At 59.4% G+C, this 57,671-nt stretch carries 48 protein-coding genes (2 of these 48 only partly in view); 23 read left to right on the top strand and 25 right to left on the bottom strand.

The window, feature by feature from the left end:
• A protein-coding gene (locus K1567_RS03030) for an acyl-CoA dehydrogenase family protein (protein ID WP_034138076.1) crosses the window boundary here: on the top strand, positions 1-399 show its final stretch. 753 nt of this gene lie to the left of the window's left edge; only the last 399 of its 1,152 coding nucleotides appear in the window; its start codon lies off the left edge, out of view; it ends in the stop codon at positions 397-399.
• A gap of 103 nt (positions 400-502) precedes the next feature.
• Here K1567_RS03030 and K1567_RS03025 read toward each other — a convergent pair whose 3' ends face one another.
• Genes K1567_RS03025 through K1567_RS03005 form a run of 5 tightly spaced genes read right to left on the bottom strand, consistent with a single transcriptional unit; the run spans position 503 to position 6,063 of the window.
• Positions 503-1,276, bottom strand: a complete 774-nt coding sequence (locus K1567_RS03025) for an enoyl-CoA hydratase (protein ID WP_034097928.1) — start codon at positions 1,274-1,276, stop codon at positions 503-505.
• An 11-nt stretch (positions 1,277-1,287) separates the two neighbouring features.
• Positions 1,288-2,415, bottom strand: a complete 1,128-nt coding sequence (locus tag K1567_RS03020) for an acyl-CoA dehydrogenase (protein ID WP_034097930.1) — start codon at positions 2,413-2,415, stop codon at positions 1,288-1,290.
• 12 nt (positions 2,416-2,427) lie between these two features.
• The gene (locus K1567_RS03015) at positions 2,428-3,612 is read right to left on the bottom strand and encodes an acetyl-CoA C-acyltransferase (protein ID WP_034113744.1); all 1,185 of its coding nucleotides are present in this window, start codon (positions 3,610-3,612) and stop codon (positions 2,428-2,430) included.
• A gap of 12 nt (positions 3,613-3,624) precedes the next feature.
• Complete coding sequence (locus K1567_RS03010; protein WP_034097934.1) at positions 3,625-4,392, bottom strand: SDR family NAD(P)-dependent oxidoreductase; 768 nt, start codon at positions 4,390-4,392, stop codon at positions 3,625-3,627.
• A gap of 21 nt (positions 4,393-4,413) precedes the next feature.
• Positions 4,414-6,063: an AMP-binding protein gene (locus K1567_RS03005; protein ID WP_169867793.1), complete on the bottom strand. Its 1,650-nt coding sequence runs from the start codon at positions 6,061-6,063 to the stop codon at positions 4,414-4,416.
• Positions 6,064-6,301: 238 nt separating this feature from the next.
• On the opposite strand from K1567_RS03005, the gene K1567_RS03000 reads away from it, so the two are divergent.
• The 5 genes from K1567_RS03000 (at position 6,302) to K1567_RS02980 (ending at position 15,603) form a co-directional block, all read left to right on the top strand.
• Entirely contained in the window at positions 6,302-7,195 is an 894-nt protein-coding gene (locus K1567_RS03000) for a bestrophin family protein (protein ID WP_034097939.1), read from the top strand.
• A gap of 76 nt (positions 7,196-7,271) precedes the next feature.
• Entirely contained in the window at positions 7,272-8,330 is a 1,059-nt protein-coding gene (locus K1567_RS02995; RefSeq protein WP_169867792.1) for a tetratricopeptide repeat protein, read from the top strand.
• 143 nt (positions 8,331-8,473) lie between these two features.
• Positions 8,474-9,976 carry an ATPase domain-containing protein gene (locus tag K1567_RS02990; protein ID WP_220698116.1) on the top strand — a complete coding sequence of 501 codons (1,503 nt, stop codon included), beginning with the start codon at positions 8,474-8,476 and terminating at the stop codon, positions 9,974-9,976.
• Positions 9,973-11,652 carry a response regulator gene (locus K1567_RS02985; protein ID WP_103387622.1) on the top strand — a complete coding sequence of 560 codons (1,680 nt, stop codon included), beginning with the start codon at positions 9,973-9,975 and terminating at the stop codon, positions 11,650-11,652. The genes K1567_RS02990 and K1567_RS02985 overlap by 4 nt, the downstream gene beginning before the upstream one ends.
• Positions 11,653-11,805: 153 nt before the next feature.
• Positions 11,806-15,603 (top strand): hypothetical protein, encoded by a 3,798-nt coding sequence (locus K1567_RS02980; RefSeq protein WP_220698115.1) that lies wholly within the window; start codon positions 11,806-11,808, stop codon positions 15,601-15,603.
• 58 nt (positions 15,604-15,661) lie between these two features.
• Here K1567_RS02980 and K1567_RS02975 read toward each other — a convergent pair whose 3' ends face one another.
• From K1567_RS02975 to K1567_RS02955, 5 genes are all read right to left on the bottom strand, one after another.
• Positions 15,662-16,039 carry a response regulator gene (locus K1567_RS02975; RefSeq protein WP_034097949.1) on the bottom strand — a complete coding sequence of 126 codons (378 nt, stop codon included), beginning with the start codon at positions 16,037-16,039 and terminating at the stop codon, positions 15,662-15,664.
• A gap of 79 nt (positions 16,040-16,118) precedes the next feature.
• Positions 16,119-17,312 carry a hybrid sensor histidine kinase/response regulator gene (locus tag K1567_RS02970; RefSeq protein ID WP_034113754.1) on the bottom strand — a complete coding sequence of 398 codons (1,194 nt, stop codon included), beginning with the start codon at positions 17,310-17,312 and terminating at the stop codon, positions 16,119-16,121.
• Entirely contained in the window at positions 17,306-17,905 is a 600-nt protein-coding gene (locus K1567_RS02965) for a chemotaxis protein CheB (RefSeq protein ID WP_034113756.1), read from the bottom strand. The genes K1567_RS02970 and K1567_RS02965 overlap by 7 nt, the downstream gene beginning before the upstream one ends.
• Positions 17,902-18,732 (bottom strand): protein-glutamate O-methyltransferase CheR, encoded by an 831-nt coding sequence (locus K1567_RS02960; protein WP_371263992.1) that lies wholly within the window; start codon positions 18,730-18,732, stop codon positions 17,902-17,904. Before K1567_RS02960 ends, K1567_RS02965 begins: the two co-directional genes overlap by 4 nt.
• Entirely contained in the window at positions 18,733-22,230 is a 3,498-nt protein-coding gene (locus tag K1567_RS02955) for a response regulator (RefSeq protein ID WP_034113758.1), read from the bottom strand.
• 282 nt (positions 22,231-22,512) lie between these two features.
• Here K1567_RS02955 and K1567_RS02950 point away from each other — a divergent pair, with 282 nt between their 5' ends.
• The 5 genes from K1567_RS02950 (at position 22,513) to K1567_RS02930 (ending at position 31,052) form a co-directional block, all read left to right on the top strand.
• Positions 22,513-26,115, top strand: coding sequence for a hypothetical protein (locus K1567_RS02950; RefSeq protein WP_220698114.1), 3,603 nt, complete (start codon positions 22,513-22,515; stop codon positions 26,113-26,115).
• Positions 26,116-26,314: 199 nt separating this feature from the next.
• Positions 26,315-26,674: a response regulator gene (locus tag K1567_RS02945; protein WP_034097955.1), complete on the top strand. Its 360-nt coding sequence runs from the start codon at positions 26,315-26,317 to the stop codon at positions 26,672-26,674.
• Between the two features lie 251 nt (positions 26,675-26,925).
• On the top strand, positions 26,926-28,326 hold the full coding sequence (locus tag K1567_RS02940) for a DUF1254 domain-containing protein (RefSeq protein ID WP_220698113.1): 1,401 nt from the start codon (positions 26,926-26,928) through the stop codon (positions 28,324-28,326).
• Between the two features lie 144 nt (positions 28,327-28,470).
• Positions 28,471-30,039: a J domain-containing protein gene (locus K1567_RS02935; RefSeq protein ID WP_047882181.1), complete on the top strand. Its 1,569-nt coding sequence runs from the start codon at positions 28,471-28,473 to the stop codon at positions 30,037-30,039.
• Positions 30,039-31,052, top strand: coding sequence for a DUF3829 domain-containing protein (locus K1567_RS02930; RefSeq protein WP_034097961.1), 1,014 nt, complete (start codon positions 30,039-30,041; stop codon positions 31,050-31,052). The genes K1567_RS02935 and K1567_RS02930 overlap by 1 nt, the downstream gene beginning before the upstream one ends.
• Here the strand turns inward: K1567_RS02930 and K1567_RS02925 are convergent.
• Positions 31,049-31,720 carry a DUF3313 domain-containing protein gene (locus K1567_RS02925; RefSeq protein WP_034097963.1) on the bottom strand — a complete coding sequence of 224 codons (672 nt, stop codon included), beginning with the start codon at positions 31,718-31,720 and terminating at the stop codon, positions 31,049-31,051. The genes K1567_RS02930 and K1567_RS02925 overlap by 4 nt on opposite strands.
• 190 nt (positions 31,721-31,910) lie before the next feature.
• Here K1567_RS02925 and K1567_RS02920 point away from each other — a divergent pair, with 190 nt between their 5' ends.
• Complete coding sequence (locus K1567_RS02920; RefSeq protein WP_034097964.1) at positions 31,911-32,603, top strand: aspartate/glutamate racemase family protein; 693 nt, start codon at positions 31,911-31,913, stop codon at positions 32,601-32,603.
• Here the strand turns inward: K1567_RS02920 and K1567_RS02915 are convergent.
• The 6 genes from K1567_RS02915 to K1567_RS02890 all read right to left on the bottom strand — a co-directional run bounded on the left by K1567_RS02915 (position 32,600) and on the right by K1567_RS02890 (position 38,744).
• Positions 32,600-33,112 carry a GNAT family N-acetyltransferase gene (locus K1567_RS02915; protein ID WP_034097965.1) on the bottom strand — a complete coding sequence of 171 codons (513 nt, stop codon included), beginning with the start codon at positions 33,110-33,112 and terminating at the stop codon, positions 32,600-32,602. The genes K1567_RS02920 and K1567_RS02915 overlap by 4 nt on opposite strands.
• Before the next feature lie 60 nt (positions 33,113-33,172).
• Entirely contained in the window at positions 33,173-34,240 is a 1,068-nt protein-coding gene (locus K1567_RS02910; protein ID WP_220698112.1) for a DUF1176 domain-containing protein, read from the bottom strand.
• A gap of 64 nt (positions 34,241-34,304) precedes the next feature.
• Entirely contained in the window at positions 34,305-35,024 is a 720-nt protein-coding gene (locus tag K1567_RS02905) for a hypothetical protein (protein ID WP_220698111.1), read from the bottom strand.
• On the bottom strand, positions 35,021-36,304 hold the full coding sequence (locus K1567_RS02900) for an AAA family ATPase (RefSeq protein WP_220698110.1): 1,284 nt from the start codon (positions 36,302-36,304) through the stop codon (positions 35,021-35,023). Before K1567_RS02900 ends, K1567_RS02905 begins: the two co-directional genes overlap by 4 nt.
• Before the next feature lie 99 nt (positions 36,305-36,403).
• Positions 36,404-37,546, bottom strand: a complete 1,143-nt coding sequence (locus K1567_RS02895; RefSeq protein WP_220698109.1) for a glycerate kinase — start codon at positions 37,544-37,546, stop codon at positions 36,404-36,406.
• Between the two features lie 91 nt (positions 37,547-37,637).
• A complete protein-coding gene (locus K1567_RS02890; protein WP_034097970.1) occupies positions 37,638-38,744 on the bottom strand; it encodes a sugar diacid recognition domain-containing protein in 1,107 nt (368 codons plus the stop codon).
• Positions 38,745-38,904: 160 nt separating this feature from the next.
• Here K1567_RS02890 and K1567_RS02885 point away from each other — a divergent pair, with 160 nt between their 5' ends.
• Both K1567_RS02885 and K1567_RS02880 read left to right on the top strand, forming a co-directional pair.
• The gene (locus tag K1567_RS02885; protein WP_220698108.1) at positions 38,905-40,215 is read left to right on the top strand and encodes an MFS transporter; all 1,311 of its coding nucleotides are present in this window, start codon (positions 38,905-38,907) and stop codon (positions 40,213-40,215) included.
• Positions 40,216-40,368: 153 nt separating this feature from the next.
• Positions 40,369-41,217 carry a hypothetical protein gene (locus tag K1567_RS02880; protein ID WP_034097974.1) on the top strand — a complete coding sequence of 283 codons (849 nt, stop codon included), beginning with the start codon at positions 40,369-40,371 and terminating at the stop codon, positions 41,215-41,217.
• A 52-nt stretch (positions 41,218-41,269) separates the two neighbouring features.
• Here the strand turns inward: K1567_RS02880 and K1567_RS02875 are convergent, their stop codons facing one another.
• Positions 41,270-42,187, bottom strand: a complete 918-nt coding sequence (locus K1567_RS02875; protein WP_220698107.1) for a LysR family transcriptional regulator — start codon at positions 42,185-42,187, stop codon at positions 41,270-41,272.
• Between the two features lie 100 nt (positions 42,188-42,287).
• On the opposite strand from K1567_RS02875, the gene K1567_RS02870 reads away from it, so the two are divergent.
• The 3 genes from K1567_RS02870 (at position 42,288) to rarD (ending at position 45,106) form a co-directional block, all read left to right on the top strand.
• Positions 42,288-42,992 (top strand): SDR family oxidoreductase, encoded by a 705-nt coding sequence (locus K1567_RS02870; protein WP_047882176.1) that lies wholly within the window; start codon positions 42,288-42,290, stop codon positions 42,990-42,992.
• 101 nt (positions 42,993-43,093) lie between these two features.
• The gene (locus K1567_RS02865) at positions 43,094-44,101 is read left to right on the top strand and encodes an aldo/keto reductase (RefSeq protein ID WP_034113774.1); all 1,008 of its coding nucleotides are present in this window, start codon (positions 43,094-43,096) and stop codon (positions 44,099-44,101) included.
• Between the two features lie 123 nt (positions 44,102-44,224).
• The gene (rarD, locus tag K1567_RS02860) at positions 44,225-45,106 is read left to right on the top strand and encodes an EamA family transporter RarD (protein WP_220698106.1); all 882 of its coding nucleotides are present in this window, start codon (positions 44,225-44,227) and stop codon (positions 45,104-45,106) included.
• A gap of 63 nt (positions 45,107-45,169) precedes the next feature.
• On the opposite strand, the gene hppD is transcribed toward rarD, so the two are convergent.
• On the bottom strand, positions 45,170-46,246 hold the full coding sequence (gene hppD / locus K1567_RS02855) for a 4-hydroxyphenylpyruvate dioxygenase (RefSeq protein ID WP_034097982.1): 1,077 nt from the start codon (positions 46,244-46,246) through the stop codon (positions 45,170-45,172).
• Between the two features lie 448 nt (positions 46,247-46,694).
• On the opposite strand from hppD, the gene K1567_RS02850 reads away from it, so the two are divergent.
• Together K1567_RS02850 and K1567_RS02845 are read left to right on the top strand one after the other, a co-directional pair.
• The gene (locus K1567_RS02850) at positions 46,695-48,251 is read left to right on the top strand and encodes an EAL domain-containing protein (protein WP_220698105.1); all 1,557 of its coding nucleotides are present in this window, start codon (positions 46,695-46,697) and stop codon (positions 48,249-48,251) included.
• Positions 48,252-48,441: 190 nt separating this feature from the next.
• A complete protein-coding gene (locus K1567_RS02845; protein WP_034097985.1) occupies positions 48,442-48,804 on the top strand; it encodes a histone-like nucleoid-structuring protein, MvaT/MvaU family in 363 nt (120 codons plus the stop codon).
• A gap of 111 nt (positions 48,805-48,915) precedes the next feature.
• Here the strand turns inward: K1567_RS02845 and K1567_RS02840 are convergent, their stop codons facing one another.
• A complete protein-coding gene (locus tag K1567_RS02840; RefSeq protein ID WP_040268397.1) occupies positions 48,916-49,452 on the bottom strand; it encodes a DUF4946 domain-containing protein in 537 nt (178 codons plus the stop codon).
• A gap of 195 nt (positions 49,453-49,647) precedes the next feature.
• Between K1567_RS02840 and gloA the strand changes: the two genes are divergently transcribed.
• On the top strand, positions 49,648-50,169 hold the full coding sequence (gene gloA / locus K1567_RS02835; protein WP_047882175.1) for a lactoylglutathione lyase: 522 nt from the start codon (positions 49,648-49,650) through the stop codon (positions 50,167-50,169).
• Positions 50,170-50,222: 53 nt separating this feature from the next.
• Here the strand turns inward: gloA and ahpF are convergent, their stop codons facing one another.
• From ahpF to K1567_RS02820, 3 genes are all read right to left on the bottom strand, one after another.
• Positions 50,223-51,788: an alkyl hydroperoxide reductase subunit F gene (ahpF, locus tag K1567_RS02830; protein WP_220698104.1), complete on the bottom strand. Its 1,566-nt coding sequence runs from the start codon at positions 51,786-51,788 to the stop codon at positions 50,223-50,225.
• A 132-nt stretch (positions 51,789-51,920) separates the two neighbouring features.
• Positions 51,921-52,484, bottom strand: a complete 564-nt coding sequence (gene ahpC, locus K1567_RS02825; RefSeq protein WP_003191303.1) for an alkyl hydroperoxide reductase subunit C — start codon at positions 52,482-52,484, stop codon at positions 51,921-51,923.
• 133 nt (positions 52,485-52,617) lie between these two features.
• Complete coding sequence (locus K1567_RS02820) at positions 52,618-53,550, bottom strand: site-specific integrase (protein ID WP_220698103.1); 933 nt, start codon at positions 53,548-53,550, stop codon at positions 52,618-52,620.
• Between the two features lie 170 nt (positions 53,551-53,720).
• Between K1567_RS02820 and K1567_RS02815 the strand changes: the two genes are divergently transcribed.
• Positions 53,721-54,728, top strand: a complete 1,008-nt coding sequence (locus K1567_RS02815) for a DNA-binding protein (RefSeq protein WP_040268400.1) — start codon at positions 53,721-53,723, stop codon at positions 54,726-54,728.
• On the opposite strand, the gene gorA is transcribed toward K1567_RS02815, so the two are convergent.
• Together gorA and galU are read right to left on the bottom strand one after the other, a co-directional pair.
• Positions 54,729-56,087, bottom strand: a complete 1,359-nt coding sequence (gene gorA / locus K1567_RS02810; protein ID WP_220698102.1) for a glutathione-disulfide reductase — start codon at positions 56,085-56,087, stop codon at positions 54,729-54,731.
• A 105-nt stretch (positions 56,088-56,192) separates the two neighbouring features.
• Positions 56,193-57,032, bottom strand: a complete 840-nt coding sequence (galU, locus tag K1567_RS02805; protein ID WP_003173830.1) for a UTP--glucose-1-phosphate uridylyltransferase GalU — start codon at positions 57,030-57,032, stop codon at positions 56,193-56,195.
• Between the two features lie 308 nt (positions 57,033-57,340).
• Between galU and K1567_RS02800 the strand changes: the two genes are divergently transcribed.
• Together K1567_RS02800 and K1567_RS02795 are read left to right on the top strand one after the other, a co-directional pair.
• Positions 57,341-57,526, top strand: a complete 186-nt coding sequence (locus K1567_RS02800; protein WP_016969599.1) for a hypothetical protein — start codon at positions 57,341-57,343, stop codon at positions 57,524-57,526.
• 143 nt (positions 57,527-57,669) lie between these two features.
• Positions 57,670-57,671 carry a 2-nt sliver of a hypothetical protein gene (locus K1567_RS02795; RefSeq protein ID WP_034098001.1) on the top strand. 280 nt of this gene lie beyond the right edge of the window, so only 2 of the gene's 282 nt are visible here; its start codon straddles the right edge of the window (only 2 of its three bases are visible, at positions 57,670-57,671); the stop codon falls past the right edge of the window.

Here is a 57,671-nt window from a genome sequence, read left to right as displayed (position 1 = left end):
CTGGGCATCGCCCGCGCAGCGTTCGAAGCGGCACTGACTTACGCCCGCGACCGCGTGCAATTCGACAAGGCAATCATCGAGCACCAAAGCGTGGCCAATCTGCTGGCGGACATGCAGACCCGTCTCAATGCCGCGCGTTTGTTGATCCTGCACGCTGCGCGCCTGCGTAGCGCCGGCAAGCCCTGCCTGTCGGAAGCGTCCCAGGCCAAGCTGTTCGCCTCGGAAATGGCCGAAAAGGTCTGTTCCCAGGCCATGCAGATTCATGGCGGGTACGGTTACCTGGAGGATTACCCGGTGGAGCGCTACTACCGGGATGCGCGAATCACGCAGATTTATGAAGGGACCAGTGAAATTCAACGGATGGTCATCGCCCGCGAACTGAAAAACTACCCGCTCTAAATGCCGTATGTGGGAGGGGGCTTGCCCCCGATCACAGTGTCTCAGCCTCAGTAACTGCTGACTGATCCACCGCTATCGGGGGCAAGAGCCTCCTCCCACATGTTTATTGGTCCTTGAATTCCGGCGCGCGTTTGGCCACGAATGCTGCCATGCCTTCCTTCTGATCCTGGGTCGCAAAAGCCGCGTGGAATACCCGACGCTCAAAGCGCACGCCCTCGGACAGGCTGACTTCGAATGCACGGTTCACGCTTTCCTTGACCATCATGCTGATGGGCACCGATTTGCCGGCAATCAGTGTGGCGACCTTCAAGGCCTCATCCAGCAGTTCATCGGCCGGCACGATACGGGCAACGATGCCGCAGCGCTCGGCTTCCACCGCGTCGATAAAGCGCCCGGTCAAGCACATTTCCATGGCCTTGGCCTTACCCACCGCGCGGGTCAGGCGCTGAGTGCCGCCCATGCCGGGCAGTACGCCCAGGTTGATTTCCGGCTGACCGAACTTGGCTCCGTCACCGGCCAGGATAAAGTCGCACATCAGCGCCAGCTCGCAACCGCCACCCAGGGCGAAGCCGTTAACGGCGGCAATGATCGGCTTGCGCCGGTTGGCCACACGGTCGCTGTCGCTGAATAGGTCGTCCATATAGATCTGCGGGTAGGTCAGCTCGGCCATTTCCTTGATATCGGCGCCGGCGGCGAAGGCTTTTTTCGAACCGGTCAGCACGATGCAGCCGATTTCCGGGTTAGCTTCCAGGCCATCCAGGGCCTGATTCAACTCGCTTACCAATTGTGCGTTCAGCGCGTTCAGCGCCTGGGGACGGTTCAAGGTGATCAGGCCGACTCGGCCCTGAACCTCAAGCAAAATAGTCTCGTAACTCATGTATCGGCTCCTTAGAGATTGCGTGAGATGACCATGCGTTGAATATCGCTGGTGCCTTCGTAGATCTGGCAAACCCGCACATCGCGGTAGATGCGCTCCAGGGGAAAGTCGTTCAGGTAACCGTAACCGCCGAGGGTTTGCAAGGCGGCCGAGCAGACTTTTTCGGCCATTTCCGAGGCAAACAATTTCGCCATCGAGGCTTCGACCAGCGCCGGCTTGCCGCTGTCCCGCAGCGCGGCGGCGTAATGCACCATCTGCCGCGCGACGGCGATCTGGGTGGCCATGTCCGCCAGGCGAAACGCCACGGCCTGGTGCTCGATCAGCGCTTTGCCGAAGCTTTGGCGTTCGCGGGCATAGTCGCGGGCGGCTTCGAACGCGGCGCGGGCCATGCCGACCGATTGCGCGGCGATACCCACGCGGCCGCCCTCAAGGTTGGCCAGGGCGATCTTGTAGCCTTCGCCCTCCTCCCCCAGCCGGTTGGCCAGCGGCACCTTCACGTCTTCGAACAGGATCTGGCAGGTGTCGGAGGCATGCTGGCCGAGCTTATCCTCGACCCGCGCCACGCTGTAACCCGGGGAGTCCGTCGGCACGATAAACGCGCTGATGCCACGCTTGCCTGCGGCGGGGTCGGTGACCGCAAACACAATCACCACCCCGGCGTTCTGCCCGGAGGTGATGAACTGTTTGCAGCCGTTGAGCACGTAATGATCGCCCTCCAGCCGCGCGCGGGTTTTCAGGCTGCTGGCATCCGAGCCGGCCTGGGGCTCGGTCAAGGCGAACGCGCCAAGCATGGCGCCGCTGGCCAGGGGCGTGAGGAATTGAGCCTTTTGCTGATCATTGCCGAACTTGAGGATCGGCACGCAGCCCACGGAGTTGTGCACGCTCATGATGGTGGAACAGGCGCCGTCGCCGGCGGCGATTTCCTCCAGGGCCATGGCGTAGGCCAGGTAACCGGTGTCGCAACCGCCCCACTGTTCCGGCACCAACATGCCGAAAAAGCCCAGTTCGGCCATCTCGCCGATGGCTTCTTTGGGAAAGCGGTGCTCGCGGTCCCACTCGGCGGCGAAGGGTTTGAGGCGTTCCTGGGCAAATTGCCGGGCCGCGTCGCTGATTTGCAGCTGTTCTTCATTGGGCAGCATGGGGAGCAGTCCTTAATACAGGCATTCGACGGCCATGGCCGTGGCTTCGCCACCGCCGATACAGATAGCGGCCACGCCGCGTTTGAGGCCTTTGTGGCGCAGGGCCGCGAGCAGCGTTACCAGGATGCGCGCGCCGGACGCGCCGATGGGGTGGCCCAGGGCACAGGCACCGCCATGTACGTTGACCTTGGCATGTGGGATCTGCAGCTTGCTCATGGTGACCAGGGTCACCACGGCAAAGGCTTCGTTGATCTCGAACAGATCGACCTCGTCCAGATTCCAGCCGGTCTTGCTCATCAGCTTGCGAATCGCCCCCACTGGCGCTACCGGGAACAGCCCAGGCTCGTCGGCAAAGGCTGCATGCCCGTGGATCACTGCCAACGGCTTGAGGCCACGCTTGAGGGCTTCGGACTCGCGCATCAGCAGCAATGCCGCCGCGCCGTCAGAGATGGAGCTGGAGTTGGCCGCCGTCACCGTGCCGCCTTCGCGGAACGCCGGTTTCAACTGAGCGATCTTGTCCAGTTTGGCCTTGGGCGGTTGCTCGTCATGCAGGATGGTTTTCTGCTCCTTACCCACGGTGACCTGCAACGGCACGATTTCCGCGGCGAAGTGCCCGTGGCTGATGGCCTCCTGAGCACGCGTCAGGGAGGCGATAGCGAACGCGTCCTGGGCTTCGCGGGTAAAACCGTTATGCAGGGCGCACTCTTCGGCAAAGGTGCCCATCAGGCGGCCCTTGTCGTAGGCATCTTCCAGACCGTCGAGGAACATATGGTCGAGCACACGCCCATGGCCCATGCGGTAACCGCTACGGGCGCGGTCCAACAGGTACGGCGCGTTGGACATGCTTTCCATGCCGCCGGCAATCGCCACGTCGACGCTGCCAGCCACCAGCGCGTCATGGGCCTGGATGGTGGCTTGCATGCCCGAGCCGCACATCTTGTTGAGGGTGGTGCAGCGGGTGCCTTTGTCCAGCCCGGCACCCAGCGCCGCCTGGCGAGCCGGGGCCTGGCCGAGACCGGCGGGCAGCACGCAGCCGAACATCACTTCATCCACCGCATCGGCGGCGATGCCGGCGCGTTCGACCACGGCGCGAATCGCCGCAGCCCCCAGCTGGGGCGCAGTCAGGCCCTTAAGATCGCCCTGGAATCCGCCCATGGGTGTACGTGCAGCGCTGACAATCACAATCGGATCGTTCATCGGTGGTCCTCCTTACTTGGCCGCCATGCGCAAGGCGCCGTCGAGACGGATCACCTCGCCGTTGAGCATGCTGTTTTCAATAATGTGTCGTACCAGCGCGGCGTATTCGGCGGGTTTGCCCAGACGCGGCGGAAATGGCACGCCGGCGGCCAGGGACTCGCGCACCTCGGGGGTCATGCCCGCCATCATGGGGGTTTCGAAGATGCCGGGAGCGATGGTCATCACGCGGATGCCGAACCGCGCCAGTTCACGGGCGGCAGGCAGTGTGAGGCTGGCAATCGCGCCCTTGGACGCGGCGTACGCGGCCTGGCCGATCTGCCCGTCGAACGCGGCCACTGAAGCCGTGTTGATGATCACGCCGCGCTCGCCCTCGGCGTTGGCCTCGGTTTCGGCGATGGCCGCCGCCGCCAAACGCAACAGGTTGAAGCTGCCGATCAGATTGACGTTGATGACCTGGGCAAAACTGGCCAGGCCATGGGGGCCGTTCTTGCCGAGGATCTTCTCGCCACGCACCACACCGGCGCAGTTGACCAACCCGTGCAGCCCGCCAAATGCCGCGACAGTGGCCTGTACCGCCGCTTCGGCCGCCGCCTCCTGGCTGATATCGGCCACGGCACTGCGGGCGTTGTCGCCCAGTTGCTGGGCTTTGGCCGCCACAGCGTCGGCGTTCAAATCCACCAGCATCACTTTGGCACCGGCGGCGACCAACATCTCAGCGGTGGCCGCACCGAGGCCAGAAGCACCGCCGCTGACCAGGAATACCTTGTTTTCAATCTGCATCATTGTGTCCTTAGAAAGGGATCAAGCCACCGCTGCTTGAGCTTTGGCGATTTCCTGATTACGCAAGATAAAACGCTGCAACTTGCCGCTTGGAGTCTTGGGCAAGTCGCTGACAAATTCGATTTCCCGAGGGTAGGCATGGGCCGCCAGACGCTGACGCACATGCAGGCGCAGTTCTTCGGCCAGTTCGGGCGTGGCGCGGTATTGCTCGTTAATCACCACAAACGCCTTGACCAGCTCGGTGCGCTCCGGGTCAGGCTTGCCGACCACCGCCGCTTCGATCACCGCAGGATGTTCGACCAGGGCGCTTTCCACGTCGAAGGGGCCTACGCGGTAGCCGGAAGTGGTGATCACATCGTCACTGCGCCCGACAAAACTGATGCTGCCGTCCGGGTTCAATTCCACGGTGTCGCCGCTAAGGTAGTACTTGCCGACGAAAGCCTTGGTTTTCACCCCTTCATAGCCGGCAAACCAGCACATCGGCGACTGCTCGCGGTCGATGGCCAGGATGCCGGGCTGGCCGGCGGGCAATTCCTGGTAGGCCTCATCCAACACCACGATGCGGTGCCCCGGCGAAGCGAAGCCGGCCGCGCCGACATGCACCGGATGGTCCAGGCCATGGTGATTGCACAGCACCATGCCCAATTCGGTCTGGCCGTAATGGTCGTGAATGGTCACCCCCAGGTTGTCGGCGAACCAGCGGATCACTTCGGGGTTCAGCGGCTCGCCGGCGCTGCTGACAATACGCAATTTGCCCTTGATCGACTGGGCGAACTGACTGCCGCCGGCAATCAGCAAACGATAAGCGGTGGGTGAACCGGTCAGGTTGGTGATCCCGTACTTGTTGATCACCCGGCAGGTACTCTCCAGGGTGAATGGGCCATCGTAGAAGGTAATCGGGTGGCCCATGGACAGCGGCCCGGTGACGCCGAAATAGATGCCATAGGCCCAGCCCGGGTCAGCGACGTTCCAGAACGCGTCTTCGGGGCGCAGGTCCACGGCGTCTCGGGTGTAGCTCTGGAACGCAACGATAGCCTTGAGCGGCACCGACAGCGCTTTGGAGGGGCCGGTGGTGCCCGAGGTGAACATCAGCAGGAACGGTTCCTCGCCGTCCAGCAGCACCGGTTCGCACAGGTTGGAATGCTTGGGCATTTCGGCCCAGAAACTGAAGTCGCCGCGCACGATGCCTTCGCCCTTGGGGCCGGCGACCGTCACGACAGTGGGGCAATCCTGCACCTCGACAAGCTTGGGCCGATTCACGGCGTCGGTGACCACCAGCGCCGCGCCGGAGCTGTTCAAGCGGTGTTCGATGGCTTTAGGCCCGAACGCCGTGAACAACGGTTGATACACCGCACCGATGCGCCAGGTGGCCAGTACCACCACCAGCAATTCCGCCGTGCGCGGCAGCAGGCCGGCGACTTTGTCGCCACGCCCCACGCCCTGGGCCAGCAGGAAATTGGCGAAGCGGGCCGCCTGGTCCTGCAACTCGGTAAAGGTCACGGTGGCGCTGCGCCCGTCCTTGCCTTCCCAGAACAGCGCAATGCGCCCCGGCAGCGCATAGCGGTCGCAACATTCAACGCAGGCATTGAGGCCCAGCAAGCTGCCGGCCAGGGTGGCGTCGACGGTGTGTTGGTAATCGAATTCGGTAGTGGCGGCCAAGTAATCGCGCATCGCTTCAAATCCTTGCGTATTGTTATTTTCAGGACGTTTTTCAGGACAAGAACCTGCGAAATAGTCGCTCCAGAGCGTTGCGGCAGCAATGGTCAAAGCCTTCAACTTGGCTGACTGGTTTGGCCAAGCCTTTATTGATCATAGACCCCGCCGATCATCCGGTTGGCCCTGGCGATTGGACGCCGCGCCCGGCAGCTTCTAACCTGATGGCCTGCGCCACCGAAGAAGTTCCCGCCTGATGATCGTGCGTCCCAAGCCCAACCTGCTGGGCATCCTGTTTTCCCTCAAAGGCTCGATTGCCAAGCGCATTGCCTTGCGCAGCCTGCTGGTGACGCTGCTGGCGTCGGTGATCGTATTGGTGGAAACGCTGCACCCGGCGTACTTCTCCAAGGTCAACGCCACGCCCTTCACCTTGCTTGGGCTGTCGTTGTCGATCTTTATGAGCTTTCGCAACAACGCCTGCTATGACCGCTGGTGGGAAGGCCGCAAGCAATTGGGGCAAATGATCATTGAGGTGCGCTCGCTGATCCGACAGACCCAGGCGCTGACCGATACGTCCGAGCGCGCAAGCCTGTTGCGCGCCGTTTGTGGCTTCTCTCACGGCTTGATCGCGCGTCTGCGCCATGAAGACGAAGCCCTTGCCATCCAGCCTTGGGCGAAAGTGCAGGCCGACCATCCGAACCTGCCCGATCAGGTCCTGCAGCAATTGGGCGCGCGCTTCAGCGAGCTGGCCGGACAAGGTGCAATCAGCGAATGGCGCTACACCCAATGGGAAACACGCCTGGTCAGCCTGAGCCAGGTACAGGCCGCGTGCGAACGTATCAAGCACACCCCACTGCCCTTCCCTTACACCTTGCTGCTGCACCGCACCATCTACCTGTTCTGCATCCTGCTGCCGTTCGCCATGGCCGAACCCTTGGGCTGGCTGACCCCGGTGTTCACTGCCATCGTCAGCTACACCTTCTTCGGCCTTGATGAGATTGGCGACGACCTGGAAGACCCCTTCGGCTTCGACGAAAACGACCTGCCCTGCAACGCCATCCTGCGCACCCTGGAGCGTGAGGTCCTGGCCGCTCTGGGGGCAACGCAACTGCCGCCGGCGTTGGAGCCGGTGGAGTACGTGCTCACCTGATGCGGGTTTGACACCTGCCGTGGTCTGGTCGAAGCTTGCGCCTCTCAACGAACTGCTGACGCTTTCGGACACCTGCATGCCAAAGTCACGCCGCTACGCCCTCGTGGGCCTGTGCGCCCTGTTGTTTATCGTACTCATCACTTGGTATTTCACTCGCAGCACGCCGGTGGCGGTGCCGCCCGCGATTGCCCATGGTTACTCCAAAGCATTGAAGCAGGCGCACAATGGCGAACCGGGCGCGGCGCGCGTGCTGTATCAGCAATTGGCGCGGCCGGACCTGTCGCCCGAACGCCGCGCCGCCCTGCACGCGGAATTACCTAACTACCCCAGCCCTCAAGCCTTGAAGCTGGCGGATAAAGACTTGGCCGCCCCGTCGACACTGGTGCGCGAGGCGGCGATCCGCAGCATCGTCGGCCTGGTGCCTACCGGCCAGCGCACGCTGTTGCTCGGCCCGGTCCTCGACGACCCAGAGCAACCCGTGCGTTTTGCCGCGGCCAATGCCCTGCTGGGCTTGTCGCCAGATACCCTGGGCCTGTACTTCGGCCCGTTGCAACAGGTGCTGGACGAGTACGTCAAACACCTCAAGTCCCAGCCCGAAACTGCCGAAGGCTGGATTCAACTGGCACGCTTGTACATTCACAGTGCGCTGCTGCCCGAGGCTAAGAATGCGCTGGAACAGGCCACTCGCCTGCAACCGGACAACTTGCCGGCGGTGGTCGCGCAAATCGAGCTGTTGGATAAACAAGGCAAAACCGACGAGTCGCGGCAACTGCTGGCCCGGCAATTGGCGGCGCATCCCGAATCGGCTTACCTGCAACATGCTCTGGGCTTGTGGCTGCTGCACCACGGTGAGCGGACCTACGCGCTGCTCGGTCTTTCCAAAGCGGTAGAGTTGGAGCCGGACAATCAGGATTACCGCTACGACCTGGCCACCACCCTGCACGCCCAACAGGAACTCGAAGCCGCCCAACGTCAGCTGGAAGAAATCGTCCAGCGCCACCCGGCCAACCGCAAGGCGCGGGTGCTGTTGATCAACTACTGGAAAGAAAGCGGCCAATTGCAGAATGTGCAGGTGCTGCTCGCCCAGCTCGAACAACAGAACCCCGACGATCCCGCGCTGCAACAAGGGCTGTAGGCGTCTACAACAAATTGGAAAAAAGCGACGCCGCGCACAAACCCGGCTAAAACGTTGAACCCCCGCAATAGCCAACGGTCAAGTGCATATGGCGCGCCCGAACGGGCGTGCACCTCTCCTCGCTTGTGACCTGAGGGCACTTCTTGTCTACATCTAAAGCGCTGTTAACCGAAAAAGCGGCCACTGGCATCGAAGGTCTTGATGACATTCTTTCCGGTGGTTTGTCCCGCAGCCATTTGTTCCTGCTCGAAGGTGAGCCGGGGACCGGCAAAACTACCGTAGCCCTGCATTTCCTGCAGGCCGGCGCGAAAAACGGTGAAACATCGTTGTACATCACCCTGTCCGAAACCGAGCGCGAACTGCGCCAGGGTGCCAAGTCCCATGGCTGGGACCTGGATGACAATATCAACATCTTCGAACTGACCCCGCCCGAAAGCCTGCTGAACGCTGAACACCAGCAGAGCCTGCTGTATTCCTCCGACCTGGAACTGGGCGAAGCCACCCGGCAGATTTTCGAAGTGGTCGAGCGCGTGAAGCCGACCCGTGTGGTGGTCGACAGCCTGTCCGAGATTCGTCTGCTCGCGCAAAGCTCGTTGCGCTATCGCCGACAGATCCTCGCCATCAAGCATTACTTCGTGCGCTACGACGCCACCGTTTTGCTGCTGGACGACCTGACCACCGAATCCCTCGACAAAACCGTGCACAGCGTGGCCCATGGCGTTATTCGTCTGGAAGAACTGACGCCCAACTACGGCGCTGAACGCCGACGCGTTCGGGTGGTGAAGTACCGTGGGCAGAAATACCGCGGCGGCTTCCACGATTTCACCATCATGGGTGACGGCATCCATGTGTTCCCGCGCCTGGTGGCGGCCGAGCATCGTGGCGGCTACATCCGCCAGACCCTGAGCAGCGGCATTCGCGAACTGGATGCGCTGATGGGCGGCGGCGTAGAGACCGGCTCCAGCAGCCTGATCCTCGGCCCGGCCGGTACCGGTAAGTCGCTGATCTCGATGATCTTCGCCGCCGCCGCCGTGGCCCGTGGGGAAAAAGCCGCGCTGTTCATTTTCGATGAAGAACTGGGCCTGCTGTTCGAACGTATGAAAAACATGGGCATCGACCTCGCCGCCCTGCAAGCCACCGGCAACCTGCTGATCGAGCAGGTAGACGCCGCGGAACTGTCCCCCGGCGAGTTCTCCCACCGTGTGCGCCGCTGCGTGGACGAACGCGGGATCAAAACAGTGGTGATCGACAGCATTAACGGCTATCAGGCCGCCATGCCAGAAGAGAACGCGCTGATCCTGCATATGCACGAGCTGCTGCTGTACCTCAACCGCCGTGGTGCGGCGACCTTCATGACGGTGGCCCAGCACGGCCTCGTGGGTGACATGCAGGCGCCGGTGGACATCACTTACCTGGCCGACACTGTGATTCTGCTGCGTTATTTCGAAGCGCTGGGCAAGGTCCGTCGCGCCATCTCCATTATCAAGAAGCGCACAGGCACCCATGAATCGACGATTCGCGAATACCGCATCAGCAACCAGGGCATGACCGTGGGCCAACCACTGGATAATTTCCAAGGCGTGCTGCGCGGCATCCCCACCTACATGGGCGCCGGATCGCCGTTATTGAAGGAAGAGGGAGAGTGACAGACCTGTCTCCCGTCTCCGAGCGTGCCATTGTGCTGGCGCCCATGGGCCGCGACGGCACCTTGGCGCTGATGATGCTCAATGAGGCCGGCTACAGCGGCGTCATTGCCAGCAACCTCAAGGCCCTGTGCGAAGCCCTGGAACAGGGCGCGGGTCTGTTGATCATCGCTGCTGAGGCCTTGCGCGGCATCGACCTGGAGCCGTTACTGGAGCATCTGCACCAGCAGCCCGCCTGGTCGGACCTGCCCATCGTGCTGCTGACCCACCACGGCGGCGGCGAGCAGAACGGCTCATCCCACCTCAGCGGCTTGTTGGGCAACGTGACCTTCCTTGAGCGACCGTTTCACCCGGTGACTTTGATCAGCCTGGTCAGCGCCGCCCTTCGCGGGCGTCGCCGCCAATATGAAGCGCGGGACCGCTTGATCGACCTCGGCGAAAGCGAGCTGCGCTTGCAACGCACCCTGGAGACCCTTGAACAACAGGTCGAAGAGCGTACCGCTCAACTGCGCAACAACGAAGAAGCGCTGCGCCAATCCCAGAAAATGGAAGCGGTCGGTCAATTGACCGGCGGCATCGCCCATGACTTCAACAACATGCTCACCGGCATCATCGGTAGCCTGGAGCTGCTGCGAAGGCGTGTGGCCCGTGGCAAGCTGGACGATCTGGACAGCCTGATCGACCTGGGCGTCACCTCCGCCAACCGCGCCGCCGGCCTCACCCACCGGTTACTGGCGTTTTCTCGCCGCCAGTCCCTCGACTCCAAACCGGTGCAAATCAACCAGTTGGTCACGTCCATGGGTGAGCTGCTGCAACGCAGCATCAATGAAAGCATCGGTCTGGACATGCGTCTGAGCGAGCAATTGTGGACCGCGGAGGCCGACCCCAATCAGTTGGAAAGCGCCCTGCTCAACCTGGTGATCAATGCACGGGATGCCATGCCCAACGGTGGCAGGCTTATCGTGGAAACCACCAACCGCCATCTCGACAGCGTGTTCACTGCCGCTTATGGCTCCCTCACACCGGGCGACTACGTAGAGTTGAGTGTCAGCGACACCGGTTGCGGCATTCCCGAAAGCGTTATGGGGCGCGTGTTCGACCCGTTTTTCACCACCAAGCCGATTGGCCAGGGCACAGGGCTCGGTCTGTCGATGATCTACGGCTTTGCCCGTCAGTCCCGTGGCCATGTGATCATCCATAGCGAAGTCGGCAAAGGCACCACAGTCAGCCTGTTCCTGCCACGTTTTGTCGGCGAAGTGATCGCCCAGCAAACGCTGAATCCTACCCTGCTGCCCTACGCCACTGACGGCGAAACCGTGCTGATCGTCGAGGACGATGCGGCGGTGCGCTTGCTAGTCAGCGCAGTGCTCAAGGAGCTGGGCTACGCGTACGTCGAGGCCAGCGACGGCCACACCGCCGTGCCGATTATCCAATCCGATCAGCGTATCGACCTACTGATCAGCGATGTCGGGCTGCCAGGCATGAACGGTCGCCAATTGGCGGAAATCGGCAGGCAGCTCAGGCCGGACCTCAAAGTGCTGTTCATCACCGGTTATGCCGAGCATGCCGCAGTGCGCGGCGGGTTCCTGGATCCGGGGATGCAGTTGATCACCAAGCCGTTCACCTTCGATTTGTTGACGGCAAAAGTGCGGGAAATGATTTGCGCCCCCTCAGACTGAAGGTATCAACGCTCTGGTAAGGCTGGGAAAAACCCAGTCACTATTGTTTCGGCAGAAAGTAGGATCGCTTAGCGCCTTGCGGGTACGAAGAGGTACATGGGGGGAGGTAATCCCTTCCCCTGTAGCCCCTGAAATTACTTGAAGAGCCGTGCGATGATTGATAATTCCACACCGTTTAACCTTTCACTCCCTCTCGTTTCTCCCCTCGTCACGCCAACGTCACCTGCGGCACCTAGTCCCCTTATTCGAAATGAGCGCACGGGCACCGAAGCAACGCCTCAGGATGATGGAAACAGTGTGCTGGCTTTGCTGTTTGCCAAAGCATTAAAAGCGGGGGCGACGGACGACGGCTTTCCCGAGAATATCGATAACATTCCGAAAACATCGACCTTCGGCCAGTGGTGGACCGTTTTGCACAATGCGTTGAAGAGTCCGCCGTTTCTCAAGTGGGCCCTGGAAAAAGGCATTGACCTGTCAAAGCCTATGGAAATCTCCCCTGCCCGTGACTCGATCTCTTTTACAGTCAACGGGAAGATGCAAAAGTTCTCGGGCCCCGATCAGGGGCATAGCTGGGCAGAAGTCACGGGGCCGATCATGCGAGCCGCAGAGGTGCTTAGCCCTGAACGAAAGCCATTGAACCTGGAATCTGCACACAACAGCACATCGGCGCCCTTTGAAGTGGTTGCACACTTTCACAACGAGCTTCATAGCACGCGGTCAATGGAGTCAATCAACACGCGCGCCGCCGAACTTGAACAGAGTAAAACCTTGCGCTGGATCCCTGGCAAAGACTCCAACGATTTGGCATCTGAAAGCTATTCGACACGACTGCAGAACGAAGCAACCAAGCTGGGCGATGCTCAAAACAAGTATCTACTGGCGCGCGAACTTCTGCCCATTATTTTGAAAAATGACGAAAACAGTGAAACCTATAAAGATTTGATGTACCGCACGAAGCTGTCGATTTATGAACGAAGAAGATTGACACCAGAAGCGGCCAAAGCTCAATTGCAGCAAAACATCCTAAATGCCCTGAAAAACACCACGATCAGCGTGAACCCTGACTCTGCATACGCCAAGTCAATGCCGGGCAACTCGGGAACTACCGTATCGTTGGAAAAGTTCATCACTGATAACGGTTGGACGATTCCCAAGACCACTGATGAGATTGTTAATTTTATTGACGTGTTGATCAGTCACGCACCGAAGCAACCGTCCAACGGAAACTTCGGAGGTGCAATGGACTGGCCGATCCCATTGAGCGGCATCAGCCCCGCACGCCTGACTTCTTCGCTGACGGATAAAAGTCTTGGGCTGTCCAGCCTGGACGCGTATGACTCAAATAAGGGCGTATTGGACTACCTAACGACGGACCTGCACTTCTCGACATCACAACTGCGTCATCCGCGCAAGGTGATCGAAGACATCATTGGCTCGCGCAAGGGCGAGGCCCTGGGCAAAGCCCTCCAAGATAAATTTGGCGGGCTGTCGACCCCCACAAGCGTCAATGACTGGACGTTGGCCGCCATCCACGCCACCCTCGATCCTGAAAGTACCGTAAAACCCAGCCGCACCCGGGTTGCAGGGTTTGACCTGGCGGACGCCAAACAGTGGGGCAAACACCCTTCGGAAATTTTGCAAAACTTGGCATATCACTTGTCCGGCTCGGGGCGTGTGAGCCACAAACTGGCCCCCGTTGCCGCCCACCTCTTAATGGCGCGCCGGGCTCCTGAGTTTCTGGTCAGGGATATTCCCGCGAATGTGACCTACGGCTCCCATTCGTGGGTGAGTTTCAGTACGGCGGTCGCCCGCATTGAAGCTGAGCGACCTGGGGCCTCCTCCACGTTGACATATGGCGAAATCATGGCGCGGGCGGAGCGCGCGCCTATCAGTGTTGCGGACCAGGCTACCGAGTATTCCGCTCAGACCGACGCACTTAAAGACTGGGGCGTCGCCAACGGAATCATCCCGCGAAACCCAGAAGATACTTACACTGAGACGCAGATGACGACCGTCCGCGCGGCCTATGATGCACGGGTCAGAGAGCTGAGCGCAGCCTCCCAGGCGCAAGCCACGCCAATGCCCTCGCGCAAGGAGATGGCTCTTCAAGAGTTGAAACGCGTATATGGCGACAAAATACCGTTTGAAAAGAAGTGCATCTCGTCATTCCCTGAACAGCGGGAGTATCCCGGCCCCTACTCAGTGGTTGATCTGTATTTGGAGGGTCGCCTTCTCAACCCGCCCGGTTTCGATTGGCACTCGTCCGATAGCAACGTATCGATACGACCTATCCAAGTACAGGCTGGACAATTAAAAGACGTCAATAAAGCCTTTAAGGAGGAGCTTCCAAATTACTTTAAAGGCATGAAGCAAGCCGTGGCCAGCCAAGTAAAACACTTGATATCGACGCAGCCGTTGGAAGTGCGCAAGGATTTCGAGTTCGGCGCCATCACTGTGATGCGCGCAGATGAACTTTATTATGAAAACCAGTACAACTTCTACGGCAACCTTGTTGGTCGAGCGCAAAAAACCAAGGAACGAAAAAATAACAATCTTCTGATTCGCACTCGGCGTAATGGTAAAACTCGTACATATGAAATCGATATGAAGCGCGGCAGTATTTCCCAAACGGCTATTGGCAGTGAGCCTGGCTACTATCCGCCTAGGGCAACCGAGCCCCATACAAGGTTAGTAGAAATAAAACCGACCGGCACACACGCACCCGATATCGCCGACAGTAAACCGCACGCCGACCATATACCGGACAACTTCAGCAGCGAACGAACGCGCTACATTGCGCAAGCGTTTGTGGACGACGCGAATATTGAAAAATTCGAAAAAGAAGCCACCGGCCTTACAACATTTGAGAGTGAAGTTCCTTTCTATAAGAAAGGCCGAGAGGCGATGCTCAACCTCATTCCCTTGAGATCGGCGATTAGCAACTTTCAAAAGGGCAAGATTGAAGCCGGCGCGCAGGATCTTGTGTTTGATGTCTTTGGCTTCTCTCTGGCGCTCGGTGCGGCGGCTAAGAGCGCCAAAGTCCTGCAAACCGGTGCGTCCTGGGCTGAAAAGGCCGCGCGCGCGGTGAAAATCGTAGGTAGAGCCGCCATTGGAAGTCTTAATCCATTGGGCGCGCTGGGTGATGCGGCTCGCTTGGCCCAACGCGGTGCCGTTGCCGCAGGTGGTGGGTTGAAGCGGCTATACACAGGGCTCAGCAAGGCCGACACCCTTGCACAGACGTTAAAGCCCGGGATTGCCCAGGGCACCTTGAAAGCAGCCAATGGTATCGACGACATCAGTGTAATCGCCAAACTTGATGAAACGACGGGGAACTGGCATGCGTTAGACCCTCGTACGCAGCAAGCTTACGGGTTGCCGCTCGACAATTTTCAGCCCAAAGTTCTTGGAACTGACGAGTTTAAAAAAAATGTCGATTTTTTGTATAAAAATGTAGACAGAGTAACAGAAAGCTATATCTGTCACACCATCGCTCTGCGTGTCATGCAAGCAGATAAAAAAATTACCGACAAAACATTCCAAATACTTCGGAGCCAGACGACTGCCCCCATTAGCCCGCTCTATTACAAACTTATGGGGGTCAGCCCCGACAACCTTAAAAGCACCCTCAATGCCGCCGATATTACCGAGTCCGGGATAGTCACTTTTGTCCATCGAAACGGTAGTAACAAAGGAAAGATCGCTCACTCCGCTTACATCCATAAAGCAGATAATGGCGAACTCACCTTTTTACACACCAATTCATTGACACTGGATGTTCACCTTACGCGGAAATCTGGAAAAGTGGAAACCGTGGGGTCGGCAAATACTTACCGGTTCGGCGATGAGCAATTCGAAGGTCTTCGGAATTTCTTGAATGTAGGGCAAGGTCATGACGTCACATTCACACCTGCCAGTCAAATCAACGCCAGAGTGATGGCGCAGGCCAGTTAAATTCACACATGGGAATTCAGGCTCAGCAAGAGCCTGAATTACGCCCAAGCGACTTTGCTCAGGCCAACAAACGCTGGATATGCTCTTGCAGCGTATCCAGATCAAACGGCTTGGCCAAGATCGGCGCATTGCGCGTGATCGGGCTGTCGCAGTCGAGAATTTCCTGCGGGTAACCGCTGATGAAAATGACCTTGAGTTCCGGGCGCAACTTGATTGCAGGCTCGGCGATCTGCACGCCAGAGATGCCACCCGGCAGTCGATAGTCAGTCACCATCAGGTCCAGATGGGGTTTGGTGGCGAGGATTTCGAAAGCCTGTTCGCCGTTGATCGCCTTCAATACCCGGTAACCCAGGCCCGCCAGGTATTCACCCAACACAAACATAATGGACTCGTCGTCTTCGACGATCAGTACGACATCTTGTGCATCTTCACTCATGGGAAGCCTTTGTCCGGTCAATTGCTGCAACTACGACCATAGGGTCACGTAGAAGGTTGCGTCGAGGCGACGATTGAGTTCACGCCGCCGGTTCAAGGGGCAAACACACGCGAAACAGAGCGCCCTCGCCTATCCGGCTCTCGACTTCGATGGTGCCGCCGTGGGCCGCGACGATCTGCTCGGAAATAAACAGCCCCAAGCCCAATCCTGCTGCAACCTGACTGGCCGATACACGCTCGAACTGTTGGAAAATGCGCTTCTGGTTTTCCTCGCTGATGCCGATACCACGGTCGCGCACTTCAACCCGCGCCTCGCCGTGTTCGCTGTACACCCGCACGTCCACCGGGCTCTTGGCGCCGTAGCGCAGTGCGTTGGTCAGCAGGTTGGTCACCACCTGCTCGATTCGGAACTCGTCCCAATGCCCCACTACAGGACCTTCGGCCGATAACTGCATGGACGACTCAGCGGCGGCGACTTGCGGAGCGAAGTTCTCCACCAAGTTGCTGACCAGTTGCGCCAGGTCGAAGCGCGCCGGGCGAATTGACAGTTTGCCGGTACGGATACGCGACACATCGAGCATGTCTTCGATCAGACGGATCAGGCTGCGGATCTGGCGCTCATCGCGATCGACCATGGCGTGCATCTTGTCCAGAGTGAACGCTGCGGCGTTGTCTCGCGCCAGGTGCATCTTGCGCAGCTGGGTTTCCAGGATCAGGCCGTTGAGGGGCGTGCGTACTTCATGGGCGACGATCGACATAAAGTCATCGCGCATGCGCACCGCCTGCTCCAGCTCGGCTTGAGTGGCCTGCAAGCGGTTGAGCAGCAGTTCCTGTTCGCGGCGGCTGCGTTCCAGCTCTTCGACCTGCAATTTCATCGCCTTGCTCTGGCGATACAGGTCGACAAACACATTGACCTTGCTCTTGACCGCATGGATATCCAGCGGCTTGTGCAAGAAATCCACCGCGCCACTTTCATAGCCCTTGAATGCGTAGTTGAGTTCTCGGCCAGCGGCGCTAACAAATACGATGGGGATGTTCTTGGTCTTCTCGGTGCCGCGCATCAGCTCGGCCAACTCAAAACCATTCATGCCGGGCATCTGCACATCGAGAATCGCCATGGCGAACTCATGCTCCAGCAACAGGGACAACGCTTCGTCGGCGCTCAATGCCTTGAAAACCTGGCGATCCTCGCGCTTGATCAGCGCTTCGAGGGCCAGCAGGTTTTCCGGCAGATCGTCGACGATCAGCAGTTTGGCCTGGACAGTACTTAACATGGGGAAGATTCCAGCAAAACCAGCAATGAGCCTATCCGGCTCAAAGTCAGAATATGGTCAGGTGTCTGCAACGCCAGGGCTGCACGGGGCATAACGTCCACGCGTGCTTCCGCTGGGTCCTGTACAACAGTGGTGCCGTGTTGCTGTTTTACGTAGGCCAGTCCCCGTGCGCCGTCCTGGTTGGCGCCGGTCAGCAGGATCGCCAGCAGCCCGGGGCCGTAAGCATCCGCCGCCGAGGTGAACAGAAAATCGATGGACGGACGCGAGTGATGTACACGCTCTTCCTGGCTCAGGGACAGGCTGCGATCCTGCTCCACCGACAAGTGATAGCCGGGGCCGGCGAAGTACAAGGTACCGGGCTCGATGGATTGCTTGTCCTGGGCTTCGCGCACCGGAATGCGCAGGCGCCGGGCGAACACTTCGGCCAATTGGCTGCGGCGCTCATCCGGTAAGTGCAGCACCGCGATGATGGGCAAGCCGAAGCCGTTAGGCAGTTCGCTGAAAATACCCAACAACGCTTCGACGCCGCCGGCGGACGCGCCGACGACGATGGCTTCAATCCCGCGAATCGGGCTGGCTGCAGCGTCGTTCATGATTTGCGGTAGATCCGTTCCTGCTTGACCAAGGGTTCGAAGTGTTTGTTATAGCCGGAGAAATCCAGGGTTTCCTTGCTGCCCAGCACCAGGAAACCGCGATGGCATAGCGACTCATGAAACAATCCGAACGCTCGGTCTTGCAACTTTTTATTGAAATAAATCAATACGTTACGACAAGAAATTAATTGAGTTTCTGAGAAGACACTGTCGGTGGCCAGGCTGTGGTCGGCGAACGTCACGTTTTCCCGCAATGTCTTGTCGAATATCGCGTAATCGTATGCCGCCGTGTAGTAGTCGGCAAACGAACGTTGCCCGCCTGCCTGCTGATAATTGGTGGTGTAGGCCCGCACGTTCTCCAGGGAAAAAATGCCCTGTTTGGCTTTGTCCAAGGACGCTGGGTTGATATCGGTGGCGTAGATGATCGTACGCTCCAGCAAGCCCTCTTCGCGCAGCAGGATGGCCATGGAGTACACCTCCTCCCCCGTGCTGCAACCGGCGATCCAGATCTTGATCGACGGATAGGTCTTGAGCAGCGGTACCACTTCCTGGCGGATCGCCAGAAAGTGCGACGGGTCGCGGAACATCTCGCTCACCGGGATCGTCAGGAACTGCAATAACTGCATGAACGCCGCCGGGTCATGCAACACCCGCTCCTGCAGCGCGGAAATGGTGGCGCAGTCGAACTGGCGCATGGCATGGGCCACGCGACGTTTGACCGACGCCCCGGAATAGTCGCGAAAGTCATAGCTGTACTTGAGGTAAATCGCCTCGATCAGCAGGCGCAGCTCAATATCGCTGCTTTTTTCCAAAAAACTTCGCTCCACTTAAATGCGTTCCATCTTCGGCAGCCATACGCGAATCAACGAGAACAGACGATCCAAGTCGATCGGTTTGGCCAGGTAATCATTGGAGCCGGCCGCGAGGCAGCGCTCCTGGTCGTCTTTCATGGCCTTGGCAGTCACAGCGATGATCGGCAGCTTCTTCCAGCGCGGGTCCTGGCGGATCAGCGCCGTGGCCTCGTAGCCGTCCATCTCCGGCATCATCACGTCCATCAGCACCAAGTCGATGTCCTCGACCTCATTGAGGCGGTCGATGGCTTCACGGCCGTTACGCCCGATCACCACCACCGCGCCTTTGTGCTCCAAGGCGCTGGTCAGGGCGAAGATGTTGCGTACATCGTCGTCTACCAACAGGATTTTGCGCCCTTCGAACACCTTGTCGCGGCTGCGGGCGGTCTTGAGCATCTTCTGGCGTTCATGGGACAGCTGGGATTCGACTTTGTGCAGAAAGAGTGTGACTTCGTCCAGCAGCCGCTCCGGCGAGCGGGCGCCCTTGATGATGATCGAGCGCGAGTATTTGCGCAGTTCGGCTTCTTCATCGCGGGTCAGGTTGCGCCCGGTGTAGACGATTACCGGCGGGAACGAGCAGATGTCCTCGGTGGCCATGCGTTTGAGCAGCTCGTTGCCGAGCATGTCCGGGAGCTTGAGGTCGATGATCATGCAGTCATAGACGTTGCTGCGCAGCAGTTCGAGGGCTTCCTGGGCAAAGCCTACGGCGGTTATCTCGATGTCATCGTCGCCGATCAGGCGGGCAATGCTGTCGCGTTGCAGGTCATCGTCCTCCACCAGCAGCACGCGTTTGACCTTTTGCGTCAGCTTGGCTTCCAGGCGCGCGAACACGTCCTTGAGTTCTTCACGGGTGGTGGGCTTGACTGCGTAGCCGATGGCGCCCATGTGCATGGCGGCCTCGACCCGGTCTTCCACGGAAATCACATGCACCGGGATGTGCCGGGTGCTGGCGTGTTCCTTCAGGCGTTGCAGCACGGTCAACCCGGAATGGTCCGGCAGGCGCATGTCGAGCAGGATCGCGTCGGGGATGTACTGCTCGGCCAGGTTGTAGCCTTCGTCGGCGCCGTGGGCGACCAGACATTGGTAGCCCAGCTCATGGGCCAGGTCGAACAGGATGCGGGCAAAGTTCGGCTCGTCTTCCACCACCAGGATGCAGCGCGTGGTGAACGGGGCCTTGTCGCGGTCGTCGGCAAAGCGCGGGATCTGCTCGGCATCGGCCACCGGCAAGGGCGAGACCTTGACCGGGACCGGCGCAGGTGCTGCAACCACCGGGCGCGGCGGTTCGATGGCCTGGGGCTGTTCCTCGTGCTCGACGTACTGTTCCGGCAATGTCAGGGTAAACACACTGCCCTTGCCCGGTTCGCTGGTGACGTGGATCGAACCACCGAGCAAGGTGGCCAGGTCGCGGGAAATCGACAGCCCTAAGCCCGTGCCGCCGTAACGGCGGTTGGTGGTGCCGTCGGCCTGGCGGAAGGCTTCGAAGATGCTCTCTTGCTGGTCCGGGGCGATGCCGATCCCGGAATCGCGCACCGTGAATACAATCCCGCCTTCGGCCGCGCCGGACACCGACAGGCTCACCTGGCCCTGCTCGGTAAACTTGATCGCGTTGGACAGCAGATTCTTGAGGATCTGCTCCAGGCGCTGGCGGTCGGTGAACAGCATGGCCGGCGCTCCCTCTTGCACCTCCACCTGGAAACCCAGCTTGCGATCGGACGCCAGAGGTTCGAACATCCCCCGCAGACCGTCCACCAGACGTGCCACGCTGGAATTTTCCGGGCGTACTTCGAGCTTGCCGGCTTCGACCTTGGAAATATCCAGGATGTCGTTGATCAGGTTAAGCAGATCGTTGCCCGCCGAGTAGATCGACTCGGCAAACTTGACCTGCTCGGCACTGAGGTTTTCCTGGGGGTTTTCCGCCAGCAATTTGGCCAGGATCAGTGAACTATTGAGTGGCGTACGCAGCTCGTGGGACATGTTGGCGAGGAATTCGGACTTGTATTTGCTTGAACGCTGCAACTCTTCGGCGCGGTCTTCCAGCTCCAGTTGGGCCTGGTTCAGCTCGATATTCTTGCGATCCATGGCGTCGCGCTGCTCAGCCAGGGTCTGGGTCTGCTCGGCCAACTGCTCGTTGGTCTGCTCCAGCTCTGCTTGTTGGGTCTCCAGATGAACCTGGGATTCCTTAAGGATGCGCGACTGTTCTTCGAGCTCCTCGTTGGCGGTCTTGAGTTCTTCCTGCTGCACTTGCAGCTCCTCGTTGAGCTGCTGGGTTTCGGCCAGCACCTCCTGCAAACGCTGGCGATAGCGCGCGGCCTCGATGGACGTGCCGATATTGCCGGCGATCAGCTCCATCAATTCCGTATCGCGCTCCTGCAGCGGGCGCAGGAAGCCCAGTTCGATTACGCCGTTGATGCGATCATCATCGCTGGTGGGCATTACCAGCACGCTGCGGGTAGCGCCTTCGCCCAGGCCCGAGCTGACTTTGAAGTAGTCCACCGGCACATCGTCCAGGCGGATCAGGCGGTCCAACTGCGCGGCCTGGCCGACAATGCCTTCGTCGCTGTAGATCGCTTGCTCCTGCTGCTCCTGCTCGCGGGAGAAACCGTAGGTGGCGATGCGCTTGAGGCCGCCATGCTCTTCGCGCACATACAGTGCGCCGACCACCGAGCCCATGTATTGGGCAAAAAACTGCAGGATATTGCGTCCCAGCATGTTCAGGGTCAGTTGACCCAGCACCTGCTCGGCCAGTTCGGTCTGGCCATTACGCAGCCACGCTTGCTGTTCGAGACGCCGAGCAATCTTCTGTTGTGACGCGAGGTTTGCGCTGTAACTCTCTGAAAGAGCTACTAGATTTTTACGCCCTACATAGGCAAGAAAACCGCTCAACCCCAGTACGAATACCAGGTACAGGCCGACGCTGATCACTGTGGTACGGGTCACGTCGGCATTGCGGGTGATCCGGAACTGCTGCTCCATCGCCACCGCTTCGTCGTACTCCTTGCGGATCTCATCGGTCAGGCGCTTGCCACGTCCGGCCTTGACGGCGCTGCGGTAGTCCCCGCTCTGGCGCTGCATATCAATCATTGTCTGGGCGTACTTGTTCCACTCCAGTTGCAGCGCCTCCAGACGCTTGAGGCGGTCGACCTGTTGCGGGTTATCGGCAACCAGTTCCTGCAGGTTACGCAGGTCGGACATGATCCGCGGTTTGGCCACCTCGTACGGATCGAGGAAGTGCTCGTCGCCGGTGATCAGGAAACCGCGCATGCCGGTTTCCTGATCGACTGTCAGCTTTGACGTCTCATTGAGGTTATTGATGACCCGATCGGTGTGCTCCACCCACTGGATCACCGACAGCAAATAGGTGATCAGGCACACGAAAAACACCGCGCTGAGCACGCCCACACCCAGGGGCAATGCCACGTTTCTGCTCAGGAGGGTACGAAAGCTCTTTTCATCGACGGACGAAGCGGGAGTCATGGGCATGCCTTGGCCAAATACGGAAAAACGGGGAGTTTGCCCCAAACGTGGCAGTGAGGGCTATGTTTCTGACGCAACGAGCGGAACAAAACCTGGCGGTTAGCCACCTTTAGCGCCCTCGCCGCGCGATGTTTGCTCGTATTTATCTACATATAGGCTGACAACTTGGGCAAACGGCTCTGCGGAACGCTCTTGTCTGCAACGGACACCTAATAACAAGCCTCGGGTACAGGGATGTTCGTCAACAAGGCACTTCCAACCATGACCAACAGGTAGCCCGCGATGAATGCAGTCAACACCCCACGTTTGCCCACTCCCTCTGCCCTGGTAAATCCACCATTGGCATCGGTTTCCCGATTACCGTCGGGCGCGAGCACGGCTCAGGCTCTTGCAAAGCCTGAACAGTCCTCCTCTTCCGGCACGCAGAGCCTGCAACAGGCCCTGGCCGACCAGCGTAACTGGCACGAATTGGCGCAGGCGCTCTTTAGCCTGGCCAAGGAGCTGCCGGCAGACGCCGATGAACAGGCCGTGGCTGACGCGTTAAAAGCGCGGTCGATGCCGCGCCACCTGGCCTCTGGCACCGCCACTACCGTGAACCTTGACGCGTTTATCAGCGAACAACGCCTGGCGCAGCCTACCCGCCGCCACTACGTTGTGTACTTGGCCGAGGCAGTGGCCCAGCGGGCACTGCAGTCGCCCCTGGGCAATTTCGGCGGTGGGCTGTCCTGGCCGATCCCCTTGAGCGTTGCCGACCAGAGCAAAATCGGCACGCTGGTGGACAAAAATACTGCAGGTCTGCCCGGTCTGCCGCTGGAGGATACGCGCAAAGGTGCCCTCGGTTATCTGCTCGAACAGACCCCGTTGTCCGATGCCGAGCTGCGAGACCCGCCCAACGCCCTGGCAAAACTGGTGGCATCCCCTCGCGCCCAGGCGCTTGGCCAGGCGATCCAAACCGAATTGGGTGGCGCTGACACCCCTGGCAGCGTCAATGACTACGTGCTCGCGGCCATCAACATGGGCCTGGACCTGGACTCGATGTTCGTCCCCCATCGCAACCATGTGGCCGGATTCGATCTGGCCAGTGAGCAGCACTGGGGCAAGGCGCCGTCCGATATCGTCAACCGGCTCAGCCTGCACTTGGTCAAGGAAGGTCGCGCCACCCATGCAACAGCGAGGTTCGCCGCGCACTTGCTACTGGCGCGGGTGGCGCCTCAACTGCTCGTCAAAGAGATACCGGCCGCGCTCACCTATGGCAGCCAGGCCTGGGCCAGTTTCTGTATCGCCGCAGCGGCAGTGGAGGCGCAAGCCCCGGGGACGGTAGCCAATATGACGTTTGCGCAAGTCATGCAGGCAGCAAAAGGGTCCGGCGCGTTGGCCCCCGAAGGTGCGCAGAGAGGGGCTTTAGTGGACTGGGCGGTGGTCAACGGTATGTTGCCCAAGCGCGAGAACGACAGTTACACCGCTGATGAGCTGGACAGCGCCAGAAGCGCCTATAACGCCCAGCAATCCGAACGACTCAACGCCTCGGCCCAACTGAGTAGCGAGCTGCCCAGCCGCAAACAGATCGCGTTGCAAAAGCTGCGCGAGGCCTTTGGCGATAACGTACCGTTCGAAGAAAAACTGCTGAGCGTAGACGATACCAGCACCCCCTATCAGGGGCCGCTCTATGACCCGAATCGACGACCGGCCGGGCGGTACTCGCTGCTCGACATCGCCATGATGGAGCTGCGCGATTACACCTGGAAAACCACCGACCCGCGCATTCCTATCGCAGCGGTCAACGCGCCGCTTGCGCTGGGCGTGAACAAGGCATTCAACGAGCAATTCAAACAGACCATCGATTCACATAAGCAGGGCTTGGGGACGCTGATCAAACAGCTCGTCTCCCAGTTGCCGCCCGCCGACCGCCAGAATCTGGCGCACGGCAAACTGGAGTTCTTTCAGAAGAAAACCTATGAACTGGGACTGGATTTTACCTCTCGCACCCTGCACCACACGGATCGAAAGCTGTTGATCAAGGCCACCGGCGCGGACGGCGTGACGGTGTATGAAGTGGATAGTAAGCGCGGCACGATCAATAAGGTGCCCGAGAGCGAACTGACCCGGCGCCGGGAGCGCAACGCCAATCACGAAGAAAAAATTGAGGCGTTCGTGCCCAAGAGCGTCGCAGCCGGCGATTTTGCGCTCAAGCCCGCGAATGGCACGCTGGCACCGGCCTCCTTCATCTCGGCGCGCACTCAGTCGATTGCCGATGCGTTTGTGGAACACCTCGATATCGACAATGCACAGGTGGTCAAGCAAGCCAAGGGGGTCACCCCTCTGGACAAGCAAAATGAGGTGGAATGGAAGCTCGCGGATTTTTTCTTGAACCTGGTGCCGCTCAGGTCCGCTATCGTCAACTTTCAGAATGGCAACTATGCCGATGGCGCCACGGACCTGGCACTGGACATGTTCAGTTTCGTGACCGCTGGAGTGGGAACGGCGGGCAAAGTGGCTAAGGCCGTCAAGAGTTCGGCGTCGACGACGGTCAAAGCCCTCAACACGGTGAAGGTGATCGGTGCCGCCGCCATCGGCGCCTTCAACCCCGTGAGCGGGGCCGGCGACTTACTGGTCGGGGCTGCACGGGTTACGCAGGCGGTAGGGCGAACGATTGCCAAAGGCACACGCGCCGTGGCTAACACAGGGGTTTCCCTGGTCACCCAAGGGGTCAATGCCCTGCGCGGCGCAACGGGCGCGTATGACTTGGTCCGGGCCAACAAAGGCTATGCCACGCTATCGGCGGGTACCTTCACCCTCGCGGACCGAACCGTGGAGACCACCGCAGTGCTGCACAACAACCAATGGCACGCCTACGATGTCGCCCGGCAACAGCCGTACGGCCCCGCCTTGGCGGACTTCAAACCTGCGGTGCCGCCAACCCGAGATACGCCGCTCCACGGTTTTTTCGACCGCATTTACAACCTGCTCCAGCCTGAAAACGCTCAAAGCGCTGTCACCCGCCTGACCGAGGAGGAGCATAAGAACTTTATCGCCAAATATAACCACGGCATGCGTAAGGAAAACCGTGCAGCCTTTGACCAAGGTTTCGACTACGGCAATCCGAGTGATATCCCCGGTTATTCACCCAACCTGAACATTCCCGATCTGCAGCGCCTGTCGCAGTACTGTTTCTCTCCCGAAGACATGGGCACATTGGCCAAAGCCATCAAACAAAAAGCTATCGCGGAATCTTTCCACCGCCTGGCGTACTTTGAAAAAGATATCGCCGCAGCAGGCGGGCATTTGCATCGGATGCCCCAGGACTTCTACCTCAGCCTGGTCAATATGGGCTCCGAGGGCGAATGTGCAGGCATTTCCAACGCCATGGCCCTTGCCATCGGCACCGGTAAAGAACACACGCTGCTGAGCAATTTTTACACCGCCGCCGCTAACCCGAACGTGCCAAGCAATGCCGCTTTTATCAAAAATATAGAGACCCTACAAAAGGTCACCGGCACGGAAACCCTTTATCACATGGGCCAGACGCCTCGGCGTGTGCCCTATACCACCATTATCTCGGAGTTGGCCAATGCCACCGAATCAACCACGCTTAGAGTCGCATCGGAACACCACGCGCTGCTCGCGGGTGTAAAGGTCGACGGTGCGAGCAAGCAATGGTTCTATTTCGATCCCAACTATGGGTACGTCACGTTTGATTCGCTGGATTCGATGAAGAATGGTCTGGAGCGCACGTTGAACAGGGGTATATCGCCCTATCGACTTGACGCCTATAAGCGCGATTCCGCTGTTCCCGAGTATCAGATAAGTCAATTCTCCCCCACAGACCTGACCCCAGACCGTACGGGTAATGTCGACGTATCGAGCCTCTCCACTGCGGTCCTATAAGCCGTGCCTGCGGCCCCGACGTTGCTGCACCCAGCGCGCCGGGGCCGACTTGCTGCCGCGCATCATCCGGGCAAGACATTCGCGCAGACTCCCGTCACAATACGCGCGCCAGGGGAACTTGCTGCGATCGACACGACTCACTAGAGGATGGTCTTTGCATTCACACGACCTGCACCTCCAATTTTCGGGAAACCTCACTATGTCCGCAGCCTCCTCCACCATCCTAGTAGTCGAAGACGACAACATCGTGCGCATGTTGATCGTCGATGTCCTCGAAGAGTTGGAGTTCACGGTCATTGAGGCGGCCGACGCAGCGGAGGCGCTGGGCATGGTCAATGATGAAAGCCAGCTGATTCAGCTGATGATGACCGATGTGGGCCTGCCGGACATGGACGGCAAAGAACTGGCAGCCAAAGTACGCGCACTGCGGCCCGGCTTGCCGATCCTGTTTGCCAGCGGCTACGCCGAAAACATCGACGCGCCGGCGGACATGCATGTGATTGGCAAACCGTTTTCCATCGATCAACTGCGTGACAAGGTCAAGTCCATCATCGGCTGACTGCTTTCATTTTCTCGCCTGCGCCGTACCTTCAACGCCTGCCATTAGCGCTTATCGCGCAGGGCGATAGGCGCGTCGACGCTATCCCATCGATCAATCGGTCATTCAGGACAAAAGACTTCCAGCGAAACTGGGTGCAAACTCTGCCGGCCAGCGATTCCCTGCCGTACGCCCCCCCCGCGCACGAGGCCTACTTCGATAAAAGCTGGAAACTCAATGACATCACCCAGTTCCCTAAGAGACGCAACAACATGATCAGAAAACCGACGCGCCTGCTGTTAGCGAGCCTCTCGATCCTCCTGAGCAGCGGCGCCTGGGCCGATTTCACCGCCACCCCGAGTGAAGCGCGGGCCATCGCCAAGGAAGCCTACCTGTATGGTTTTCCGGTGGTGGAAATGTACAAAACGCTCTACACCCAAGCCGTCGACAAGGGCGGCGCCAACTTCAAGGCGCCGTTCAACCACATCGGTAATACCGCCCAGGTGTTCACGCCCAAGGACACCGCATTCGTCAGCCCAAACGCCGACACGCCCTACTCGTTCGTGTGGATGGACCTACGTCGCGAACCCCTGGTGCTGACCCTGCCCAAGATTGAAGACAATCGTTACTACTCGGTGCAGTTGATCGACCTCTACACGCAGAACTTCGCCTACCTGGGCACGCGCAGCACGGGTAACAACGGCGGCCACTACATGATCGCCGGGCCAAACTGGAAAGGTCAGCAGCCGGTGGACATCGATCGCGTGGTCTATAGCGAGAGCAATATCGCTTACGCGCTGTACCGCACGCAGTTGTTCGACGAGAACGACCTGGGCAAGGTCAAGCAGATTCAGAGCGGCTATAAAGTCCAGCCGCTGAGCAGCTACGTCAAGCAAGCCGCACCGGCCAATGTGCCAAAGGTCCAGTGGCCAAAACCCACCGCCACTATGAGCGACAGCCCGCAACTGTTCCGCTACCTGAATTTCATGCTGGCGTTCGCCGCCCCCCAGGACAGCGAGAAAGACCTGCTGGCGCGCTTTGCCAAGATTGGCGTCGCCCCGGGTGCGCCCTTCAAGTTCAACCAGCTCAGCGCCGAACAACGCAAGGCCCTGGAAGAAGGGATTGCCGACGGCAAGGCCGAGTTTGCCGCGTTCAAAAAAGACAAGATCGACACCCACCAGGTGTCTAACGGCGACCTGTACGGCAGTCGTGATCACCTCAACAACAACTACTTGTACCGCTACGCTGGTGCCAACATGGGCATCTTCGGCACCTCCAGCGACGAAACCGCCTACCTGAGTTATGTCGTCGACAGCGAAGGTAAACCGGCGAACGGGGCACGTCATAGCTACACACTGCATTTCAACAAGGACCAACTGCCACCGGCGGACGCGTTCTGGTCGCTGACCATGTACAGCGCCAAGACCCAGCAACTGGTGCCCAACCACAAGAAGCGCTACTTGATCAATTCAAGCATGTTGCCCAGCCTCAAGCGCGATGCCGATGGCGGCCTGACCCTGGCCTTGCAACATCACGAACCGCCCAAAGCCGAACAGAGCAATTGGTTGCCGGCTCCCCCCGGTCCGTTTTACGCCGTGCTGCGGATTTACCTGCCCAAGCCTGAGGTCGGCAGCGGTCAATGGAAACTGCCGCCGTTGACCCCGCTCAAGTAACACCGCGAGCTCGGCTCCGGCGAGTCCGGACCGAGCACGTCACTTTCCGATATCAGGCCGACAGCGCCAACCTGTACTACCGCTGGTTTATTGGCTGCTAAAACGGGTAAGGTGCGCGCGATTACCCACGGAGCTGCACCGCACATGACTTGCTGGGATGTCCTTGATCTGCCCCCGGATGCCGATAGCCGCACCATCAAGCGCACCTACGCGGCGCTGCTCAAGAAAACCCGTCCGGATGATGATCCCGAGGGGTTCCAGCGCCTGCGCGAAGCGTATGAAGCGGCCCTGAACGGGCAAGAGTCGGTCATGGACGACGCGTCTGCCGCCGTTGCGGTCGAAATGGCTGCACCAGAACCGGTCGACGGCACCCTGCCCCAGCGCTATGAGCAGGCCTTGGCCCAAGGTAACGGCCTGGCATTCGAAGTGGCGCTGCTCGAACGCTGTATCAGCGACGACACCGTGAGCGATGAGGAGCTTCGCTGGGCGTTTGACACCTTCCACTGGCTCAGTGCCTGGCAGCGCCTGGAGCTGCCAGCGCAATGGCTGGATGCCCTGGCCTCTCAATGCAGGCAGGCGTTGCGCAGCCAATTGGCGCTGGCACTTGCACAACGTAATGAAGCGGACTTCCTCAATGCGTACGCCCGGCGTGACGAACACGCCTGGTTGCGCCAGCCGGCGCACGCTCAATGGTTCAACCAGACACTTGCCACGTTGCTATGCGACGGCTACTTCTGGTTGCCTGCGTTGTTCGAGGCCGTCCGCGCCGGGCAGGGCTGGCCTCACGGTGGCGAAAACCCCTGCCCCGAGGATGAATGGCAGCACCTGTTGCGGCGTGAGAAAGGGCCGGCGTTCATTGCCCACCAGCGTGCACTGGCTGTTGTGCCGCCGCACACTGCGCAACAGCGCGCCGCTCGTCTGCTGTTGGCACCGATGACACTGGGGCAGCGACGTGCATTCGCTCAGCGCTTGAGCGAGGCCGACTGGGAGGCGTGCCGAGCGCTGGCCGCGCGCATTAAAGCCGATCATCCCGACGTTGCGCTGTCCCTGCCCGGCGGTACGGCTTATTTCTGGCAGGAGTGGGAAGCTGCTGTCGACACTTGGCCGCTGGCGCTGGCGACAGTGCTGGGCTGTGTGACAGGTGCACTGTTCCAGGCGCCGTGGTTTTCAGGAGTCCTGGTCAGCACACTGGGGCACGCGTTGGTATGGTCGATGGCCTATGTCGTGGGCGGCGCCCTGGCCTGGCAAGTGTGGCGTCCGCTGGTACATCGGGTCCGCGTCCTGGATGAAAGCCTCGCCGTCAGACTACCGACGCGACTCTGCCCTACCCGCCTGCCGTTATTGCCGCTGCGCGATCTGTTGCCGGGGGCGATCATGAGCGTGGCCATCAGTGTTCAATTCGGCGCGGTTGCGGGCCTGGTGATGGTGGCGACCCTGGTCGTGATCGGTGCGGGTAAGCGTCAAGCCCGCACGGGCTACAAAGAATGGTCCACCCGCCATCCGCGCAAGACCATCGGTGTATGGGGCCTTGTCACTTTGCTCCTGACAATGATGTTTGCAGCGCTCAAAAGCTTTGACAGTCATTATCAGGTGGGCCGCAATCAAGGCCTGCAACAGTGGACAGAGCGCGTGTGCAGCCGCATGCCGAGAACAGCACAACCCTGCCAGGCCCCCGCGACCCAGGCACAGTGGTACGGTCAGGAGGCTGAGTGATGAAGCCAATCATGTTGTACCCCGTCGGGGTGGTATTGATCCTGTGCCTGTTCAGCCTGGCCGGCGCCAGCAAACAACTGCAGATTGTGCAGTGGTGGCTCAACCAATTGGACAGCCCCCAGACTGCAACGGCCGGCGCGCTTGCGCCGATCATCGATTGCGTTAACCGCGTGGACCGCGATACTCGGCTGGCCTACTACTTGCTGACTCAGGTCGACGCCTCAGTCCGGACGGCTGAGCGCTCCGGCGCCGCGAACTTGCCTCGGGAAGAATTTGGCGACAACGCCGAGCCGCAAGCCCGCCTGATCCAAAAGCAGATATGCACCCCTGCTATTACCCTCCAGCTGGAACGCCAAGCCCCCGGCAGCCCATTGATCACGGCCACGCAGCAGTACTTGCAGACCCTTCGCAGAATCAGCGACGTCGGCACGCTGCTCAGCCCCAACCAAACCCCCGGCGCGAAAACGCCGCAGCAGCAATTATTTGGCAACGTCATGCTTGACCAGTTGAAAGCAGAACTAAGCCGTAACGGTGGCGGCTACCTGTCGGCATCCGCGGCTCTGCGTGACGATCTGACGCGTGAGGAGCTGCGTTTGCGCCCCCTACAGCTGGATTTACTGGAAGCACGTCTGGGCCGAGACCTGCATTGGCACCTGCTCAATTACATGATTGCGTCGCGCCAGTCGATCGATCGGATCGACCAAGGGGTACGCGCTGCCGACCTGACACCCCAAGCCCTGGCTGCGTTGACCGCTTCGGTTCAGCGTGCCCAAGAAAGTGCCGCAGCCTTTGTCGATCAGATGCCGGATAAAGAACTCACTGAAGAAACGCTGCACCTTTGGTACACCCTCAGAACCCCCGCCGATACCTACCTTGCTGCCCTGCAAGGCATGCTTCAAGACTGGCTCAACCACGCCACCCCGCAACAGCTGAGTGACGACTATGACCTCGTCACCCGCCGCTACGACGTCCTGCTCAGCTATTACAACCGGCCGGCACGCAATGCGTTTTAGTGCTTTTTGAATTTCACATAGGACTGATGCAGGTCTGAAGCCCAGCCGTCGATCACGTTTTTCACATCATCGGCTTTCATCACCTGGGCGTCGTTCTCCAAGGGCTTGCCGGTGCCTTTGCGCACCACTTGGGCCAAGACTTTGCCGTTGGCACCGTCGAGGAACTGCGCCTCGGTGCCGAGGGTGGTTTCTTGATCGCGAATGCCAGTGCCGGTACTGACTGCCGCCGCCACCAGGGCTACCGGGATGAACTCATAAGGTTTAAGCCCTTCGGTCTTGCTGCTGACGGCAGTGATGGCCGCGCGCACCACGATTACGCCTGGGCCTGGGGCATTGGCCAAAGGCAACGATTTGGCCAGCTCGCGTTTGAGCGCCTGGTTGTAGTAGGTGTTAATGCCGTTGAGGGTGCTGTCAGGGATTTTCGCGGTGGCCTGGGGTTTGGGATAGAACTGGGTCGGTTCGATGTACACCGCGTTATAGCGACTCAGGTCCAGTTGGGGATCGACCCAGCGCATCACTTCGACGCCTGACGGTGACTTGGCTTGCTTGAGTTGGCTGTAGTTGGAAAGAAAGCCCGAATATTCATCCGGTTGCGTGACCTGGCTGGCGCAGCCTGCAATCCCAAGCGAAGCCACGCACAACGTACTGACCATTAGCCTTAGTTTCATCATTGAACTCCCTGGCAGTCATCATCGAAGGACGGAGCTGTAGGTATAGCCAATCCTGGGGAAATGGTGCGCTCACTCGACGGATCAAGCCGAGATGACAAAAACTGCACCGGTCATTTGGCGGGCAACTGCGTATGACTAATCAACCGTCGGTAAGTAAGGTGGAGCTCCCCCCTATCAGGAGCATCACATGCGCACCATCGGCCTTATCGGCGGCATGAGCTGGGAGTCCAGCGCCGAGTACTACCGCATCATCAACCAGCGCGTGCGTGACCAGCTCGGCTCGCTGCGCTCGGCGCAGGTGTTGATGTACAGCGTGGATTTCGGCCCGGTGGCGCAGGCGCAGCACGATGGGCGCTGGGACGACGCGGCGCAGATCCTCGAAGACGCGGCGCGACGCCTGCAAGCCGGCGGCGCGGACTGCGTGGTGCTGTGTACCAACACCATGCACTTGGTGGCGCCGCGTATCGAAGCGGCGATCTCGATTCCGTTTTTGCATATCGCCGACGCCGCTGGCCAGGCGGCCGTGGCGGCCGGCACGCTCAACGTCGGCCTGCTGGGCACGGCGTTCACCATGGAGCAGGATTTCCTCAAGGCGCGCCTGGCCGAGCATGGCTTGAACGTGCTGGTGCCGGAGGCCGAGGAGCGCCAGAGCGTGCACCGCATCATCTATGAAGAGTTGTGTGTGGGGATCATCAGCGACACCTCGCGCGACGCTTATCTGCGCATCATTGCGTCGTTGGCTGCCCGTGGTGCCCAGGCGATCATCCTCGGATGCACGGAAATCGGCCTGTTGATCAAGCCCGAACACACCAACCTGCCGCTGCTGGACACCACCGCGTTGCATGCGCAGGCCGCGGTGGCGTTTGCCTTGCAGGATTAAGTCGAAGGACGCAAACGCGCCATGCTGACGGTGTCGACGTAGACGCCGTCACGCAGGGCGTAGTCGCGCAGCACCCCTTCCACCTCGAAACCGAACGAGCGGTACAGACGTTGCGCGGCCTGGTTATCGGCAAATACCGTCAACTCGACGCGGTGCAGGTTCATCCAGTTGTCGGCCACGTCGAGGGCTGCCTTCAACAGCCGCGAGCCGACGCCCTTGCCCTGCCAGGCAGTTGCCACGCCCATGCCGAAGGTGCCGACATGGGCCTGGCGCACGCGCAGGTACTGTTGCAGCCCCAACTGCCCAATCACCTCGCCGCCGTGCAATGCCACCAGTTGCAGGCGACGTTCGTCGTCCATCACCAAACGCTTGCGCCACACTTCAATCGACTGGAACGGCATCTGCAGTACCTGACGGCACACCGCCGGCTCGTTGTAGAGCGCCGCGACGCCGTCAAGGTGGGCCTCGGTAAAGCGCTGGATGACGATATGGGGTTCAGGCGCGTGCATGGGTTTCATCCTTTGAAAGACATGTGGTCGGCCAGTGTAGAGGCGCCGACCGCACGCTGCCTAGGGCGCTGAAGCGGTTGTCCACAACGAAGGCCAGTCGCCGTAGGCCACCCCGGTGCAGCGCGACATCATGTGAAACTCGCTGAGCTGGAAAGCCTTGCCGTCAAACAACCACACCGCCCCGGCCCCGCAATCGCCGAGCCCGCGTTGCTTGTAGAAGTAACTCAGGGTGCCAGTGGCTGGGTCGTAGCCCACCGAGCCTTGCAGCGCGGCGCCGTCCAAAGGCAGCGACTCCAGTTGCAACGCGGTCTGGGCATATGGTGCCTGGCGCGCGCGACGCACCACCTCGTATTCGCAGTTGTAGGCCGCGCAGTCGTAGCTCAACACGGTCATGGCCTGCGAGGCAGTCAACGCACCGGCACTGGCTTCGGGTGGCGGCGAGTCTTCTTGCGCCGTTTCACCTTTGAGGGCCTCGGCCACCAAAGCTTGCTGCTCCTCGGCGGTCAACGCCGGCGCACCGGGGAATGGGCGCAGCAGCGGCGTCGGCAAACGCGCCGGCACGGCACTCGCCGCACCTTTGCCGGGTCGTGCCAGTGCAGTGACGTTATCCACCCGGCCTTGCACCGCATCCATCAACAGCAGCGATGCACTCAACCCACTCAGGGAAACGTGGGCATCGGCATCGCCGGGCAGCTGCAAGCGCTGACCATCGCGCAAGCGTTGCAACCATCGGCGCGCGGCGTCGTCGTCAAGTACGCCAAAGGACTGCACATGGGGATCGCCGCCCTGGTCGTCCAACTCCACCTGCAATGCCTGGGTCAAGTCATTGCCCAGGGGCTGGCCGTCCAGTTGCAGGGTCGACAGGTCCGCCGTCTCCCCCCGATGGTCGAAGCGCAGGCGCAAGTAGCCCTGAGGGCCGGCCTTGTGCCAGATATGCAAGGTCAGTGAGCTGTAATCTTCTTCATTGGCACCGCTCGGTGCGCTGAGGGCGTGGCAGTTGCGCAGGTTGTCGCAACCGACCACCCATTCCTTGATGTCCCGCAGCAGCGGCACGCGTTCGCTAGCGGGTTGTGCAAAGGCTTGGGCAGAGGAACCGGCCAGCAGGGCCAGGAGTACGGGGCGCAACATGGGGGACTCTCCGTGTCTGAAAAGGCGCGGATTGTCCCATGTTCATTGATAACAGGGGTAGCGCTCAGGTTCGCGCCTGCCCGCGTACACGTGCTGCGCGTTTTTCCAATCTGTTTGCGTGCCGTTCGGCCTGTTGCTTGAGCACCTGACAGTATTCAGTCAGGCAGTGTTTCGCGTCGGGTATTTCAATTTCATCGGCCAGACGCCGAGCTGCGGCGGCGGTGATGGGCGTTCCGCGAGGTCTCAGTCGGCCCCTTATGACAGCAGCTCTATCGTTGACCAAGGTGGGATGATTGAGCTTGAGCACCTCGATCGTAGTGCAGGCCTCAGGGGTCAGGCCTTCGACATACCCGTCACTGGAATACCGAAACTGCCGCTCGACGTTGGCGGCCAGAGGGGAGACAAAGGGTCTGCGGGCGGTGTCGTAGTCGTCCTTTTCCACTGCGCCGTAACCGCATGCGACCTTGGTTTGGCTTGAGGGATAGCACGCGACCATGTTTGCATAGACGATGCTGTCGGCCTTGTGGTACTTCTGTGGAAGTACATGCTCAATGTGGCAACTGAACTGCGTACCGTGCCCCTTGGCCTGACATTCGACCGCCGTCGGTAGACGTCGCAAGGTATAGGCGCACAAATGAAGCTGTTCCTTCAGGAGCGCCTGACGGACCGCCTCGCTGGGAAAACTGCTGTCCTTACCGTAAAACAAGTTTTGCGGTGTATCGCGGTTTTCTCTTCGCCATTCAATCAACGCCCGGGGCTCGGCGCCCTTCCTGATCGACCTCACGCCTCGCCCTCTTCGCCTGACCTTAGGGCATCGATATTAGCTTGTGCTTCAAGCACGTCAGGAATACTGCCGACCTTTGCGCGAAGGTGCGCAAGGTTGGCTTGGGCAGACTCCACCTCGTCATCGTCAAGATCGCGGTAGATCTTTCTAAGTTCACGGCTGACATGGTGATTTTGCGCAAGCTCGCCCATCAGTTCCTCGATAACCTCACCGCTGCGAAGCCCCAGAGAGCGTTCGGGATGGCCCAGATACCGGCCATCCTTCAAGAGCATGATCGACTCGGGAGGCAACTCACCCAGGATTTGCGGAGAATGAGTGGTGATGATGAATTGGCAATTAGGGAATGTATGTTCAAGGTTGGCGACGACGGTGCGCTGCCAACCTGGGTGAAGATGAAGGTCAAGTTCGTCGATGAGCACGACACCCATTCCTTGCAATGGATCAGGGACTTCGCGGTTGAGCAATGTAAGGCGACGCGCCAGATCACCGACCATGGCCAGCAAGCATTTCTCGCCATCGGACAGTTGTAAAACGTTGAACTCCAGGTCGCCTTTAAGCACTGTCATTCGAAGGGCAGGTTTGCGCCGAACCCGGATATCTTTGAATCCGGTAAACGTCTCAATGGCTCTTCGCACGGCGGAAAGCTCTGGGTCTCGATAGCCGGGAATATCACGGCTATTTTCATTCTCAAGGTCTTCCTGATTGCGAAACCAGATAAAAAACCGCTTGAAGTCCGCGCCGCCGTGACCGAGTGCGTCGTCGTAACCCTCTGCAATTGCATTCACCAAATGCTCGCGGACGCGCAAAGGTACGTCCAAGACTGCACGGTGTACGTCGTAATAAACCGCCAGCGGCAACGTTATCGACTTTTCCAGACCGGATTCATAGTGATCTACAGCATATGCAAGCTCATCGGCTTTGAAATTAAGCGGTAGTAAGTCACTGCTACGCTCAGCAGGATGCTTACCTCCTTTTTTATTTAGCGCGATTGCCCACCTCAGGTCTGTCATCCCAGGCTGACTCAGCAATTCAGAGGTGATATCTAAGCGGGTAAAGTCAGCGCCAACTCGTATGTCATCTTTGGACAATGCTCTGGATTTAGACGCTTTGCCCACGATGCGTGCGGTTAGGTTAGAAAGCGTTATCGCCAAGGCATCCAGAATCGAAGACTTGCCCACCCCGTTGACGCCCACCAAAGCGACAGTCTTCTTTCCTTCGAAATCGAGTTCCATCCGCTTGATGCCGCGGAAATTGACGAGGGTAAAACGCTTGATCTGCATGATCGGCTTCCAACGTGCCCGGCCAGGTCAGCCAGCCTTCAAAGTAATCACGGATCATAGTAATTATCGACAGATCTGTCACGGCAACGCCGGTTGCTCCTATCGGCCGCTCGTTGCCACGCGCCACACCCGCGCAATATCCGCCGCCCGCTCGCGCAACAAGCGCGGTGCCTCGCTGCACGCCTGCTCAAGGCTGATGGGCCCGCTGGGCAAGGCGAAGGCGGCGTCGACGCCGTGTGAGTACATCTGCTCGTAGCCTTCACCGAGGGTGCCGGCGATGACGATCACCGGTACGCCGAGTTGCCGGGCGATGCGGGCCACGCCGAACGGGGTTTTACCGCGCAGGGTCTGGGCGTCGAAGCGGCCTTCGCCGGTGATGACCAGATCAGCACCGCGCACGGCGGCATCCAGGCCCACCAAGTCGGCAACCACCTCCACCCCCGCGCGGAACTGGGCGCCGAGAAACGCCTTGGCAGCGAAGCCCAGGCCGCCAGCGGCGCCGCTACCGGGTTCGTCGCGCACATCGGTGGGCAGCACCCTGGCGCAGATGTCGGCAAAATGGCCGAGGGCAGCATCGAGCTGTTGCACCTGCTGCGGGCTCGCTCCTTTTTGCGGGCCGAAAATCGCCGAGGCGCCGTGGGGGCCGCAGAGGGGGTTATTGACGTCGGCAGCAATCTCGAAACGCACCTCGGCCACGCGGGGGTCAAGGCTGTCCAGGTTGATGCGCGCCAATTGCGCCAAGGCCAAGCCGCCAGGTGGAAGGGGCTGGTCGTCGGCATCGAACAATTGCACACCCAAGGCCTGCATCGCCCCCGCACCACCGTCGTTGGTGGCGCTGCCGCCGATGGCCAGGATGATGCGCCGAGCCCCCGCCTCCAGCGCCGCGCGGATCAGTTCACCGGTGCCGAAGGTGGTGGTTCGGCACGCGTCGCGCTGGTCCGGCGGCAGCAGTTGCAAGCCGCTGGCTTCGGCCATTTCGATGATCGCGGTGTGGCTGTCGGCCAACCAGCCCCAGCGTGCGTCCACCGGGGCGCCGAGCGGGCCGCGCACGGTCTGGCGGCGCAACTCGCCGTGGCAGGCGGCGAGCACCGCGTCCACCGTGCCTTCGCCACCATCGGCCATCGGGCACTGGATCATCTGCGCGTCCGGCCAAACCTGGGCCAACCCCTCGACAATCGCCTGGGCAACGCCTGCGGCGCTCAGGCTGTCCTTGAACGAGTCGGGGGCGATGATGATCTTCATGGGCGTTCTCCGTTTTTTATAACGCCCATGCTGCCAGTTGGCTGCGGCAATAACGCCGGTCCGATGCACAAGTGCGGCGCAGGTTTGTTGTTCATTCCGACAAATCCTGGGGCAGCAACTGCACGCCCAGGTACAAGGCGAGCATGCCATCGAGGGTCAGCGGGTCGACACCGCTGAGTTCGGCGATGCGCTCCATGCGATAACGCAGGCTGTTGCGATGGATGCCCAAAGCGTCGGCACACGCCTGGCTTTGCCCGTCGTGCTCGCACCAACTGCGCAAAGTTGCCAGTAATTGGCCGTTGCCGTCCTTGGCCAGTACTTTGCGTAGCGGGTTGAGCAATTCATCGAGGGCGTCGTCGTTGCGATGACGCCACAGCATTACCGGCAGGCGATAGCGATTGAGGGTCAGCACTTGCGTGTGGGGCAGGATGTCCCGGCCATAGGCCAACAGGTCGCCGACTCGCCGATAGCAACGGCGCAGCCCGGCCAGCCCGTCGGCCTGGCCGCCCACCGCCACACGCTGGATCTGCCAGCCGTGGCCGGCGAGTTTTTCCAGCAGCTTGGGATTGTCCACCGGGAGCCCGGCCGGTCGGCACCACAACAATGAAAACTGCGCCGAGCTGACGCACCAGCTGTCGGGATAACGCGCAGCCAGCCAGGCGCCAAGGTCCTGCGCGGAGGCGCCCGCGCCCAGCTCGAACAGGTATGGCGTACGCGACAGATGTGGCTTGAGCCCCAGTTGCTGGGCTTCGTCGACCAGGCGCGGCGAGTCGCCGGATTCGGCGAGTAACAACGCCAGCAGGTCATCGCACCGCTGGCGGCGCCATTGCTGTTCGGCTTGTTGGTGACGGTGGCTGACCAGCATCTCGGCGGTCATGCGCACCAGTTCGGCGTAGGTACGCAGCAGTTGCGGTTCACCAGTGATGCCCAGCACACCGATCAGGCGTTGATCGTGCATCAGCGGCAGGTTGATGCCGGGCTGCACGCCTTTGAGGTGCTTGGCGGTGTGGCCGTCGATTTCGACCACGCGACCGTTGGCCAAGACCAATTGCGCGCCCTCATGGCGAGTGTTGATGCGCTCGGGCTCGCCGCTGCCCAGGATCAAACCCTGGCTGTCCATGACGTTGACGTTATAGGGCAGGATGGCCATGGTGCGATCGACGATCTCCTGCGCCAGGTCATGATCCAGCTCGAACATGGGGTTAACTTCCTGCAAGGCGTGGTTGGTCATCGGCACAGCGCAAAGGCACGTTCACTGTGCGCGAGCACAAAGACAGCCCCCAGCTACCTGGCCGAGACTCTTGTGGCGATCAACGTTACCTTCGCATCGCGAAAAATCATAATAAAGAGAGAACGCCATGTCACAGAGCGCCGCTGTCACCCAGGCCAACGATGACGATAAAAACGCTGTCTACAAGCGCGTGACCCTGCGCTTGATCCCCTTCATTTTTATCTGCTACCTGTTCAACTACCTCGACCGCGTCAACGTCGGCTTCGCCAAGCTGCAGATGCTCGACGCCCTCAAGTTCAGCGAAACCGTGTACGGCCTCGGGGCCGGGATCTTCTTTATCGGTTACGTACTGTGCGGCGTACCGAGCAACCTGGCGCTGAGCAAATTCGGCCCAAGGCGCTGGATCGCCTTGATGATGATCGTGTGGGGCACGCTGTCCACCTGCCTGCTGTTCGTCAGCACGCCGACGCACTTCTACACCTTGCGCCTGTTTACCGGTGCGGCCGAAGCCGGCTTCTTCCCTGGCGTAGTGCTGTACCTCTCGCAGTGGTTCCCGACCTTCCGTCGCGGGCGGATCATGGCGTTGTTTATGTCGGCGATCCCCGTGTCGGGCCTATTGGGCAGCCCGTTTTCCGGCTGGATTCTCAACCATTTCGCCGCCGGCCAGGGCGGTCTGGCCGGTTGGCAGTGGATGTTCCTGCTCCAAGGCATACCCACCGTGGTGCTGGGCGCCCTCGCCTACTTCTTGCTCAGCGACAGTTTCGCCCACGCCAAATGGCTCACGCCCCAGGAACGCGCGGTGCTGGAAGGCGACCAGGCCACGGACCTGGCGAACAAGCCCAAGACCACCAGCGACTCCCTCGCCGAAGTGTTCAAGAACCCGGCGATCTGGGCATTTGGCCTGATCTACTTCTGCATCCAGAGCGGCGTGTACGCCATCAACTTCTGGCTGCCGTCAATCATCAAGAACCTGGGGTTCAGCGATAACCTGGTGATCGGTTGGCTCAGTGCGATCCCGTATTTGCTGGCGGCAGTGTTTATGCTGCTGGTGGGCCGCTCCGCCGACCTGCGCAAAGAGCGGCGCTGGCACTTGGTCGTGCCCATGCTGATGGGCGCGGTGGGCCTGGTGATCGCGGTGAATTTCGCTACCACGCCGGCCATTGCGATCCTCGGCCTGACCATCGCCACCATGGGCGCGCTTACCGGCCTGCCGATGTTCTGGCCGGTGCCGACGGCGATGCTCAGCGCGGGTGCCGCCGCCGGTGGGCTGGCGTTGATCAACTCCATGGGCCAGATGGCAGGTTTCCTCAGCCCATATATCGTCGGCTTTGTGAAAGATGCCACCGGCTCCACGGATACGGCCCTGTACCTGCTGGCGGCGGTGATTGTGGCGGGCAGTGTATTGGCACTGCGCATGACTCGCTCATTGCGCACATAAGCCATGACTCAGGATGCACCGGGGCTGGTGCATCCTGAGCCCGCATAACCGTTATAAGCTTTTTGCTTTTTAAACCTGTCAACCTTGACAGTACCCGCTGCTTTTATTTGTTCTCATACTCCAGGCGCCACCCACTTGGATGAGGACTGCGTCATGGAGATTCTTCAACTGCCCAGAAATTCGCATCTGGCCGAGGGCACGGCCAGCGCGAACATGTCCGGCGTGATCACGCGGGCATTCAAAGCGGACACGGTCAGGCTGGAAAAGACCCATGTCCAATGGGTTATTACCGCACGTCAGAGTGCAGTGGGTTCTCAACCCAGTGTCGAGCTCACCTGCTTGCTGCCCTTGAGCCTTCGCGACAATGGCAAGCCCCATACATACAGCTTCGACGGCACACGCAAAGTGACTACGGCCTCTGCGGCAATATTTACCGCCAACACCAACTTTGTAGCCGTATCAGGTGAAATTACCGTCACCTTGAGGAAAAACCGTATCGTCGCAACGTTCAATTTTACCGCCCAGCCCTATAACCAACCGGAAGCTCAGTTGATGGTGTCCCGAGGCACCTGTGACGTACATAACGGCAACGGGAAATTCGAGGTTGAGCTCAGTGGCGGGATACTGCCTATGCCCTCATTCAAGGCTGAAAACCTGGCCGTCAATACGTTTGAGCACTTGGGTGTCGCCCCGTACTACAACATCCTAGGGTGGTCCCGTGTTTTCCCCGACACCGAGTATTTCTTCGCCGTGCAAATTGATACCAAAGTCAGAGAGGGCACATACAAAATCGTCCTGGACGATCCACGGATCGGGATTTTGACAAACCTGATTGGCTTTCAGCATCTGTATGCAACCAGCGGTCAACTCACCATCAAAAAAATGCCACATGCCGGACACGCGATCGCGGACTTCAAGGTTGAATTCAATCATCCCCCCTTGCCGGTTTGTTCAGCCAAAGGCCAACTGAATATTCAGGACTACGGCCAAGCCCCAGGCTGAGCGGTTCACCGACTGACGAGGATGTTTGAATAAGGATGTGGCCTGGACGTCCTTATTGATCATTTCGTACGTCGTTCAACAGCGCATGGCAGCGTTGCTGCAAAAATGCCTGGAACACTTTGACTCTTTCCGACACTTGCGCGCGATGGGGACACATGAGGTTCAGCGGCGCGGGCTCACCTTGCCAGCCCTCGAACAACGGCACCAAACGGCCGGCCCTTATGTCCCTTACTACATCCAGCCCAGCTTTATAGGTCACCCCATGCCCCGCCAGCGCCCACCGCCGCGCCACTTCACCGTCGTCGCACAAATAATCGCTATGCACGGGCACTTCCTGCACCACATCTCCTTTGCGAAAGCTCCATGTGTTGTTGGGGCGGCCATGGCGCATGTAAATCAGCGCGCTGTGCTGCGCCAGATCGGCAGGCTCACGAGGGGTCCCGTGTCGGGCCAAGTACGCAGGGCTGGCGCAGGCCACGCGGTGGTGGTGCGCTACGATCGGTAAAGCCACCAGGCTGGAATCATTCGGCACGCCAAAGCGCAGGGCAATATCCACGGTCTCGCGGAACAGGTCGGCGTTCTTATCGTTAAGCAGTAACTGCAGGCGGATATGGGGGTGCTGTTGCTTGAAGTCATCCAACCATCCCAGCAAAACCGTGCGCCCAAAATCCGAGGGAGCGGCCAGTTGCAGTACACCGTTCAAGCCTTCGCCGTGCCGCTTCAGCCCTTGTTCCCCTTCAGACAAAGCGGCGAGCGCCAGGCGCACGCTGTCCAGGTAACAGCGGCCCTCTTCAGTCAGGCGCATGCTGCGCGTAGAGCGAGCCAGCAGGCGAACGCCAAGGCGTGTTTCCAGACGCTTGAGCGCAATGCTCGCGGCAGCGGGTGTCAGGCCAAGGGAGCGTGCGGCGGCGGATAGGCTCCCGGTATCCGCCGTACGGGCAAAGACTTCAAGGTCGAGAATCGAGCTCACTGATAAAAATCCTTTAATGATCTTGTCGATTTACCGCTATTTTTCCGACATTGCCAAGCTGAGAGGATGAATATCCCTTTTTTAATGCGAGGCAGTACCCATGACATCTCCCCTCAATGGCAAAACCGTGGTGGTGATTGGCGGCAGCAGCGGCATCGGCGCGGCGGTCGCCGAGCAGGCCAGGTCACTAGGCGCGCAGGTGGTGCTGGCTGGACGACGCCTGTCTTCGGCGATCCACAACGGCCTGCGCAGCGAACCTGTGGACGTGACGGATAATGCGTCATTGCAACGCCTGTTCGAGAGCGTGGGCCGCTTTGATCATTTGGTTTACACCGCCGGCCCTGCCGTACAGGCGAAAAATCTTCAGGACACCGACCTGCAACTGGCCCAGGACAATTTCAACGTCAAGCTCTGGGGCGCTTTGCGGGCTATCCAACTGGCACTGCCATTCCTCGATGAGCATGGGAGCATCGTCCTTACGTCCGGGCAGTTGGGGCGCAAGTTAGTGCCTGGGCAATTCATCAAAATCGGCATTAACGCTGCGACCGAAGCGCTGGGCAAACAATTAGCCAAGGAGCTGGCACCGCGTCGGGTCAACGTCGTCAGCCCCGGCGTGATCGACACACCGGCGTATGCGGGGTTGTCGGAAGATCAACGCGAGGCCATGTATGCCAAAGTCGGTCACGCTTTGCCGGTCGGACGCGTGGGACAGGCTTACGAAGTAGCAGCCGGGTATGTACTGGCCATGGAAAATGCCTTCATGACCGGCAGCGTGATCGACATCGACGGCGGCGGTTTGCTGTAAGGCGATGGCATAAACCGCATTCATGTCCATAACCGGCTTGTTCGGCGGTGCCGCGATCTGGTATTGCATAGGCTCTATCCCGCGACATTGAGGTGTTCTCTATGCTTTATCGTTCTCTGGGCCACTCCGGTTTGAAGGTCAGCGCCCTCACCCTGGGCACCATGATGTTTGGCGAACAGACCAACACCGAGGACTCGTTGCGCATCATCGACAAGGCCTGGGACCAGGGCATCAACTTTATCGACACCGCGGATGTGTACACCGGCGGGCGCTCTGAAGAGTTGGTGGGTGAAGCCATCGCCCGGCAGCGCCAGGACTGGGTGGTGGCGTCCAAGGTCGGTTTCGGCCCGCCGGATGGGTTGCCCAACCGCAGTGGCCTGAGCCGCAAACGGATTTTCAATGCCCTCGACGCCAGCCTGAGCCGCCTCGACACGGATTACCTGGACATCTACTACCTGCATCGTGAAGACCACCACACACCGCTGGAAGTAACGGTGTCGGCCATCGGCGACCTGATCCGTCAGGGCAAGATCCGTTACTGGGGCCTGTCCAACTACCGTGGCTGGCGCATTGCCGAGGTCATTCGCGTGGCAGAGCGCCTGGGGGTGGACAGACCGGTGATCAGCCAGCCGCTGTATAACATCGTCAACCGTCAGGCCGAGGTCGAGCAGATTACCGCTGCCGCAGCCTATGGCCTCGGTGTGGTGCCCTACAGCCCGCTGGCGCGCGGTGTGCTCAGCGGCAAATACGCGCCGGACGTTACCCCTGAGGCCGGCAGCCGTGCCGCGCGTCAGGACAAGCGCATCCTGGAAACCGAATGGCGCGTGGAGTCGCTGCGCATCGCCCAGCAGATCCAGCAGTACACCCAAGGGCGCGGCGTGGGCATGGTGGAATTCGCCATCGCTTGGGTGCTCAACAACGCCGCGGTGAGTTCAGCTATCGTTGGGCCGCGCACGGAGGCGCAATGGGACGCCTACACCGGCGCGCTGCAGGTGAAGATTACGGCGGAAGATGAGGCGTTCATCGATTCGCTGGTGACGCCGGGGCATTCGTCTACGCCGGGATTCAACGATGTAGGCCATTTTGTGTCGGGGCGGACGCCGCTGTAAGCGCTTTGAAAGTGCAGCGCGGCAAACTTTTGTGCGATTTGCCCCAAAACAGAGCAGCCGTAGCGCGCCGAAAGCACCATAATCCCCTCCTCTTTTGATTGAATCGGTTTTGGCGAGGACAGCGTGTCTAAAGGTGTGGTGTTATCGGTGTCGGCCTCGGTGTTGTTTGCCGTGATGTATTACTTCACGTCCTTGCTCACGCCATTGAGCGGCCTGGAGATTTTCGGCTGGCGCATGTTGTTGACCGTGCCATGCATGACAGTGTTCATGGCGGTCAGCGGCGAATGGCGGCAAGTCCAAGAACTGCTGCGCAGGTTGGCGGCCGAGCCGCGTTTGATCGCTGGCGTGGTGGTGTCGTCGGCCCTGTTGGGGGTGCAATTGTGGCTGTTCATGTGGGCGCCTCTCAATGGCCGCAGCCTGGATGTGTCGGTGGGTTATTTCCTGCTGCCGCTGACCATGGTGCTGACCGGGCGCCTGGTATGGGGCGAACAATTGTCGTATCTGCAAAAGATCGCGGTGTTTTTCGCTGCCCTCGGCGTGCTGAACGAGCTGTACCAGGCCGGTGGTTTCTCCTGGGCGACGTTGGTGGTGATCATCGGTTACCCGCTTTACTTCATTGCGCGCAAATACCTCAAGACCGATCATTTGGGCGGCCTGTGGCTGGACATGGCGCTTATGCTGCCCGTGGCCTGGTGGTTCGTGCAGAGCGGCGAACAGGGCTTTGCAGTGATGGATGCGCAACCGAAACTCTATGCGCTGATTCCGATCCTCGGCCTGATCAGCGCCTCGGCACTGGTGAGCTACATCATCGCCAGTCGTTTGCTGGCTTTCAGCCTGTTCGGCCTGCTCAGTTATGTCGAGCCGGTGCTGTTGCTGGTAGTGGCGCTGCTGCTGGGCGAAGGGATCAAGGCGGGCCAATGGCTGACCTACATTCCGATCTGGATCGCGGTCATGGTGCTGGTGTTTGAAGGGTTCAAGCATTTGGTACGCCAGCGCCAGCCGTAACACGCAGGCGCTAAAAAGCCCGACCAGGGTCAACTCTGGTCGGGCTTTTTTCTACGCGTGGGTTCAGTCGGTGGTCAACACACCGCGCCGAACCTGATCACGCTCGATGGATTCGAACAAGGCTTTGAAGTTGCCTTCGCCGAAACCGTCGTCGCCCTTGCGTTGAATAAACTCGAAGAACACCGGGCCCATCAGGGTTTCCGAGAAGATCTGCAACAGCAGACGCTTGTCGCCCTCGATCGAAGAACCGTCCAACAGGATTCCACGGGCCTGCAACTGGTCCACCGGCTCGCCATGGTTCGGCAAGCGACCTTCGAGCATTTCGTAGTAGGTGTCCGGTGGCGCGGTCATAAAGCGCATACCGATTTTCTTCAACGCATCCCACGTCTTGACCAGGTCATCGGTGAGGAACGCCACATGCTGGATGCCCTCGCCGTTGAACTGCATGAGGAACTCTTCGATCTGCCCGGCGCCCTTGGACGATTCTTCGTTCAGCGGGATGCGGATCATACCGTCCGGAGCGCTCATGGCCTTGGAGGTCAGGCCGGTGTACTCGCCTTTGATGTCGAAGTAACGCGCCTCACGGAAGTTGAACAGCTTCTCGTAGAAGTTGGCCCAGTACACCATGCGCCCGCGGTAGACGTTGTGGGTCAGGTGGTCGATAACCTTGAGACCGGCGCCTTGCGGGTTGCGGTCTACGCCGTCGAGAAAGACGAAGTCGATGTCGTAGATCGAACTGCCTTCACCGAAACGATCGATCAGGTACAGCGGCGCGCCGCCGATGCCTTTGATCGCCGGCAGGTTAAGCTCCATCGGGCCAGTTTCGATATGGATCGGCTGCGCGCCCAGTTCCAGTGCGCGGTTGTAGGCTTTCTGGGAGTCCTTGACGCGGAACGCCATGCCGCACACCGACGGGCCGTGCTCTGCGGCAAAGTAGGAGGCGATACTGTTGGGCTCGTTGTTGAGGATCAGATTGATCTCGCCCTGGCGATACAAGTGCACATTCTTGGAGCGGTGGGTGGCGACTTTGCTGAACCCCATGATCTCGAAGATCGGCTCCAGGGTGCCGGGCGTCGGCGATGCGAATTCGATGAACTCAAAGCCCATCAGGCCCATTGGGTTTGCGTGTTGGTCGGTCATGTTCGGTGCCTCATCCTGCTCTTTGAAATAAAGAGTCTGATTAAAGAAAAATCAATTGCCAGCAAGGATGAGGTGCAGGGGTGGCGCGCAGGACAGGCCTCGCACGCTGCGGGCGAGGAAGTCACCAAAGATGAGGGGGGAGCCGAGTCGCTTCATGGTTACATCAGTCTCTGACGGCTTTAGGCTTGCGTGAGCGCAAGTCATATTCTTGTATGCGTAAATCGATTCTACACAGCGTAACCTGGTTTGTCCGTACTCTTATCAAATCCCCATTGCCCTGGCGCGTGCAAGAGGTTTGTTGCACAGGTAGATACGTCAACCACCTGGCCAATATCGACAACGCACGAAGCCTGGATCACGCGAGCATATTCGAACCCAGCCATCTATCATCGGAGCATTACCGAGCGTTTCGCCGGTCACGCTCTCTGCGCAATAGGCCCCAGAACCCATGCCTCTCAGTGTCCAAGGCCCTCGAAAGCCGATCACCCGTTACTGCATCAGCCTAATATGCGCGCTGCAGCCGATCCTGCTAGGCGTGCTTATTCTGCATTGGCAGGCCGAACGCACTTTGGAGCAAAGTAGTGCGCAGACAGCGCAGGAAGCCGTGCGCCAGTTCGATCTGATGCTCGACAACACCTCCCTCGCCGCCCAATCGCTGCTGCCCCTGGCCGGGCAACCGTGCGACAACGGCACGCAGTTGGCGTTGCGTGAGCAAGTGACACGCCGGCCATTCGTGCGGGCGACCACCTTGTCCTGGCAAAAGAATATCTATTGCACGTCACTGTTCGGCGGTGACCACGTCTCGCCGGTCAATCCAGACGATTACGTAGACGGGCGCCTTTGGTTGATGAATGGCAACCCGGTCACGCCTGACACAGCGCTGCTGGTCTACCGCCTGGTAGACGGCGACAAGGCCGCGTTCGCCTCCATAGACGGGTACCACCTGACCAACGCGCTGCGCCTGATCAGCCGGTATGCGCAATTGATCCTGCAGGTCGGGCCGCACTGGCTCGACGATCAAGGCCGGGTCCACGAGACACTGCCACCGGTATTTGCGGTGGCTCATCACCACCTGGTGTCGAAGCGTTATCACTACAGCGTCGACGCCGGCATGCCAGCGGGTGAAGTGTGGCGATATATGCAAGCTCGCTATCCTGCGCTGTTCAGCCTGGTGGTGTTTTTTGGCATGTTGGCGGGCCTATTCGCCCATTGGCTGCAAAAGCGCTCCTCGGCACCGACCCATGAGCTGCAACGGGCGTTGGGCGCCAATGAGTTCATTCCTTATTTTCAACCCGTGGTGCGCGGCGATACCCGCGAATGGGCCGGCTGTGAAGTGCTGATGCGCTGGCAGCACCCCAAGGAGGGCTTGGTTCGGCCGGATCTGTTCATTCCGCTGGCCGAGGATAGCGGCCTGATCGTGCCCATGACCCGCGCCCTGCTCTGGCAGACCGCCGCTCAATTGGCGCCTCATGCCTCGCGCTTTGCGCCGGGGTTTCATATCGGTGTGAACATTACCGCGCGCCACTGCCAGGATCTGCAACTAGTGGACGACTGCCGTGAATTCCTCGCCGCATTCGTCCCCGGCCAGGTCATTCTGGTGTTGGAGCTGACCGAACGCGAGTTGATCGAGCCCACCGACGTCACGCGACGCCTGTTCGACGCCTTGCATGAGCTTGGGGTGATGATCGCCATTGATGATTTCGGCACCGGCCATTCCAGCCTAGGCTATTTGCGCAACTTCAATGTGGACTACTTGAAGATCGATCAGAGCTTTGTCGCCATGATCGGCGTGGATGCACTCTCCAGCCATATTCTGGACAGCATCATAGAGTTATCTGGCAAGCTCGATTTGGGCATTGTCGCCGAGGGGGTCGAAACAGCGCAGCAGTGTGAATACCTGGCCGCTCGCGGGGTAGACTATCTTCAAGGCTACCTGTTCGGCAGACCCTTACCGTGCGATGAATTCATTAAATCCTTGGCCAGCGATTCAATAGTCATGCATTAGTGATGCGCAAATAATGTTACTGAGACAAAGGACATGATTTACTCGTGACGGATTAACTACTACAATTTTTCTTGCCTGTGCTGAACTCGCAGGATGCTTCTTCTTAGAGTCTTAGAGTCACCTTAAAGCGCTTGGGTTGGAGCTTTTTTCCCAGTTGATATCAGCCAACTACACTATTGGAGTACCGATTTTGTCCAAACTCGCCGAATTTCGCGCAGCAGAAAGAGCCCTTCAAGAGCAACTGGCCCAGCTGGAGTCCTTGAAGAACGACGCTAGCCTGAAGAAAGAAATCGAATTCGAAGAAAAACTCCAAGGGCTGATGAAGACCTACGGCAAGAGCCTGCGCGATATCATCGCAATCCTGGATCCTAGCCTGAGCAAGGCCAGCGCGGTCGCCTCCGCGCCTAAACAGCGCCGCGCACGCGTGGTCAAGGTTTACCAGAACCCGCATACCGGCGAACTGATCGAAACCAAAGGTGGCAACCACCGTGGCCTCAAAGCCTGGAAAGAAGAGCACGGCGCGGAAACCGTTGAATCCTGGCTGCGCAAGTGATCCACACGCACTAATAAAAAGCCCCGCACATGCGGGGCTTTTGTTATTCAAGGGTTCACAAGCGGACTTAAATAAAAGTTCATTTTGTTCAAAAACGTTCGTCGCACATGCTTAGAGTTTCAGGCTATCGCGCACCGAACTGACTTCGTTCTTGCTTGTGTCATAGGCTTGGGCTTGGCCGGCGTATGAAAATACATATGCTTTGTCAGTATCGACCGCACCCACCAATGTTTGTGACAACACATGCCGCCCGTTCTCGGTGATCACGCAAGTAGTTTCCAGTGCGTCGAGGCGGCTCAAGGTCGTAGGGTGCATCTTGGTGCACACGCTTTGATAGCCGCCTTTGGCGAAGTCTTTTTGAATAGACTTACGCATCTCCAGCAAAACGCCTTGAAGATTAACTTTATGTCCCGCTTCTATCGGCGTAGCGGTCAGTTCCATGACCATCAAAGTCTGGCCATTCTCGTCATTCTTGATCGCCCGCTGTCGGGACACGGCCTTAGCGCTGACGGGAGCATCGCCATCGGGCGTCACCTCTTCGATTTGCCAGCCGCTGGGCCAATGAACTTCCGGCTCGCCAGCCAACACCCACTGACTGGTCAACAGCACACATACAGCAATCAACAGCGGTTTACGACAGTCAATCATTGCGAAAACACCCCAGGGACCAGCGGCAAAGTGTGAGGCCCGCCACCTACCGGTCGCAAGGCCTACGCGGGCTTTTTCATTTGGCGCGGCGGACGGGCCTTGCGTATCATGGCCCAGCTGCATAAATGCTTGCCGCAAGCCAAGGGAGCACTCCACGCTGGAGTCGCGTTTGCCCCATTTTTTTCTGGAGGGCCCATGAGCCTGCACGAACTGAACACTTTCCCGGGCGTCACCGCCCAGCCTGAAACCGCCACCACGAACTTCGTGTTCAACCACACCATGCTGCGGGTCAAGGACATCACCCGCTCGCTGGATTTCTACACCCGCGTCCTGGGGTTCTCCCTGGTTGAAAAGCGCGACTTCCCGGAAGCTGAATTCAGCCTGTACTTCCTGGCGCTGGTGGATAAATCCCAGATCCCGGCCGACGCGGCCGAGCGTACTCAGTGGATGAAGTCGATTCCCGGCATCCTGGAACTGACCCACAACCACGGCACCGAAAACGATGCGGACTTTGCCTACCATAACGGCAACACCGATCCGCGTGGCTTTGGCCATATCTGCATCTCGGTACCGGACATCGTTGCCGCCTGCGAGCGTTTCGAAGCCCTGGGCTGTGACTTCCAGAAACGTCTGACCGATGGCCGCATGAAAAGCCTGGCATTTATCAAAGACCCGGACGGTTACTGGGTCGAGATTATTCAACCCGCACCGATGTAAACGAAAAAAAACCCCATGATCGCTCATGGGGTTTTGCATTTCCGGGCCTGTATTTATGCTGGCGCGGAGGTGCGGATCAGGTGGTCGAATGCGCTCAAGGAGGCCTTGGCGCCCTCGCCCACGGCGATCACGATCTGCTTATACGGCACAGTAGTGACGTCGCCGGCGGCAAACACGCCAGGCAGTGAGGTCTCGCCACGGGCATCGACGATGATCTCGCCACGCGGCGTCAGCTCCACCGTGCCTTTGAGCCAATCGGTGTTGGGCAGCAGGCCGATCTGTACGAAGATACCTTCCAGGTCGAGAGTCTTGAACTCGCCGCTGTCGCGATCTTTGTACGCTAGGCCGGTGACTTTCTGCCCATCGCCTTTCACTTCGCTGGTCAACGCACTGGTGATCACGTCCACATTCGGCAGGCTGTACAGCTTACGCTGCAGGACTGCATCGGCGCGCAACTTGCTGTCGAATTCCAGCAGCGTAACGTGGCTAACAATACCCGCCAGATCGATGGCCGCTTCGACGCCGGAGTTGCCGCCGCCGATCACTGCCACACGTTTGCCCTTGAACAGCGGGCCGTCGCAGTGTGGGCAGAAACACACGCCCTTGGCCTTGTATTCCTGCTCGCCCGGCACACCCATTTCGCGCCAGCGTGCACCAGTGGCCAGAATCACCGTCTTGGACTTGAGGGTCGCGCCGCTTTCGAAGCGGATCTCGTGCAGTTCGCCGGCATTTTTTGCCGGGATCAGGCTGCTGGCACGCTGCAGGTTCATGATGTCCACGTCGTACTGACGCACATGGGCTTCCAAAGCACTGGCCAGTTTCGGCCCTTCGGTGTCCTGTACCGAGATAAAGTTTTCGATGGACATGGTGTCCAGCACCTGACCACCGAAACGCTCGGCGGCAACACCGGTACGAATGCCTTTACGCGCAGCATAGATAGCCGCCGAGGAGCCCGCTGGGCCACCGCCGACCACCAGCACATCAAAGGCGTCTTTAGCGCTGATTTTCTCAGCGGCTTTTTCGGCGCCGCTGGTGTCGAGCTTGGCGAGGATTTCTTCCAGACCCATGCGGCCCTGGCCAAAGTTGACCCCGTTGAGGTAAACGCTGGGCACCGCCATGATCTGGCGCTCATCGACTTCAGCCTGAAACAGCGCACCGTCGATAGCAACGTGGCGGATATTCGGGTTGAGCACTGCCATCAGGTTCAGCGCCTGGACCACATCCGGGCAGTTCTGGCAGGACAGCGAGAAGTACGTCTCGAAGCTGAACTCGCCTTTGAGGGCGCGGATCTGTTCAATCACTTCGACACTGGCCTTCGACGGGTGGCCACCGACTTGCAGCAGGGCCAGCACCAACGAAGTGAATTCATGGCCCATGGGGATACCGGCAAAACGCAGGCTGATCTCGGCACCCGGGCGGTTGATGGAGAACGACGGCTTACGCCCATCGTCACCATCGGTTTTCAGCGTAATCAGCGTGGTAAGGCTGGTTACGTCTTGTAAAAGAGCCAGCATTTCCTGGGATTTCGCACCGTCGTCGAGGGAGGCGACGATCTCGATCGGCTGGGTGACCCGTTCCAGGTATGACTTCAACTGAGCTTTAAGATTGGCGTCCAACATACGGGCGATTTCCTGTTCATTCGGTTTATTACAGTCGAAAAAAAACGCCCGAGCGAATCTCGCCCGGGCGTTTTGAGGGCGGTTGCAGCTTACTTCACAGGTGCGGAAACCCGCCCTAGAGACTTCACAGACTTAGATCTTGCCGACCAGGTCCAGGGACGGAGCCAGAGTGGCCTCGCCTTCTTTCCACTTGGCTGGGCACACTTCACCCGGGTGAGCGGCAACGTACTGAGCGGCCTTGATTTTGCGCAGCAGCTCGGAAGCGTCACGGCCAACACCGCCGTCGTTGAGTTCAACGATTTTGATCTGGCCTTCCGGGTTGATCACGAAAGTGCCACGGTCTGCCAGGCCAGCTTCTTCGATCAGCACGTCGAAGTTGCGGGAGATGGTCAGGGTTGGGTCGCCGATCATGGTGTACTGGATTTTGCCGATGGCTGGCGAAGTGTTGTGCCAGGCTGCGTGGGCAAAGTGGGTGTCGGTGGACACGCTGTAGATCTCGACGCCCAGTTTCTGGAATTCGGCGTAGTTGTCGGCCAGGTCTTCCAGCTCGGTTGGGCAAACGAAGGTGAAGTCGGCTGGGTAGAAGAACACCACAGACCATTTGCCTTTCAGGTCAGCGTCGGTCACATCTACGAAGCTGCCGTTTTTGAACGCAGTGGCTTTAAACGGTTTTACTTGGCTGTTGATGATAGGCATCGTTGACTCTCCGTCAGGGGTTAAGAAGTTGATGAGGTGAATCCTACCCAGTCTCTCGATAGATGGCTCATTGGCAAACCTGATGCTGGTGATTGGTTTTCCCTATCAGGTCACCCTATTAATAGAAGAAAACTTAAATCAATGGCTGATTAGCCAGCGTCATACCAAGAAAGGGCGTCGCTTCAACATAGCGCATGGCGGATTTCATGTCGTTCCAGCCGACATAACTCATCAATGACTTCATATCCCAGCCATTGCGATGGGCCCACGTAGCGAACCCCCGCCGCAGCGAATGGCTGGTGTAGTGCTCGGCCGGGATGCCGGCGCGCTCAAGTGCCTGGCGCAGCAGCGGGATGACGCTGTTGGGATGCAAGCCCTCCTCCCCTACATTGCCCCAGCGGTCGATACCACGAAACACCGGTCCGCGCACCAACGCCGCCGTACTCAGCCAATCGCCATAGGCCCGCACTGGGCACAGGCGCAGCAGAGCCGGGGTGTGGTAGGTCTTGCCCAGGTTGTCGCGATCACTTTTGCTGCGCGGCACATATAGGCTGATACCGGCCCCCGGTGTGACCTGCACATGCTCCACTTGCAAGCGGCATAGCTCGTCACTGCGAAAGCCACGCCAGAAGCCCAGCAGGATCAACGCCCTGTCGCGCGTGGCCCGCAGCAGCCGTGCCGTGTCCTGGGACTCGCTCGCCTCCTGCACCTCCTGCTCAAGAAATGCCACCACCTGCTCCAACTGTTGGAGTTGCAGCGGCTCGGCTTGCTTTTCCCGCGCCGGGTGCACCGCACGGATGCCCTTGAGCACCTTACGCACCACCGGCGCCTTGGTCGGATCAGGAAAGCCTTGGCTGGTATGCCACTGCGCCAACGCCGAGAGCCGCAACTTCAAGGTATTGACCGCCAGCACACCCGCGTGCGCGACCAGGTAGCGCGCCACGCTGTCGCTGGTGGCCGGCAGAAAGCCGCCCCAGCTCACTTCAAAATGTTCAATGGCCGCGCGGTAGCTACGGCGCGTGTTATCGCGAGTGGCGGCGTTGAGGTATCGATCCAGATCGCTCATGGAGGGCCTATTCGTACTGGAAGCGGGGACATTTGCGCTGGAGACGCGCATGACGCGGGATAATACGCCAATATCCCACCTGTTAAATCCATAATTTTAACGTGAAATAATCCATGTTATAGTACGTAACTACATATTACGTACCACAGTACTAAATCGACGGAGACCTCATGGCGCGCGGCGGCATCAATAAAGCAGTGGTTCAAACGGCACGCTTGGCGATCATCGCCAGAGGCGAACACCCCAGCATCGATGCAGTACGCATCGAAATGGGCAATACCGGCTCCAAGACCACCATTCACCGCTACTTGAAGGAGTTGGATGAGAGCGAATCACGCGTCACCATCACCGAGGCGCCCATCGACGAAGAGCTGAGCGAGCTGGTCGCGCGGCTGGCCCAGCGCCTCAAAGACAAGGCTCAGGAGCCGATCGACCTGGCCTTGGCGCAATTCGAACAAGAGAAAACCGCCCTGCACGCCCAACTGCAAACCCTGCAGGACGCCCATCAGCAGCTTCAGCAGCAATTCGACATTCAAGCCGCCGCTCTTGCGGAAGAAAGCGCAGCCTTGCAAACCGCCAGCACCAGCCTGCAAACCGAGCAGACCCGCAATGCCGGACTCAGCCAGGCGTGCAGCGATTACGAGTTGCGCCTCAACGACAAAGATGAGCAGATCCGCTCGCTGGAAGACAAACACACCCATGCACGGGATGCCCTGGAGCACTACCGCAGCGCCATCAAGGAACAGCGCGAGCAGGAACAGCGGCGCCACGAAGGCCAATTGCAACAAGTTCAGGCAGAGCTACGCCAGGCCCAGCAAAGCGCTATGGTGCGTCAGGATGAGATCACTCAGTTGCATCGGGATAATGAGCGGCTGCTGATCGAACAGCGGGTCACAGCGAAAGAGCTGGCGGCACTGCAGGAAAAATTCCAGAAAGATCAGACCGAGCGCCGCCAGCTCAGCGAACAGCTCAACCGTATCGACGGCGAGCGCACCTTGCTTCAAGAGCGTCTGCGCGTGGCGCTGCTGGACAGTCAGTCGCGACAGGCAGCACTGACTGAATACCAGCAAGCCAATAAAGCCCTGGAACTGGACCTGCTCAAGGCCCAGGCCAGTATCGAAGCCTTGCGTCTGGCCGCCGTCGTTGCAACGGCGCCAGAGGCCAAGCCCTCCGACTGATCAGTCGGCCACTGGCGTGCGCATGGTGACGAATTCTTCCGCCGCCGTAGGATGCACGCCTATGGTTTCGTCAAAATGCCGCTTGGTCGCGCCCGCCTTGAGCGCGATCGCCAGGCCCTGAACGATTTCGCCCGCGTCCGGGCCGACCATATGACAGCCCAACACCTTGTCGGTATCGGCATCTACCACGAGCTTCATCAGGGTCTTTTCCTGGCAGTCGGTCAGGGTCAGTTTCATCGGGCGGAAGCGACTTTCAAAAATCTGAACGTTATGGCCGTTTTTCTTCGCCTCCTCCTCTGTCAAACCTACAGTACCGATATTCGGCAGGCTGAACACCGCTGTCGGAATCATCGCGTAATCCACTGGGCGATACTGCTCGGGTTTGAATAGGCGACGCGCTACGGCCATGCCTTCAGCCAGGGCAACCGGAGTGAGTTGCACGCGACCAATCACATCGCCGATGGCCAGGATTGAAGGTTCGGTGGTTTCATACTGGTCATTGACCTGCACAAAGCCACGCTCGTCGAGGGCGACCCCGGTGTTTTCCAGGCCCAGGTTGTCCAGCATCGGACGCCGACCGGTCGCATAGAACACGCAGTCCGCTTCCAGCACACCGCCATCCTTGAGCGTGGCCTTCAGGCTGCCATCGGCTTGTTTGTCGATGCGTTCGATATCGGCGTTGAACTGCAGGTCCAAGCCGCGTTTAGTCAACTCCTCCTGCAGATGCTTGCGCACCGAGCCGTCAAAGCCGCGCAAGAACAAATCACCGCGATACAGCAGGCTAGTCTGAGCGCCCAGGCCATGGAAAATCCCGGCAAACTCAACGGCGATATAACCGCCGCCCACCACCAGCACGCGCTTAGGCAACTCCTTGAGGAAAAACGCTTCATTGGAGCCAATGGCATGTTCGCGCCCTGGAATCTCCGGAATCTGCGGCCAGCCGCCCGTGGCGATCAGGATGTGCTTGGCGGTAAAGCGCTCACCATTGATTTCCACCTGATGCGGATCCACCAATCGCGCGTGCCCTTCGTGCAGGGTCACGCCGCTGTTGACCAGCAGGTTGCGATAGATGCCATTGAGACGATTGATCTCGCGATCCTTATTGGCAATCAATGTCGCCCAATCGAAATTCGCCTCGCCCAGGGACCAGCCAAAGCCGCTGGCCTGTTCGAAGTCTTCGGCAAAATGCGCGCCGTACACCAAGAGCTTTTTCGGCACGCAGCCCATGTTCACACAGGTGCCGCCCAGATAGCGGCTTTCCGCTACGGCAACCTTGGCGCCAAACCCTGCGGCAAAACGCGCCGCGCGAACACCGCCGGAACCGGCGCCAATTACATACAGATCAAAATCGTAGGCCATTTCACTCTCCTCGGCAGGACACCAGCATACCGACTTACATGGGGCTGAAAAACGAAAAAGCCACCCGAAGGTGGCTTTCTCTTAAAACCGGCGAACAGGCGTGAATCAGTACGCCTTGCCAGTCTTGTAGAAGTGCTCGTAGCAGAAGTTGGTGGCTTCGATGTAGCCTTCCGCGCCGCCGCAGTCGAAACGCTGGCCCTTGAACTTGTAGGCAATCACGCAGCCGTCTTTAGCTTGCTTCAACAGAGCGTCGGTGATTTGGATCTCACCGCCCTTGCCTGGCTCGGTTTCTTCGATCAACTTGAAGATGTCCGGGGTCAGGATGTAGCGACCGATGATCGCCAGGTTCGATGGAGCATCTTCCGGTGCAGGTTTCTCGACCATGTCGCGTACGCGGATCAGGCCATCACCAATATCATCACCGGCGATCACGCCGTACTTGTTGGTTTCGGTCGGGTTCACTTCCATCACGGCAACGATGGTGCAGCGGTATTTCTGGTACAGCTTGACCATCTGGGTCAGTACGCCGTCGCCTTCCAGGTTTACGCACAGGTCGTCCGCCAGTACCACGGCGAACGGTTCGTCACCGATCAGCGGACGGCCGGTCAGAATCGCGTGGCCGAGGCCTTTCATTTGCGTCTGGCGGGTGTAGGAGAACGAGCACTCGTCCAGCAGCTTACGGATGCCGACCAGGTATTTTTCCTTGTCGGTGCCCTTGATCTGATTTTCCAGCTCGTAGCTGATGTCGAAGTGGTCTTCCAGGGCGCGCTTACCGCGACCGGTCACAATGGAGATTTCATTCAGACCGGCATCCAGAGCTTCTTCCACACCGTACTGAATCAGTGGCTTGTTCACCACCGGCAGCATCTCTTTGGGCATGGCCTTGGTCGCTGGCAAGAAGCGAGTGCCGTAACCGGCTGCTGGGAACAAGCATTTCTTGATCATATGGGTCCTTACAAAGGGCTATGCGTACGGAATTCGGCGCAGTCTAATCAGGCCGCAGCCACCTTACAATGGGTCCTGCTGGCGTTGCGATGTCATCATAGAGAAAAAATCTCAGCGTAAGTTCCACTTATCTTACAAACAGCACTGCCGTTACTTCGGCAAAAATACCCACCGCTTATTGTTTCAATCTGCTGAAGCCTTTTTATCACGCTGGCGCGCTGGAACATTGACCTGGATTAACTTGCCCTGAACCCTGACATTTGGCGCTATCATTGCGGCCTTGAACCAGACCACGAGATTGTTAATAGATGTCAGAACCCAAAGGTGTGAACGGCTACCTGATTACCCAGCGCGCGGACGGCTGGCATTTGATCAACTTCCACGGCGACAGCGTCGCTGGCACCTTCGCCACCGAACGTGAGGCGATCGCAGTGGCCGAAGTGTTCGTGGATGAGGCCGGCCACGCTTCGAGCAAGCGCCCGAAAGGCAAGTAAGCGTCAGCCTTCACCTATGAAGCCCCTGAGAATGGGGCTTTTTTGTGTTTGTCTGTACGCAGATGGCAGTTCGCTATAATCTTCGCCAAACGCCCCACGACAGTGTCAGCGCTCCCCTCCTACACCCTTGATGACGAACACCTAT

Origin of the sequence: Pseudomonas sp. S5F11, assembly GCF_019641515.1 — a bacterium.
GTDB lineage: Bacteria > Pseudomonadota > Gammaproteobacteria > Pseudomonadales > Pseudomonadaceae > Aquipseudomonas > Aquipseudomonas rhodesiae.
Note: the sequence above shows the minus strand (reverse complement) of the source record. Positions and strands in the feature narration are given on the sequence as shown.

What these genes read in the sequence shown, in the direction of transcription:
- K1567_RS03025 (WP_034097928.1), bottom strand. Translation starts at nt 1,276, where the DNA reads ATGAGTTACGAGACTATTTTGCTTGAGGTTCAGGGCCGAGTCGGCCTG.
- K1567_RS03020 (WP_034097930.1), bottom strand. Translation starts at nt 2,415, where the DNA reads ATGCTGCCCAATGAAGAACAGCTGCAAATCAGCGACGCGGCCCGGCAA.
- K1567_RS03015 (WP_034113744.1), bottom strand. Translation starts at nt 3,612, where the DNA reads ATGAACGATCCGATTGTGATTGTCAGCGCTGCACGTACACCCATGGGC.
- K1567_RS03010 (WP_034097934.1), bottom strand. Translation starts at nt 4,392, where the DNA reads ATGCAGATTGAAAACAAGGTATTCCTGGTCAGCGGCGGTGCTTCTGGC.
- K1567_RS03005 (WP_169867793.1), bottom strand. Translation starts at nt 6,063, where the DNA reads ATGCGCGATTACTTGGCCGCCACTACCGAATTCGATTACCAACACACC.
- K1567_RS03000 (WP_034097939.1), top strand. Translation starts at nt 6,302, where the DNA reads ATGATCGTGCGTCCCAAGCCCAACCTGCTGGGCATCCTGTTTTCCCTC.
- K1567_RS02995 (WP_169867792.1), top strand. Translation starts at nt 7,272, where the DNA reads ATGCCAAAGTCACGCCGCTACGCCCTCGTGGGCCTGTGCGCCCTGTTG.
- K1567_RS02980 (WP_220698115.1), top strand. Translation starts at nt 11,806, where the DNA reads ATGATTGATAATTCCACACCGTTTAACCTTTCACTCCCTCTCGTTTCT.
- K1567_RS02975 (WP_034097949.1), bottom strand. Translation starts at nt 16,039, where the DNA reads ATGAGTGAAGATGCACAAGATGTCGTACTGATCGTCGAAGACGACGAG.
- K1567_RS02970 (WP_034113754.1), bottom strand. Translation starts at nt 17,312, where the DNA reads ATGTTAAGTACTGTCCAGGCCAAACTGCTGATCGTCGACGATCTGCCG.
- K1567_RS02965 (WP_034113756.1), bottom strand. Translation starts at nt 17,905, where the DNA reads ATGAACGACGCTGCAGCCAGCCCGATTCGCGGGATTGAAGCCATCGTC.
- K1567_RS02955 (WP_034113758.1), bottom strand. Translation starts at nt 22,230, where the DNA reads ATGACTCCCGCTTCGTCCGTCGATGAAAAGAGCTTTCGTACCCTCCTG.
- K1567_RS02950 (WP_220698114.1), top strand. Translation starts at nt 22,513, where the DNA reads ATGAATGCAGTCAACACCCCACGTTTGCCCACTCCCTCTGCCCTGGTA.
- K1567_RS02945 (WP_034097955.1), top strand. Translation starts at nt 26,315, where the DNA reads ATGTCCGCAGCCTCCTCCACCATCCTAGTAGTCGAAGACGACAACATC.
- K1567_RS02940 (WP_220698113.1), top strand. Translation starts at nt 26,926, where the DNA reads ATGATCAGAAAACCGACGCGCCTGCTGTTAGCGAGCCTCTCGATCCTC.
- K1567_RS02935 (WP_047882181.1), top strand. Translation starts at nt 28,471, where the DNA reads ATGACTTGCTGGGATGTCCTTGATCTGCCCCCGGATGCCGATAGCCGC.
- K1567_RS02930 (WP_034097961.1), top strand. Translation starts at nt 30,039, where the DNA reads ATGAAGCCAATCATGTTGTACCCCGTCGGGGTGGTATTGATCCTGTGC.
- K1567_RS02925 (WP_034097963.1), bottom strand. Translation starts at nt 31,720, where the DNA reads ATGAAACTAAGGCTAATGGTCAGTACGTTGTGCGTGGCTTCGCTTGGG.
- K1567_RS02920 (WP_034097964.1), top strand. Translation starts at nt 31,911, where the DNA reads ATGCGCACCATCGGCCTTATCGGCGGCATGAGCTGGGAGTCCAGCGCC.
- K1567_RS02915 (WP_034097965.1), bottom strand. Translation starts at nt 33,112, where the DNA reads ATGCACGCGCCTGAACCCCATATCGTCATCCAGCGCTTTACCGAGGCC.
- K1567_RS02910 (WP_220698112.1), bottom strand. Translation starts at nt 34,240, where the DNA reads ATGTTGCGCCCCGTACTCCTGGCCCTGCTGGCCGGTTCCTCTGCCCAA.
- K1567_RS02900 (WP_220698110.1), bottom strand. Translation starts at nt 36,304, where the DNA reads ATGCAGATCAAGCGTTTTACCCTCGTCAATTTCCGCGGCATCAAGCGG.
- K1567_RS02895 (WP_220698109.1), bottom strand. Translation starts at nt 37,546, where the DNA reads ATGAAGATCATCATCGCCCCCGACTCGTTCAAGGACAGCCTGAGCGCC.
- K1567_RS02890 (WP_034097970.1), bottom strand. Translation starts at nt 38,744, where the DNA reads ATGTTCGAGCTGGATCATGACCTGGCGCAGGAGATCGTCGATCGCACC.
- K1567_RS02885 (WP_220698108.1), top strand. Translation starts at nt 38,905, where the DNA reads ATGTCACAGAGCGCCGCTGTCACCCAGGCCAACGATGACGATAAAAAC.
- K1567_RS02880 (WP_034097974.1), top strand. Translation starts at nt 40,369, where the DNA reads ATGGAGATTCTTCAACTGCCCAGAAATTCGCATCTGGCCGAGGGCACG.
- K1567_RS02870 (WP_047882176.1), top strand. Translation starts at nt 42,288, where the DNA reads ATGACATCTCCCCTCAATGGCAAAACCGTGGTGGTGATTGGCGGCAGC.
- K1567_RS02865 (WP_034113774.1), top strand. Translation starts at nt 43,094, where the DNA reads ATGCTTTATCGTTCTCTGGGCCACTCCGGTTTGAAGGTCAGCGCCCTC.
- hppD (WP_034097982.1), bottom strand. Translation starts at nt 46,246, where the DNA reads ATGACCGACCAACACGCAAACCCAATGGGCCTGATGGGCTTTGAGTTC.
- K1567_RS02850 (WP_220698105.1), top strand. Translation starts at nt 46,695, where the DNA reads ATGCCTCTCAGTGTCCAAGGCCCTCGAAAGCCGATCACCCGTTACTGC.
- K1567_RS02840 (WP_040268397.1), bottom strand. Translation starts at nt 49,452, where the DNA reads ATGATTGACTGTCGTAAACCGCTGTTGATTGCTGTATGTGTGCTGTTG.
- gloA (WP_047882175.1), top strand. Translation starts at nt 49,648, where the DNA reads ATGAGCCTGCACGAACTGAACACTTTCCCGGGCGTCACCGCCCAGCCT.
- ahpF (WP_220698104.1), bottom strand. Translation starts at nt 51,788, where the DNA reads ATGTTGGACGCCAATCTTAAAGCTCAGTTGAAGTCATACCTGGAACGG.
- ahpC (WP_003191303.1), bottom strand. Translation starts at nt 52,484, where the DNA reads ATGCCTATCATCAACAGCCAAGTAAAACCGTTTAAAGCCACTGCGTTC.
- K1567_RS02820 (WP_220698103.1), bottom strand. Translation starts at nt 53,550, where the DNA reads ATGAGCGATCTGGATCGATACCTCAACGCCGCCACTCGCGATAACACG.
- K1567_RS02815 (WP_040268400.1), top strand. Translation starts at nt 53,721, where the DNA reads ATGGCGCGCGGCGGCATCAATAAAGCAGTGGTTCAAACGGCACGCTTG.
- gorA (WP_220698102.1), bottom strand. Translation starts at nt 56,087, where the DNA reads ATGGCCTACGATTTTGATCTGTATGTAATTGGCGCCGGTTCCGGCGGT.
- galU (WP_003173830.1), bottom strand. Translation starts at nt 57,032, where the DNA reads ATGATCAAGAAATGCTTGTTCCCAGCAGCCGGTTACGGCACTCGCTTC.
- K1567_RS02800 (WP_016969599.1), top strand. Translation starts at nt 57,341, where the DNA reads ATGTCAGAACCCAAAGGTGTGAACGGCTACCTGATTACCCAGCGCGCG.